The organism is Rhizobium brockwellii (assembly GCF_000769405.2).
Lineage (GTDB): Bacteria > Pseudomonadota > Alphaproteobacteria > Rhizobiales > Rhizobiaceae > Rhizobium > Rhizobium brockwellii.
Genome location: NZ_CP053445.1, coordinates 1 through 57,671, shown reverse-complemented (window position 1 = coordinate 57,671; position 57,671 = coordinate 1). Strand labels below are relative to the sequence as shown.

41 protein-coding genes, 1 tRNA gene and 1 pseudogene (1 of these 43 running past the window's edge) are annotated in these 57,671 nt (G+C 57.1%); 19 read left to right on the top strand and 24 right to left on the bottom strand.

Annotation, left to right across the window (positions count from 1 at the left end):
• On the bottom strand, positions 1-3,837 hold the 5' portion of the coding sequence (locus RLCC275e_RS33785) for a hypothetical protein (RefSeq protein ID WP_141653433.1). The gene continues 8,025 nt to the left of window position 1, outside the view; 3,837 of the gene's 11,862 nt are visible here — the first part of the coding sequence; the start codon lies at positions 3,835-3,837; its stop codon lies beyond the left edge, outside the window.
• Positions 3,838-4,029: 192 nt separating this feature from the next.
• Between RLCC275e_RS33785 and RLCC275e_RS34575 the strand changes: the two genes are divergently transcribed.
• Positions 4,030-5,043 (top strand): hypothetical protein, encoded by a 1,014-nt coding sequence (locus RLCC275e_RS34575; RefSeq protein WP_246723447.1) that lies wholly within the window; start codon positions 4,030-4,032, stop codon positions 5,041-5,043.
• A gap of 80 nt (positions 5,044-5,123) precedes the next feature.
• Entirely contained in the window at positions 5,124-5,609 is a 486-nt protein-coding gene (locus RLCC275e_RS33775) for a hypothetical protein (RefSeq protein WP_033184370.1), read from the top strand.
• A gap of 63 nt (positions 5,610-5,672) precedes the next feature.
• On the opposite strand, the pseudogene RLCC275e_RS34570 reads toward RLCC275e_RS33775, so the two are convergent.
• A pseudogene (locus RLCC275e_RS34570) lies at positions 5,673-5,933 on the bottom strand (IS5/IS1182 family transposase); the annotation flags it as partial.
• Positions 5,934-6,146: 213 nt separating this feature from the next.
• Positions 6,147-7,832: a GMC oxidoreductase gene (locus RLCC275e_RS33770; protein WP_033184371.1), complete on the bottom strand. Its 1,686-nt coding sequence runs from the start codon at positions 7,830-7,832 to the stop codon at positions 6,147-6,149.
• Between the two features lie 416 nt (positions 7,833-8,248).
• On the opposite strand from RLCC275e_RS33770, the gene hemB reads away from it, so the two are divergent.
• Positions 8,249-9,226: a porphobilinogen synthase gene (gene hemB / locus RLCC275e_RS33765; protein ID WP_033184372.1), complete on the top strand. Its 978-nt coding sequence runs from the start codon at positions 8,249-8,251 to the stop codon at positions 9,224-9,226.
• Between the two features lie 52 nt (positions 9,227-9,278).
• Here hemB and hemC read toward each other — a convergent pair whose 3' ends face one another.
• The 5 genes from hemC to RLCC275e_RS33740 all read right to left on the bottom strand — a co-directional run bounded on the left by hemC (position 9,279) and on the right by RLCC275e_RS33740 (position 17,049).
• Positions 9,279-10,223 (bottom strand): hydroxymethylbilane synthase, encoded by a 945-nt coding sequence (gene hemC, locus RLCC275e_RS33760; protein ID WP_050516867.1) that lies wholly within the window; start codon positions 10,221-10,223, stop codon positions 9,279-9,281.
• A 9-nt stretch (positions 10,224-10,232) separates the two neighbouring features.
• The gene (locus tag RLCC275e_RS33755; RefSeq protein ID WP_171816994.1) at positions 10,233-11,174 is read right to left on the bottom strand and encodes a porphobilinogen synthase; all 942 of its coding nucleotides are present in this window, start codon (positions 11,172-11,174) and stop codon (positions 10,233-10,235) included.
• A gap of 424 nt (positions 11,175-11,598) precedes the next feature.
• Positions 11,599-14,862, bottom strand: a complete 3,264-nt coding sequence (locus RLCC275e_RS33750; protein ID WP_033184374.1) for an error-prone DNA polymerase — start codon at positions 14,860-14,862, stop codon at positions 11,599-11,601.
• Positions 14,862-16,373, bottom strand: coding sequence for a Y-family DNA polymerase (locus tag RLCC275e_RS33745; protein ID WP_082229866.1), 1,512 nt, complete (start codon positions 16,371-16,373; stop codon positions 14,862-14,864). Before RLCC275e_RS33745 ends, RLCC275e_RS33750 begins: the two co-directional genes overlap by 1 nt.
• A complete protein-coding gene (locus tag RLCC275e_RS33740) occupies positions 16,294-17,049 on the bottom strand; it encodes an ImuA family protein (protein ID WP_033184375.1) in 756 nt (251 codons plus the stop codon). Before RLCC275e_RS33740 ends, RLCC275e_RS33745 begins: the two co-directional genes overlap by 80 nt.
• Before the next feature lie 207 nt (positions 17,050-17,256).
• On the opposite strand from RLCC275e_RS33740, the gene RLCC275e_RS33735 reads away from it, so the two are divergent.
• From RLCC275e_RS33735 to dinB, 3 genes are all read left to right on the top strand, one after another.
• On the top strand, positions 17,257-17,517 hold the full coding sequence (locus RLCC275e_RS33735) for a hypothetical protein (RefSeq protein ID WP_033184376.1): 261 nt from the start codon (positions 17,257-17,259) through the stop codon (positions 17,515-17,517).
• Positions 17,518-17,598: 81 nt separating this feature from the next.
• A complete protein-coding gene (locus tag RLCC275e_RS33730; RefSeq protein WP_033184377.1) occupies positions 17,599-18,276 on the top strand; it encodes an SOS response-associated peptidase in 678 nt (225 codons plus the stop codon).
• 77 nt (positions 18,277-18,353) lie between these two features.
• Complete coding sequence (gene dinB, locus RLCC275e_RS33725) at positions 18,354-19,436, top strand: DNA polymerase IV (protein WP_033184378.1); 1,083 nt, start codon at positions 18,354-18,356, stop codon at positions 19,434-19,436.
• Positions 19,437-19,796: 360 nt separating this feature from the next.
• Here the strand turns inward: dinB and RLCC275e_RS33720 are convergent, their stop codons facing one another.
• From RLCC275e_RS33720 to RLCC275e_RS33710, 3 genes are all read right to left on the bottom strand, one after another.
• Positions 19,797-19,943 carry a DUF1127 domain-containing protein gene (locus RLCC275e_RS33720; RefSeq protein WP_003551724.1) on the bottom strand — a complete coding sequence of 49 codons (147 nt, stop codon included), beginning with the start codon at positions 19,941-19,943 and terminating at the stop codon, positions 19,797-19,799.
• Between the two features lie 171 nt (positions 19,944-20,114).
• Complete coding sequence (locus RLCC275e_RS33715) at positions 20,115-21,095, bottom strand: 3'-5' exonuclease (protein WP_033184379.1); 981 nt, start codon at positions 21,093-21,095, stop codon at positions 20,115-20,117.
• Positions 21,096-21,454: 359 nt separating this feature from the next.
• Positions 21,455-21,631 (bottom strand): hypothetical protein, encoded by a 177-nt coding sequence (locus RLCC275e_RS33710; protein ID WP_171816993.1) that lies wholly within the window; start codon positions 21,629-21,631, stop codon positions 21,455-21,457.
• 183 nt (positions 21,632-21,814) lie between these two features.
• Between RLCC275e_RS33710 and RLCC275e_RS33705 the strand changes: the two genes are divergently transcribed.
• Entirely contained in the window at positions 21,815-22,927 is a 1,113-nt protein-coding gene (locus RLCC275e_RS33705) for an AbiJ-related protein (protein WP_246723446.1), read from the top strand.
• Between the two features lie 52 nt (positions 22,928-22,979).
• Here RLCC275e_RS33705 and RLCC275e_RS33700 read toward each other — a convergent pair whose 3' ends face one another.
• The 3 genes from RLCC275e_RS33700 to RLCC275e_RS33690 form a co-directional block, all read right to left on the bottom strand.
• Positions 22,980-23,900: a hypothetical protein gene (locus RLCC275e_RS33700; RefSeq protein WP_033184381.1), complete on the bottom strand. Its 921-nt coding sequence runs from the start codon at positions 23,898-23,900 to the stop codon at positions 22,980-22,982.
• Positions 23,897-24,700: a hypothetical protein gene (locus RLCC275e_RS33695; RefSeq protein ID WP_033184382.1), complete on the bottom strand. Its 804-nt coding sequence runs from the start codon at positions 24,698-24,700 to the stop codon at positions 23,897-23,899. Before RLCC275e_RS33695 ends, RLCC275e_RS33700 begins: the two co-directional genes overlap by 4 nt.
• A 92-nt stretch (positions 24,701-24,792) precedes the next feature.
• Positions 24,793-25,899, bottom strand: a complete 1,107-nt coding sequence (locus RLCC275e_RS33690) for a T6SS phospholipase effector Tle1-like catalytic domain-containing protein (protein WP_033184383.1) — start codon at positions 25,897-25,899, stop codon at positions 24,793-24,795.
• Between the two features lie 117 nt (positions 25,900-26,016).
• Between RLCC275e_RS33690 and RLCC275e_RS33685 the strand changes: the two genes are divergently transcribed.
• Positions 26,017-27,288: an AAA family ATPase gene (locus tag RLCC275e_RS33685; protein WP_050516868.1), complete on the top strand. Its 1,272-nt coding sequence runs from the start codon at positions 26,017-26,019 to the stop codon at positions 27,286-27,288.
• Complete coding sequence (locus RLCC275e_RS33680) at positions 27,285-28,172, top strand: hypothetical protein (RefSeq protein ID WP_171891379.1); 888 nt, start codon at positions 27,285-27,287, stop codon at positions 28,170-28,172. The genes RLCC275e_RS33685 and RLCC275e_RS33680 overlap by 4 nt, the downstream gene beginning before the upstream one ends.
• Before the next feature lie 111 nt (positions 28,173-28,283).
• On the opposite strand, the gene RLCC275e_RS33675 is transcribed toward RLCC275e_RS33680, so the two are convergent.
• Positions 28,284-29,177: a helix-turn-helix transcriptional regulator gene (locus RLCC275e_RS33675; RefSeq protein WP_033184384.1), complete on the bottom strand. Its 894-nt coding sequence runs from the start codon at positions 29,175-29,177 to the stop codon at positions 28,284-28,286.
• A 116-nt stretch (positions 29,178-29,293) separates the two neighbouring features.
• Between RLCC275e_RS33675 and RLCC275e_RS33670 the strand changes: the two genes are divergently transcribed.
• From RLCC275e_RS33670 to RLCC275e_RS33645, 6 genes are all read left to right on the top strand, one after another.
• Positions 29,294-30,259 carry a CBASS oligonucleotide cyclase gene (locus tag RLCC275e_RS33670; RefSeq protein ID WP_033184385.1) on the top strand — a complete coding sequence of 322 codons (966 nt, stop codon included), beginning with the start codon at positions 29,294-29,296 and terminating at the stop codon, positions 30,257-30,259.
• A 5-nt stretch (positions 30,260-30,264) separates the two neighbouring features.
• Positions 30,265-30,780: an HORMA-1 domain-containing protein gene (locus RLCC275e_RS33665; protein WP_033184441.1), complete on the top strand. Its 516-nt coding sequence runs from the start codon at positions 30,265-30,267 to the stop codon at positions 30,778-30,780.
• Positions 30,780-31,733 (top strand): AAA family ATPase, encoded by a 954-nt coding sequence (locus RLCC275e_RS33660; RefSeq protein WP_033184386.1) that lies wholly within the window; start codon positions 30,780-30,782, stop codon positions 31,731-31,733. The genes RLCC275e_RS33665 and RLCC275e_RS33660 overlap by 1 nt, the downstream gene beginning before the upstream one ends.
• Complete coding sequence (locus RLCC275e_RS33655; RefSeq protein ID WP_033184387.1) at positions 31,730-32,464, top strand: DUF6602 domain-containing protein; 735 nt, start codon at positions 31,730-31,732, stop codon at positions 32,462-32,464. Before RLCC275e_RS33660 ends, RLCC275e_RS33655 begins: the two co-directional genes overlap by 4 nt.
• 338 nt (positions 32,465-32,802) lie before the next feature.
• Positions 32,803-35,472 carry a PD-(D/E)XK nuclease family protein gene (locus RLCC275e_RS33650; protein ID WP_033184388.1) on the top strand — a complete coding sequence of 890 codons (2,670 nt, stop codon included), beginning with the start codon at positions 32,803-32,805 and terminating at the stop codon, positions 35,470-35,472.
• On the top strand, positions 35,469-38,636 hold the full coding sequence (locus RLCC275e_RS33645) for a UvrD-helicase domain-containing protein (RefSeq protein WP_033184389.1): 3,168 nt from the start codon (positions 35,469-35,471) through the stop codon (positions 38,634-38,636). Before RLCC275e_RS33650 ends, RLCC275e_RS33645 begins: the two co-directional genes overlap by 4 nt.
• Positions 38,637-38,729: 93 nt before the next feature.
• On the opposite strand, the gene RLCC275e_RS33640 is transcribed toward RLCC275e_RS33645, so the two are convergent.
• Positions 38,730-42,107 (bottom strand): DEAD/DEAH box helicase, encoded by a 3,378-nt coding sequence (locus RLCC275e_RS33640; RefSeq protein ID WP_171891378.1) that lies wholly within the window; start codon positions 42,105-42,107, stop codon positions 38,730-38,732.
• Positions 42,108-42,350: 243 nt separating this feature from the next.
• Entirely contained in the window at positions 42,351-43,298 is a 948-nt protein-coding gene (locus RLCC275e_RS33635) for a hypothetical protein (protein WP_033184390.1), read from the bottom strand.
• A 493-nt stretch (positions 43,299-43,791) separates the two neighbouring features.
• Here RLCC275e_RS33635 and RLCC275e_RS33625 point away from each other — a divergent pair.
• Together RLCC275e_RS33625 and RLCC275e_RS33620 are read left to right on the top strand one after the other, a co-directional pair.
• Positions 43,792-43,863 (top strand) — tRNA-Val (locus RLCC275e_RS33625).
• Between the two features lie 49 nt (positions 43,864-43,912).
• Positions 43,913-45,415, top strand: coding sequence for a hypothetical protein (locus tag RLCC275e_RS33620; protein WP_033184391.1), 1,503 nt, complete (start codon positions 43,913-43,915; stop codon positions 45,413-45,415).
• Between the two features lie 125 nt (positions 45,416-45,540).
• On the opposite strand, the gene RLCC275e_RS33615 is transcribed toward RLCC275e_RS33620, so the two are convergent.
• The gene (locus tag RLCC275e_RS33615) at positions 45,541-46,677 is read right to left on the bottom strand and encodes an RHE_PE00001 family protein (RefSeq protein ID WP_033184392.1); all 1,137 of its coding nucleotides are present in this window, start codon (positions 46,675-46,677) and stop codon (positions 45,541-45,543) included.
• 186 nt (positions 46,678-46,863) lie between these two features.
• Here RLCC275e_RS33615 and RLCC275e_RS33610 point away from each other — a divergent pair, with 186 nt between their 5' ends.
• Positions 46,864-48,012: a site-specific integrase gene (locus tag RLCC275e_RS33610; RefSeq protein ID WP_033184393.1), complete on the top strand. Its 1,149-nt coding sequence runs from the start codon at positions 46,864-46,866 to the stop codon at positions 48,010-48,012.
• 4 nt (positions 48,013-48,016) lie between these two features.
• On the opposite strand, the gene RLCC275e_RS33605 is transcribed toward RLCC275e_RS33610, so the two are convergent.
• The gene (locus tag RLCC275e_RS33605) at positions 48,017-49,003 is read right to left on the bottom strand and encodes a restriction endonuclease (RefSeq protein ID WP_033184394.1); all 987 of its coding nucleotides are present in this window, start codon (positions 49,001-49,003) and stop codon (positions 48,017-48,019) included.
• Positions 49,004-49,798: 795 nt separating this feature from the next.
• Here RLCC275e_RS33605 and RLCC275e_RS33600 point away from each other — a divergent pair.
• The gene (locus RLCC275e_RS33600; RefSeq protein WP_033184396.1) at positions 49,799-50,485 is read left to right on the top strand and encodes a hypothetical protein; all 687 of its coding nucleotides are present in this window, start codon (positions 49,799-49,801) and stop codon (positions 50,483-50,485) included.
• 35 nt (positions 50,486-50,520) lie between these two features.
• Here RLCC275e_RS33600 and RLCC275e_RS33595 read toward each other — a convergent pair whose 3' ends face one another.
• The 5 genes from RLCC275e_RS33595 to repA form a co-directional block, all read right to left on the bottom strand.
• Positions 50,521-52,152, bottom strand: a complete 1,632-nt coding sequence (locus tag RLCC275e_RS33595) for a hypothetical protein (protein WP_050516871.1) — start codon at positions 52,150-52,152, stop codon at positions 50,521-50,523.
• Positions 52,153-52,249: 97 nt separating this feature from the next.
• Positions 52,250-53,773 (bottom strand): hypothetical protein, encoded by a 1,524-nt coding sequence (locus RLCC275e_RS33590; protein WP_033184397.1) that lies wholly within the window; start codon positions 53,771-53,773, stop codon positions 52,250-52,252.
• A 280-nt stretch (positions 53,774-54,053) separates the two neighbouring features.
• Positions 54,054-55,268, bottom strand: a complete 1,215-nt coding sequence (gene repC / locus RLCC275e_RS33585) for a plasmid replication protein RepC (protein ID WP_033184398.1) — start codon at positions 55,266-55,268, stop codon at positions 54,054-54,056.
• Between the two features lie 154 nt (positions 55,269-55,422).
• Positions 55,423-56,409: a plasmid partitioning protein RepB gene (repB, locus tag RLCC275e_RS33580; RefSeq protein WP_033184399.1), complete on the bottom strand. Its 987-nt coding sequence runs from the start codon at positions 56,407-56,409 to the stop codon at positions 55,423-55,425.
• 74 nt (positions 56,410-56,483) lie between these two features.
• The gene (gene repA / locus RLCC275e_RS33575; RefSeq protein ID WP_033184400.1) at positions 56,484-57,671 is read right to left on the bottom strand and encodes a plasmid partitioning protein RepA; all 1,188 of its coding nucleotides are present in this window, start codon (positions 57,669-57,671) and stop codon (positions 56,484-56,486) included.

The window sequence follows — 57,671 nt, the reverse complement described above, 5'->3', positions numbered from 1 at the left end:
TGATTGCGTCGTGAAGAGCGCCCGCATCGCAAGGGTCAGGCGATCGCCTTCGATTTCCGGGGCCCAGGCTTGGAAGCTCGCAAGATCGCCTTGACGTTTCGACACCTCATCGAGCACCTGGATCAGTTGCTCAGGAGACTTGACCTGGTCGGCGGCGACGAGACCGGCGAAGGTATAACGGAAACCAAGGCCAAACCCGACCTCTCGCAGATAGAGATTTCCGATGGGCGTTGGGATCGGGATGGAAAGCTGCTCGGCCTGACCGTAGACGAAAAAGGAGTGCTTGCGGCTTCCGTCGGCCTTGCCGATTTCAAGGAAGCCCATCGCGCCGGCGATCGGCGCCCATCCATCGACGATGACCCGACCGCTGGCGAGAAATCCCTCCATGGTGATGCCATCGGGATAGTGAACGGCAGGATCCAGCGCGAGCGTTGGCAACATGCCATCGACGGTGACAGCGGTCGCTTCAACTTTTGCGCCGCCGAGCTTCATTTCGACGCCAAGCCCATCGAAGGCTATTTGCGGCAAAGAGGTGCCTGGCTTCGGCGGTGCGATCCAAAGATCGTGAAAATCGATCTTCGGGCTGACCGCGTCACCCATGTCGGCAAAATTGAGTTGGCCGGAAATCGACACTGCCGGTTTGTTGGCGAAACGCGCCACCTCAGGATGGAAACCGAAGCTTCGGAGTTCGAATTTGAAGAGATTGAAGAAGTTGATCTGCTTCTTCAGCCGGACGGCGATCTTGAAATCGCGCAGGCGCCTTTTGAGAACGCTGATATTCGTTGTCAGGGGCGCCTGGTCAAAGACGATCTCCAGATCTGAAAGGTTTTTCAACAAGCCATCGGTAAATTCTCCCGATCCGGGGGAGAAGCGGGCAGAACCGGTAACCAGAAACCAAAAATGGATGCCATCATTGCCGAAGTCCCAAGCGTCCAGTTCGACCTTCTGCAGGCTGAGCGCAAATCTTGTTGTCCGGGACACGATTGGGTCGGCACCCTTGTCCATTACCACGCTTGCCGATTGAAAGCTCAGATTGCCGTCTCGCATCCCCATCGCGAGCGATGCAGTGAGGTTGGCCTCGCCAATCAGTGCTGGTGGAAGTTGACCCTTTCCTGTGATGTTGAAGGAATTCAGCCTGCTTGATTTGATTGATACTCCGCCTTCGGTAAACCGAAACGGAACCTCGATACCGGCCAGATTGACCGGGATATCCGGGTCAGCCTTCGCCTCAAGATCGATTCCGCCCTTGCCGACGGCAAAGTCGTCGATCTTGAAAACGAGACCTCTTCCTCCACTTGCAATACGCCGGTAGGAGAGCTCGAGGCGAGCTGTCTCCTTGGCCAATGACAAGCGAACGCCGCCATGGCTGAAATCAAGCGTGAATTGGCGGAAACTATCATCCGGTTTCGAAAGCTTCTTGACGGGCAGGATCGCTGCGTCAAGGCCGAGAAGTTGAGCGGAGCGCACTTCCGGTCCGTCGATCACGACGGTACTGTCACCACCAATCGTCGCTTGCAGCGTTCTGATATCGATGGCGAAACTGACAAAACTCTTTGCCTTCAGGCTTCCGAGACCGACCACGATCGGTAGGTCAAGCTTTACCTTTCCGTCTGCGACGCCCACCGTCGGCCCACCATCGCCGACCTTGATATATTGCCCAAGGCTATCGATTAAGCCACCACCTTGCGGAGCGCCGTCAGACGGGCCTGGCGCACTGAGAAAGGGGAGGAGACGCTCCTTCGCGTCTGCCGCGACCGTGACCTTCAAGATGACGTCCGCTGGGGCCGCGTCGCCAAATGTGGGACTGCGAAGGACTGGGCGCTTGGTGAAGGTGCCGACAGTGATCGCTCCACCACCGTCGAGCGTGAGAGCCTCCTCAAGCGGAGGATCTTCGATCGTGCGAAAGAAGGAGATCTTGCCGTCTTCAAGCGCCACCAGAGCGACTGCTTTGATCGAAGCCTTAAGGGTGGCGTCGATCTGGATGAGCGGACTATCCGGTCGCGTGCCTGCAGTCGCCTTGCTGTCGCGCACCGGTTCGGTTGGCGCGTTTGGGCGCGACAGCCAGAGATCAGTCCACAGCGAGGCCGGTTCGTTCAGGGCCGCCGGGCATACTGTCAGCGCAAAAAGCGGGCTGCTCTCCGAAAGATCTACAAGGAGTGCGGGTCTCCATCCGCCCGGAATAGAGACCGCCAGTCCCGGGCCACTGAGTTTCATCGGTAGGCCCGCAGCGCCCTCGAGCCCAACTCGGATTTGCCGAATAGCCCAGTTGGAAGCGTCCAGCCGAACCTCGACAACCACATGTTTGTTGGCTGCGCTGACCATGGCATGGAGCGCTTCGAAAATCTTGCTCGCGCCGGAGAACAAGAACTCGCCGGCGTCGACCAGCGATGCACCGATTGATGCGGCGCGCTCGGCGAGCCATTCGGCTATTTCTGAAGCAAACTCGTCCAGACGTTTGATCAGGCTGCTGAAGCCCGGGTCCTTGACGCTGATATCGAAAGCGCACAGAAGTCGGAAGATCCCGTCGATTGCAGCCTGTCCGGTCGTGCAAATGAGATCAACGGGGTAGGGTTCAACTATCCTCAGCTTGGAAAGCCGGCCAGAGACACTGCCGTCCGCCACATTGCTGGTCACATGATAGCCGACGTCCAGCGTTAAGAAAGTCCGGGGGTCAGACCTTGAGACGATCTGAAGCTTTGGCCACGAAAGCTCCGCTGCAATCGATAGCGGCGTGGAGACCGTGCCGGAGGCGAGATCGTACTTACCGCTCATCGTAATCGTGACGTTCGCGGCGACGTCGAGTGAGTGCACGGCGAGCGGAAACGAGGGGCTATCGACATCCAAAGTGATCGGCTCTGGCGGTGTGGCCGCGTTCAAGGTGACAATGCCCACCAGGGAAAGCTTGTCTTTGTCGAGCGAAAACGAGAAGTCTTCGAGCACGGCCACTGCCTGGGGAGCGCTGGTCTTTAGGACCAAATCAGCAGTTGCCGGCGCACTGCTGTTGATCAGCAGATTTCCATTCGCGTCGATAGTGAAGTTCATGTTTGGGGTGGCCGTTCGCCAGACGAGTTCAAATGGAGATCGGCCCAAAGCCGAGATGGCCGGGAGGGCGAAACTGGCAAATTTATTGAAGCTTGGCGGCGAAAAGCCGCTGAAATCAAGTGCGCTGAAGTCAATTGGCAAGGACCAGCCAAGATCAAGTTTTGGCAGCCCTAAAAAAGCTGTTTGCGGCAGGTCAAAGGACGGAACGATCTCGATTCCTGCTTGGCCAGTGACCGTAGCCGACAGTGTGATGGAGGCTGCCGTCGTCGCTCCACCCACGATCACGGCGAAACCGGCTTTGCCACTGACGTCGAATAGGGCCCTGCCCTCGGACTTTTGCCCGTCCAAGAACCAATCTGCATCGAAGCGCGCGACGACCGTCAAAGCAGCGCCAGCGATAGCGCGCACACTGAAGAAAGTTTGATCAACATGCACGTCCTGCGAGATCTCTATCCGGAAGGATCGAAGTACCCCACGCAACGCTTCCTTCGCCTCCTCGAACTCACGAAGGGCTATGCGCTTCAGTTCCTTGGATTGTTCATCGGCCACAGCGGCAACTGCGGCGGCAAGCTCACTGGCGAGGGCCCTAAGTTCAACAGCTGTTTTGAACCGACTATTGCCACCTTCAAGAAATAGAACAGGGATTGAAAAACTATCGTGCAGTCTGAATGTAGCTACCTTCCCCGCGCTTTCCAAAAATAGACTGTGGACCTGAAGTCTTTTATTGACTTCATCGGCAGCTATCAGGCCAATTTCTACCTGAGCATTCTTAAAGACGCGGATCTGCTGCGACAAGAATCATCCCCCGATTCATGAAGTTGCTGCCGAACTGAAATGTCGAAACTAAAAAAACGCGATCTGCGATAGAAGTGTCTGGACAAAGACGCACTAAACTGTAGCGTGTCTTTGTCTCCGTAGCAAGGCCGCTTTCAACCCATACATGTTATTAGCGGATTATCGGATGGGGCAAACCTGGGGGTGGGGGAAATGTTTAATCGTGATAGTTTTTTCTTGGCGGTGTCAGTTGTCGTGGGCATCGTCGTTGTCGGCTTCGCGGGCGTCTGGATAGGCGGCGGGTTTACGTTTGACGCGAATGGGACTGCAAACCTGTTGCAGCGCCTACAGCAAATGGCGCTGCTCACCATCGTCATCGAACGCGTCGTCGAAGTCTATCTTGGCGTCAGTCAACAGAACGGCCCCGACCGTCATGATCCTGGAGAGGACCAATCGGTCCCTGATGCAAAGCGGCCGGCATCGGTTGCTGCCCTTGTCCTAGGGATCTTGATTGCAATTGCGGGCGTCCGGATTCTCGATACGCTCGGCACCGTGAGTTTCTCAGGATCGGGACAATGGCTGGCAACGGCGATCTGGAAAGGTGTGGACATCGTCCTCTCAGGCGGCCTCTTGGCCGGCGGATCTTTCCTTATCCATGAAGTCATGGAATTGATTTCAGGGAGCATCAAGCGCGTTGACCCATCATCGCAGCGCTCTGCCACCAAGCCCGCCAATGTCGAAACTACAAGGATGACATCAGAGGCACTGGCCGATTTTATCGCGGCAGCACAGGTCTTGCCAGCATCTGCCAAGGGCCAAGCCATGATTGACCGCTGCGAGGCGGCCTTCGAGGCGAACAAGAATGACTGCAGCGCCTTTGTTCGTGCGGTGGCGTCCGCTAGCGGTGTGACACTCACGGGGCAAGCGGACGATATCGTTGATCAGATTTCAGGAAGCGGGTGGGTAGCACTGACCGGTGGCGCGCAGGCCGCCGCCATGGCGGACGCGGGAATGCTTGTGATTGCTGGGCTCAAGGCAGCCGACCACACGCCACCACGAAACAATGGACATGTTGCAATCGTCGTATCGGGCGCGCTGGCCCATGGCAAATACCCAACCGGCTACTGGGGGTCTTCCGGCGGATCTTCCGCCAAAAACCAGACATTGAACTATTCATGGAACTCGTCCGATCGGGATAACGTGCACTACGCTGCCCGTTCACTCTAAGACCGAATGCAAGCAAGGCTGGCAGCATTGCGAACTTAACCCGCGCGATGCCAAGTTTACTCGACCTCATGGAGAACTCGATGAAAAATTGGACTGTTTTGATTTCCCTCTCGGCTTATCTTTCCGCGAGTGCGGTCGCTATGTATGCAAGCCCTACCGCTGCCGCGTGTGGTAGCGGTCCGGACTATTGCACCGATGATCCTCGGATCCCTGCAAAACTCGCTTCCAAGAAGAACGCCCTTGCTGGCGAATACCCGACGCGGTTGATATCATTGCTCGATCGCGGCGTTCAATGTGTCGCTCGCATCCAGCAGAGCCCGAACGGCTTCTCCCTGGTAATTGTGAAAAAGGGACAGATTGACGTCTTGGCGTGGGATGAAGACAACGAAACGGCCACGAAGGCGGAAATGGCAGCAGGAACAGTCGATCACTATTGGATCGTCAATTCACGTCGTGCGTTTTCGTGCGACGGACAGGCGAGCTACGACCAGCAGCCTGACTACGTGGCCGCGGATGATGTCAATTCTTCGCTAGCACTGAAGTGCGGCAATGGGGGAAGTTGCTGAATTCCCAAGGTGCCGATGAAGGTTGCCGAGATCCCAGGTGTGTACGTCAAGACAGGGAGAGCGCCTTCGCGTTCCCTTGCCGGCGAGCCGATCAGTAGATTCAACGCTTCGGGGCGCGGCATTTGTTTTGGTGTTTAATCCGCCGAGAGATCGACCAGGCCCAAAGTATTCGCCCCCTTTGACGGGCGCGCGCCGGGGGCATGTTGATGAGCCCGCACGATGGAAATATCGATCATCAGCCATTCGAGCGAGGTCCGCTTCAGCGAGTAGTTATCGCCCAGAGGGTTCGGGCAGGTCGCGCCAACGCCCAAACGAACGCGCCATCTACAACGAAGGTTCGTCACGCAGGCGATCGGACGGGTGAAAGCAGATCTCGCGGCGGCCTCCGATCCAGTCTTGCCATAGGTCTCTTGACCCGTTGGGCGCGCGACAGCGGGCGGTCGCGGTGATGCGTTTGCGGAACGGACATTTTGTCGGGCGACACTCGGTGTCGCGTCGTTAAACGGATGCGCCATACCGCCATAGTTCCGATGACCATCAACCAAGGTGCTTGGAGAGTCGCAATGCGAGAGCAGTGAGCGTGCGAACAGGGTTGGCAGCAGAGGCAAAAGGCATGATCGACATGTCGCAGACGTAGAGATTGGCAGTATTATTCACGCGAAGGTCTTCGTCCACCACGCTTTCGGTCAGAAAGGGGCCGCCAAACCAGTCCTTGTACGGCATCCTCAACGTACCGGCCGCATGATGAACGGTGCCATAGCCAAAGCCTTTACCCCACTCGCCATACCATTTGTTCTCCACCGGCGCACACACGGCCCCACGGTTGGTGAACTGACCGAATATCTTGCCGGTGACGTCATTGAGGACCGCAAATACCTCGGTGTCGCTTTTCTGCCACCCAGCGAGTGCCGGCAATCGAGACGAGGTGAGATAGCTCATCCAGCCCTGATTTCGGAAAACGATCTCCGGGACATATCCGAATGGCGGTGTTTCACGGATTATATTGCCGCTATCGAGGCAATTGCCAAAACTGAATTTGATATCGATGATCGAGTCACCTGTGTTGGCGATCGGCGTTTCCGGACTGGACGGATCGTTCTCACGCAGATGCCAATACTCGTGATTGACGTTCATCTCCACGTTGAACGGATAGATGATCTTGTCGGCGGCGTCGTGTTTGCCTCTAGAGTAGAGTACGATTTTCGCGTTGGCGTTCTTCGGTATGGCGACGTCGTCAATATGTGTTGCGGTAGTCAGAATCTCGTTCGTCGTGGGATGGTCGGTCAGGCCTCGTCCGACAAGCGAACGGACATGCTGGGGTAAATCGCGACCGATGGTGCTGCGCGCCAAAAGTTTCGGGCTCTCGATCACCCCGCAGGCCAGCACGAGTTTCCCCGCCAGAAAATACCGCGCTTCGCCCGTCAAGGTGTCGCGTGCGAGGACCTCCAAACGATCCTGATCCAGCCGCTTGATGTCCTCGGCATAATGGTTGAGGAGCAGTCGCAGCCCGAGGCCATTGCCACCCGAGTTTTGGTTGGATGACAGGCCAAGCTGATTGATCAGCAATTCGGCAGTATTGAAAACGCCAGTCGACTGCTTCGTCAGCTCCGAAACAGGCACTCCGTCCGAGCGCAAATAAGGCTGATGGAGCGCCCTGGGCGTTTCCATGATATTGAAATGCTCGGCGAGAGAGCTGGCTTTTAATTTCTCGACTATCTTCCGAGCGGTTTCGCCGAGTGTGACCGACTGGTTCATCGCCGCGCCGGCTCTCTCGAGCAGGCCGCCCTTTAGTTCCTGCCGAACACGTTCAGGAAAGAAATCGAGTTCCCACGCCTGAATGGCCGGGATCAATCCGGACCAAAAGATCGACCGCCCCCCGAAATTCATCTGAGGCCGTTCGTGGATATAGTATTCCTCCCCCTCCCTACCATTCTGCTTGAATGAACCGCAGCCGAACCGTTGGGCGACAGTGCTGTTGGGCATGTGGGAGCAGTTGTAGACGTGGGTCGGGTAGAGATAGGAACCTGCTTCAATGACGAGTATCCGTTTCGTTTGTCCCAACCGGTCGGCGAGATCATCGGCGAGAACCCCACCTCCCATGCCGGATCCGATGATGACGATGTCGAAGAACGTCTCCGTTCCTGTGTAGGACGGCGACACCCGGGCATGTGCCGGATTTCGAGAAGCGATGAAGTTCGTAAAGACTGAAGCATCGAATGTCATTGTTCCTCCTGTCAGCCGGAAAGCGCTAGTTCCTGACGTTCTAGACGCAAAGCGACGAATGTACGGCCTCCAAGACTTGAGTGGGACGATCCGCCGCCGCGCGCGGGGACGATCGTGCACGGGTCAGGCATCCCGGTCGTTGCGTCGAAGCGTAAAACGCTGAGCGGCGAAGATGCGGCGCCTCGGACTTTGGTGGCAATTCTAGGCCGAGCTTATTGACGCGTTTCTCGTTCGTCTATCGAATATTGAACTGGCTTGTGCCGATGGGCCGAGCGGGAAACGCGTGCGCGCGATCGACGGGAAATTCATTGCTCCACGTGAGAGAGCGTTTGTCATCATCCTGCGAAATTTCGCGTGCTATGGTTTTCGAAACCGTGTTACCCTTTCGCGCCAAAGTTGAATCAGGGAGAAGCCAAATGACAGGAGCAACCTTCCCGACCGTCAGAAGCAGACGGCTGCGAAAAACTGCCGCACTTCGCAGCATGTTCGCCGAGAACAGCGTCACGATGAACGACCTGATCTACCCGATCTTCGTCGAAGAGGAGATCAGCGAAAAGGTCGAGATTTCATCCATGCCGGGGGTGCATCGCATACCCGAGGCGACGCTTCATGAAGAGATCGCCGCGATCTACGCTGACGGCGTGAAGGCGATCATGATGTTCGGTGTGTCGCATCACAAGACGGACGATGGAAGTGATTCCTGGAGCGAAAGCGGGCTGCTTGCACGGATGGTCCGCATCGCGAAGGAAGCAGCACCGGAGTTGATTGTGATCGCTGACACCTGCTTCTGCGAATACACATCCCATAGCCATTGCGGTGTGATTACGGATGGCCATGTGGACAACGATATCACGATCGAAAACCTCGGACGGCAGGCGGTCACGGCGGCGCGCGCCGGCGCCGATATGGTAGCCCCGTCAGCAATGATGGACGGTCAAGTCTCCGCTATTCGGGCGGCGCTGGATGACGCTGGCTTCACCGTCACACCGATCATGGCGTATTCGTCAAAGTTTGCATCGAGCTTCTACGGACCATTCAGGGAAGCAGCTGGTTCTCAGCTCAGGGGTGACCGCAAGGCCTATCAGATGGACCATCTCAATGGCCGCGAAGCACTCCGGGAATCGTTGCTGGACGAGTTCGAAGGCGCCGACATGCTGATGGTGAAACCCGGTATGCCATATCTGGATGTGCTTGCGCGTCTTCGCGAACGCACACTTCTTCCGCTGGTGAGCTATCAGGTCAGTGGTGAATACGCGATGATCAAATTCGCGGCGAAGGCCGGCGCCATCGATGAGAAGCTCGTTGTCCGGGAGTCGCTAGGCGCGTTTAAACGCGCCGGAGCCGATCTCATCCTGACCTATTTCGCGCGGGACATTGCAAACGAAGGGTTCTGACGGACGGCTTCCGACACTGGCGGCTGGCGTGGCAGCCGCCAGGCCAAGAGCTTTAGTGCTGGACACCTTCCAGGAAGCCTCGTTCCACGAATTCTTTTCCGCCACGTCCGATGAGATCTTCGGCAATTCGCTTGCCGAACGCCTCCGCGCCTTCGTCTGCTTCAGACACAAGAACGCTGCGAACTTGTTCGCCTGGACGGCTGCCGAAGATGGCCACCGTGAAGACCCAGGCCTCAGACTTCTTTTCGCAAATGCCGGCTATGGCCGAAAAGCAGTCTCCGTCCAGGACCTTCAGGCATTGGCGCTCAGCGAGAGCGGCAAATTCGGCGTCCGCGCATGTCGCGGCGCGGCAGAGCTCGAAAACCGCATCATCACCATCCCGGCACTGCAGTGCCAATGTGCCTTGACCCATGGCTGGAAGGAAATCATCAACAGACAACCGAACGAACTCATCTTCCCATAGGCTTGCCCGATCAAGACCTGCGGCGGCAAGAAGAGTGGCATCCACCCGTTTCTCGCGCATGTTTTTGATACGGGTATCGATGGCGCCGCGATAGTCGAAGTCGAACTGTAGGTCGGGACGTATGGCGCGAAGTTGGGCAATCCTCCTCGGCGCCGTCGTCCCAACTTTTGCGCCTTGCGGAAGGTCGGCAATCGAGCGGTAGCCTGTCGAGATCAAGACGTCCCCTGCATCGGCTCGAGGTAAGTAGCCTGCGATCCTTGTTCCCTCTGCCAAGGGCTCGTTGCCGGGCATGTCCTTGAGGCAGTGAATCGCCAGATTGATCTTATCGGCCTTCAACCCGACGTCCAGCTCACGCACGAACAGGCCCTTGCCGCCGGCGCGCTTGAGGCTGCCGGCAATCTTGTCGCCAGAGGTCGTGAACTCAACCTTTTCGAAAGAGGTCCCGGGCTGAGTCTGACAGATGTAGTCGCCGGCCTGATCAGTCTGCATTTTTGCAAGCCTGCTTCCCCGGCATCCGATTCTGAGGTGCACCATGTTGTTTTCCTAGTTGAGGCCACGAGCAATTTGATCGGCCGCATATGTCACGACGTAGTCGGCGCCGGCTCTAAAAGCGCTGCGAAGATACTCCGAATGGATCGCCAGTCGATCATCCTCGTCGAAAGACTGCAGCATTTTATACTCGCCCGAGACGGAGAATATACCAACCGGGCAGCTTGCTGCATCGATCATCGGACGGACTAGGTCAAGGAAAAACATGCCAGGCTCGACCAGCAGCATATCAGCCCCCTCATCGACCATAAGGCGTCCGGCAGCGACGAACTGAGCCCCTTGATCGATCTCGACTTGGAGCCCGTGACGGTAGATCCCTGCTCCGTTCCCGGCAACCTTCCGGTAGGTAGAATAGAGCGCCGAGCGAAACTCGACGTGTGGCATCAATGCGACATCTCCAAATCCGGCCGCGTCTGCGGCTCCACGGACTTCGCGCACGGCGCCATCGGCCATCGACGCTGGACCCAGGATATCAGCGCCATTTCTGCATTGCATAACGGCAATGCAACGAAACCGGTCCATCGTCGCGGCAATGTCAACCTTGTTCTGGCTGTCAAGGATCACACAGGCGCCGCCGGTTGCCGAGCAAATGCACGTCTCGGTTATCACGCCCATGCGCGGCTCAGCGTCCTTGATGGCTCGCAATGCTTGTCCACAGATACTGTCATCCCGTTCCGCGACCTGCCCCGTTGGATCTTGTGTCAGTTCCTTCGCAAATAGTTTCATCGCGCAGATCCCCATTTGATAGAGATCCTTCGCACGCGCTCCTATCTCACGCACCGCGACAGTAGGCAGAGCTTCCGTACCATCAACGGCGGCTTTGACGACAATGGTTTGAATGAGTTTGTTTGGCAAAATATCGCCGCGATAGAGCAAACCTCTGGTTTGCGACCGCGCCCGGACAGGGTTTGTCCCAATCGGCATTGTAGTGGTCATTGTCGCCCCAAGAGTAAAGCTTCGAAGAGAGAGAAATACATTCTGCATTTGGCTGAACGCTTGCCACACTCACGCTAGCTGAAGATTGCGACACTTAGAAGCGTCTATTGTTGTAATCGTCGCTAAAGTTGCAAATTCCGAGCTGTATCGACACTCGCTACCTGAACGAAGGGAATTCAGATTTAGTCTAGAGCGAGACGTGGAAACACCCGGCGGCGTCACCCTGATCACGGGCAATAGGTGTCCAGATGAAATGCCCGCGGCGTTATGGCATGGGCTCCAGCTACAAGGGCGAGGTCGCCAAGAATCGGCATCGTTGGATTGACGCAACTGCTCTCCGGAGTCGCTATTCTCACACCGATGGTCTTGACCGGAATCGAACCGCCGCTTTCTTCATTGGAGAAAGCTGGTCACACTGGATTCCTTAATGAAAATTCCTGCTCTTCACCTTCAACGTATCGATGTGCAAGTCAGGCACGAACAAATCCCGCGGTTTCACACCCACCTGCGGCCGCTCACGGCTATCCGGGCTGCCGGGCACTCCATGGGCGAACTCATCGCCGCGCCCCGACGGCACCCTGAAGGTGTCCCGCTCGCCCAGGCTCGCAAGATCGCTGGTCAAATCGAACATCCGTTGCGCCACCAGATGCACGACGCCGCCTTCGCGCTGGATCTTGCCGTTGATCGCCATCATCGCGGATCCAAGCACGACACGGCGCTGTTTTTCAAAGAGGCTCGGCCAGACGACAATATTGGCAACGCCTGTCTCATCCTCGATGGTCATGAACATGACGCCCTTGGCACTTCCCGGCTTCTGACGGACAAGAACCAGACCCGCCGTCATCAGCCAGCGACCATCGCGGGCCGAGGTTGCCTCGGCGCAGGTGACGATGTTTCGGCGGGTGAGATCCTCTCGCAGGAAGCTGACAGGATGGGCACGCAGTGTCACGCCGGTATGGCCATAGTCCTCGACGACATTGGCGCCCTCCGTCATCTGCCGAAGCGCCACATCCGGTTCCTGCTGTTCGGCAATCACCGCCCGCTCGCGATCGGCAGCCGCAGCGAAGAGTGGAAGTGGTTCGTCGCGCAAGGCCTTGATCGCCCAGAGCGCATCGCGCCTTTCAAGGTTCAAGGATGGCCGGAATGCATCAGCTTCGGCGAGCTTGACCAGGGAGGCCGACGACACGCCGGCGCGCCGCCACATGTCGTCGATGGAAACGAAGGGATCGTCGCCGCGCGTCACCGCGATTTTTGCCGCATCCTGTTCGGGTAGTCCCTTTACCAGACGCATACCGAGCCGCACGGCATGGTCGTCGGTTCCGCTGATCTCCTCAAGCGTGCAATCCCACCGCGAACGATTGATGCAGACTGGCCGGATAGCTACCCCGTGGGCCCGGGCATCCGTGACGATCTGCGCCGGCGCGTAGAAGCCCATCGGTTGCGCATTGATGAGGGCGGCACAGAAGACATCCGGATAGTGGCATTTGATATAGGAGGAGGCGTAAGCGATGAGAGCAAACGACGCAGCATGGCTTTCGGGAAAGCCATAGGAGCCAAAGCCCTCGAGCTGCGAGAAGGTTTTTTCGGCAAACTCTTCCGTGTAGCCGTTTTTCACCATCCCCTGGACCAACTTGTCCTTGAACTTGCTGACACCACCGGTGAACTTGAATGTCGCCATCGAGCGCCTGAGCGCATCGGCCTCGCCGGCTGTAAAACCGGCACAGACGATCGCCACCTTCATCGCAGACTCCTGAAACAATGGCACGCCCAGCGTCTTGCCGAGCACGGCCTCCAGTTCCGGCTTCGGATAGACGACTGCCTCCTTGCCCTCGCGCCGTCTCAGGTAAGGATGCACCATGTCGCCTTGAATCGGACCGGGGCGAACGATCGCCACCTGGATGACCAGGTCGTAATAGGTCTGGGGTTTTAGCCGTGGCAGCATCGACATCTGCGCGCGCGATTCGATCTGGAACGTGCCTAGCGTGTCGGCCTTTCGGATCATCGCGTAGGTCGGCGGATCTTCGGGCTCGATGGTGGCAAGATCGAGCTTCACTCCCTTGTGCTCTTCCAGCAATGCAAAGCCCTTGGCCATGCAGGTCAGCATTCCCAAGGCCAGCACGTCCACCTTCATGAACTTGAGCGCCTCGATGTCGTCCTTGTCCCATTCGATCGTTTGTCGATCCTCCATCCGGGCCTGCTCGATCGGCACCAGTTCGTCGAGCCGGTCATTGGTCAAAACGAAGCCGCCGGGATGCTGGCCCAGATGACGGGGTGCGCCCATCAGTTGCTGCGCCAGTTCCAATGTCAGTTGCAGGCGCCGGTCGGACATGTTCATGTTCAGCTCGTTGACCTGCTTTTCGCCAACGCCCTCCTTGCTCCAGCCCCAGACGCCGGCTGACAGCGCCGTGATCATGTCTTCGGGCAGGCCGAGCACCTTGCCGACATCGCGAAGCGCACCCTTGGCGCGGTAGCGGGTGACGGTCGCGCAAAGGGCAGCCCTTTGTCGCCCGTAGGTCTTGTAGATCCACTGGATCACCTCTTCGCGTCTGGCATGTTCGAAATCGACGTCGATGTCGGGCGGCTCGTTGCGCTCTTCCGAGATAAAGCGCTCGAACAGCAGATCGTTTGCGGCCGGATCGATCGCGGTGATCCCCAGCACATAACAGACGGCGGAATTGGCAGCACTTCCGCGACCCTGGCAGAGAATATCTTGAGATCGCGCAAATCGGACGATGCTGTAAACCGTAAGGAAGTACGGGGCGTAATCGAGTTTGCGGATCAGATCGAGTTCGTGATTGAGGGTCTTCAGCACATCATCAGGCACCCCTTCGGGATAGCGATCGCGAACGCCCTCCCAGGTGAATTTTTCCAGCGTCTGCTGCGCCGTCAGTCCGGGGATGATCGCTTCCTCGGGATATTGATAGGTCAGTTCACTCATGTCGAACCGACAGCGGTCGACGATCTCGCGGGTGCGTGCGAGTGCTTCCGGATAGCGGCTGAACAGACGGTGCATTTCCTCCGGTGGCTTCAAAAAACGATCGGCATGCCGTTCGCGCAAGAAACCGGCCTGATCGATGGTCGTGCGATGGCGAATGCAGGTGACGACATCCTGCAATTGCCGCCTTCCCGGCTCGTGAAACAGCACGTCATTGGTGACAACAGGTCGAACCTTGTGCCGGATCGTCAGAGTGTTGAGCTCATGCAGGCGCAGTTGATCATTAGGCCGGCGGCGTAGCGTCAGCGCCATGTAGGCGCGGTCGCCAAAGATCTCCCTCACCTTGCGCAACTCGACGGCGCATGCGTCATCGGCCTCGTCGGGGATCAGGACGGCGAGCAGTCCCTCTGCATAAAGAGCCACATCCGTCAGATCGAGGATGCACTTGCCTTTGCCGCCGCGCTCCTTGCCGAGTGACAGAAGCCGGCAGAGCCTCGAATATGCGGCCCGGTCCGTTGGATAGACCAGCATCGACATGCCGTCGGTCAGATCGAGCCTGCAGCCAACGACCAGCCGCACACCGGTTTCCTTGGCTGCTTCCCAGGCGCGCACGATCCCGGCCAGACTGTTGCGATCGACGATGCCAAGCGCCTCGATGCCGAGGGCTTTGGCAGTCGTGAACAACTCATCGCAACCTGACGCGCCGCGCAGGAAGGAAAAATGACTGGTGACCTGGAGTTCAGCGTAGCGCATCAGCCGTAGATCCCGTGCAGGAACCATTTGGCCGTTCCGGTCGCGGGATCCACGCCGTCGCCGGAGCGATAGACCCAGAAGCGATTGCCGTCCTCGTCCTCGACGGAATAGTAGTCCCTTACCGCCTCCATTTCGGAGGAACGGACCCACCACTCGCCGAATACCCGTTCCGGCCCGTCACCACGCTTGATGCGCCGGCGTTTCCCCCGCCAGGTCATTGATGCCGGCGGATGGTCGGGCGTGAGCGCAATGACCTCGATCCGTTCCGGGTGCGCCAGCATCCGGCTCGGCCGGGGCCAGCGGGTCGGCCAGGCCTGACCGAGCTTTTCGGAAACCGGGGAGACGCGCCCGACATTGCGCTCGGGAACGTCGCTTTCGACCGGCGCCAGCCGGTACATGCGCTGGCCGCGATTTCCAAGACTGTCGAGCAGCGGTGTGACGTCGACGATGGTTTCTTCGACCAGCGAGGAGATGCACTGCTTCTCTTCGAACGGTTCGATCATGGTAGCAGTGAGGGACAGTTTCTCGATGCCGAAACCGGGATCTATCTTCTCGATGCTGGAACAGAGAAGTTTTGTCAGATGAGGAATATCGCGCACCGGCTTTGCCGTTCCGGCACGCACGGACTGCAAGGTGTTGTCGACGCGGTAGACAATCAAGTCGGCGCGGCGAACGCCCTGCCCGCGCGTCTCCAACGCGGCGCAGAGTTCGACCACGAGCTTGCCGATATACTTGGCGATGGTCTCGGCCGCACCGATCGGTTCAGAAAAGGATTTGATCACTTCGATCAGGTCTGCGGTGCGAATGGGGTCGATCGGTTCGGCAAGGCGTCCGAACATCTGATCGAGCCTGCGGCCGACCTCCGGCCCGAAGCGCAATGTCAAAGGCGCCCGCGGCGTTGCGGAAAGCTCGCCGACGGTCCGAAACCCAAGCACGCCCAGACCGCTGACGATGTCGGGCGGCAGACGAAGGCTGGAAATCGGCAGGTTGACGACGGCCTTTGCTGTCTCACCAACTGGCACGATGATCACCTCTCGCCGCGTGGCGCGGGCGATCGCATGGGCACTGCCCCACGTATCGGCGATGGCGCCATGGGCCCGAAGACCATGACCTCTCAACGCGTTGACGAGACCAGTCAGCATCGGCAACTCGCCGCCGCGCAGGTGATCGGCGCCCTCGGTATCCATGACAATGCCGTCGGGACCGTCCATTGCCACTACCGGCGTATATTGGCGCAGCATCCACAGTGCCAGGCGCTCGATCGCCGCGGTGTCACCGTTGGGGTCGGCATCGACCAGGTGCAGGCCGGATATCATCGCCTGAGCTTTGGCGGCGGGCATGCCGATCCGCACCCCGGCCCTGAAGGCCGCCGCGTCGATGGCTGCGACAGTGCGTTTCGATCCACTGCGGGAAACGACGACCACCGGTGTTTCAGCCGAAATGCTGGGATCGGCGCGCCTGATCCTGTCCGTCGCGAGCGTGGGGAGAAAGACTGATACGACCCGTGGCATCGCAGGCACCTATTTCAAATTCCGCGGCTTCTCCCGCTCTTGCTCTGATCAATTCCGCCAGCCACCGTGCCCGCCCGATGCCCGGCACGGGAAGCGGTTCGGAGGGTAGGACGCTGATGCGCCACCGCGTCGTGGCAGCCGTCGGTTGACCGAAATCTGCTGCCTCCGTCGGACGCCGCCATCGTCGCAGCGCAATGCCGATCGTTCCTGAAGCCTCGGCCGCCAGTTGCAGCCGCCGCGAGGCGGTCATCGGCAGGCGCACAAGCTCGGCAACGACGGCGCCAAGCCCGCCAAAACGCAGGCCCTCCTCGAAATTCGTGAGCACATCCTCTTCCCGGTCGGCCTCGACATAGATGACCCGGTCATGATGAAGGCCTGCCTGTGCCAATGCCGGCGCAAACAGATCCGGCCGGGTCAGGCACCAGAGGACGTCGCCCTTCGTACGCGCGACGATCCCCGCGACGAACAGAGCGGCCGCGGCACCATGGACCGCGTCGGCGCCACCTCCTGCCACTTCGTGCAAGGCGCCGCGGGCGAGCCCACCCCCGGGAAGCTTTGCGTCGATCTCGGCAATCCCGAACGACAGCACCTCGCCCTTGCGTGCAGCTCCGCCTTCAAGCCGCCGGATGCGGTTCTGAAGCTCGGAAATGACGGGATTGGCGGCAGTGATTGGCATCGGGTTCCAACGTCAAGAGTGCATTTGCATAGCCGAAAAAAGCTGATATGTTCTGTTTTTGTTCTTTAAACAGCGATGAGTCAACGGGCAAGAATCGGGTGGACTGCAGCCAGCATCACGAGACGGCTTTTGCTCGATCGATTCATCAAGCAGATTCAATTCGATGCTGAATGTGACGAAAAATATCGTCGATGAGAAAATAGAGATATGCCCGGCCTGCTGACGCTCAGAGATTTCAAGGGACCGGTGATTACCGTCGAATGCAAACCGTGCGGGCAACGGGGCGAGCTTGATCGCAAGGCGTTGGTGAAACAGTTTGGCGCCAGCATGCGTTTTGTGGATCTGCGCCGTCGCATGGCAATGGGTTGCGACAAGATGCATTGTTCTGACGGGCAGGATAGATGCGGGACGGGATTTCCCTGTTTGCTGGAGGCGGCCTTGGTTTTTGAGCCGCAAAAGCCCACGTGATCGCTGGAGCTTTCAAAGCTTGATTGCGTTCCGAAAGGGTCGGAAACTTCGCCTCGACATGCATTGGATAGGAGGACGGCAATGTGTAATCTCTACAACGTGACGACCACGCGCGACGCGGTTCTCCAGTTCACAAAGGCATTCCGGGATCGGGCCGGCTGGAATGAAGCCTCCTTCGATGTTTATCCAGGCTATCAGGCGCCGATTGTCCGCGTCGCCGAGGACGGGAGCCGAGAGATTGCCCGGGCGACCTGGGGAATGCCGTCGCCGCCAGCCTATGTGAAAAACTACGATCCCGGCGTCACCAATATTCGCAATGTGAGTTCGCCGCACTGGCGGCGCTGGCTCGGCCCAACCAGCCGCTGCGTCGTGCCGTTCACCTCCTTTGCCGAACCGGATCCAGCCAGCAAGATTGAGGGAGGACGGGTGCCCAATGCCTGGTTTGCCGGCAATGAAGATCGGCCGTTGATGTTTTTCGCGGGCTTCTGGACCCCGTGGAAGGGCGTACGCAAAGTCAGGGATGGCGAACAGGAATACGAACTCTTCGGATTTCTGACGACCTCGCCCAACGAGATCGTCTCGCCGATTCATCAAAAGGCCATGCCCTCCATCCTGACCACGCCTGAAGAAGTCGAGACCTGGCTGACAGCACCGTGGGATGAAGCCCGCCACCTACAGCGACCGCTCCCGGGCAACATGCTGGTGATCGTGCCGCCGCAGGCCAAACCAAAGCCGGACGAAGAGGGTCTGTTGCTTTGATCACCAGCACCCAGCACGACCAGAGCAGTCAGACGCATGTTCACGAAATGCCGACTTACCATGTGGGAACTGACGTCATGGGAAGCGTGCAACCCATGCGCAAAATCATCCATGTGGACATGGATGCTTTTTATGCGTCGGTCGAACAGAGAGACAACCCGAAGCTACGTGGGCTACCATTGGCCGTTGGAGGATCGGCGGCACGTGGTGTTGTGGCCGCCGCCAGTTATGAGGCCCGTGTCTTCGGCGTGCATTCGGCCATGCCGTCAGTGACCGCCAAGCGCAAATGTCCGGAGCTGATCTTTGTGCCGCCGCGCTTCGACGTCTACAAGGCGGTATCGCAACAGATCCGCGAGATTTTTGCCGAATACACGCCGCTGATCGAGCCACTGTCGCTGGACGAAGCCTATCTCGACGTCACCGAAAACCTGAAGGGCATGGAGATCGCCACCGAGATTGCGCTGGAGATCCGGGCGAAGATCAAGGCGGTCACCGGCCTTAACGCGTCTGCCGGCATCTCCTACAACAAGTTTCTGGCCAAAATGGCGAGCGACCTGAACAAGCCGAATGGCCAAGCCGTCATCACGCCGAAGAACGGCCCGGGTTTCGTCGAAGCCCTCCCCGTCAAGAAATTCCATGGTGTGGGGCCAGCGACCGCCGAGCGGATGAAACAGCATGGCATTGAGACGGGGCTTGATCTCAAGTCGAAGTCCCTCGCCTTCCTTCAGCAGCATTTCGGCAAGTCCGGCCCTTATTTCTACGGCATCGCCCGCGGCATCGATGAACGCCGGGTCAGACCTGATCGCATCCGCAAGTCCGTCGGCGCTGAAGACACGTTCGTTGAGGACATCGATGATCTCGATCTGGCCAAAGCCGAACTGCGGCCATTGGCCGAGAAGGTCTGGCGCTATTGCGAGGCCCATGACATCACGGGAAAGACGATCACCGTCAAAATCAAATATTCAGATTTCAGTCAGGCGACACGCAGCAGGACCGTGTGGGGACCCGTGTCCGACGTCGACATGGTCTTGGAGAATGCTGAAACCCTGCTCGCCTCGGTGTTCCCGTTCAAACGGTCTGTGCGGCTATTGGGGATCACCCTGTCATCGCTCAACACCGAAGAGAGCGGGCAAGAGCCGCAGCTCGCGCTCGGGCTCTGATACCACGGTCCTGAAAACGAAAAAGCCTGCCGCGGGAGGAGGTGCGGCAGGCTTTTCGAAAAGAACCGAACAACGGCTGGGAGGAGGAGTGCCGCTGTTCCGACAGACGCCCTTTGGGAGGAGGAGTGGGCCGTCTGAATTCGAAGCTCTGCGGGAGGAGGTGCATCGCCTCGATGAAACCAAGATACCCATTCTCTCCGCATATTAAATAGACTTTGCTGCAGTGCAGCCATGCGGAAAATGCACGGCCTCATCCTGACGAGAGAGATCTCCAGCACAGCGCCTCGCGGCGGCCAGACACAGAAACGCCCGCGTCATCAGCGGGCGAATTGTCAATCAGGTTGGCTTGGAAACAGTCGCTTAGCGAGCGACCGACTGGCGAGCAACGCTGTGGATATCGGCGCGATTGATGCCGAGGTCCTGCAGTTCGCGCGAGCTCATGCGGCCAAGTTCGGTGACGGTCTGACGGTACTTGCGCCAGTTGTTGAAGGAGCGTGCTACGTTCATGATGATCCCCTTTCGTGAGGTCTCTTGACGCCAGCAACCATGCTTTGGTTCCAACGTCGTTTCGATGATTGGAATATAGGCTCTTGCCCGACCGTCGATAAGGCACAAGGTCTCAGGTCGGCCATGCGCTCAAAGCATGGGTCGCTTCAGAGATGCATCAAACGGATTGCATCAGGCCCGGAATCGGTCGAAGGCGGTCAGGCGCTTGATGGGTGGATCGGCGTCTGGATAACGGTAGATCTCTGCCCTGAGATATCGGAGCTCATCATCGAGCGCTTCTTCCCCAACCTCGATCCACCAGGATTTGGGACGGCCGTCGCTTCCGTCGGACCAGCGATAGCCTCGCGCCTTCAGGTGATCTTTCATATCGAAGGGGCTGTTCTCTGCAAAGATCCGGACACGTGAAGTCTGACTTGCTTCATAGAGCTCGGCGAAAGCGGTGAAAGCCGGTCCGTCCATTTCTCGAGCCAGGACCTCCAGAAGTGCAAAGCAATCGTCGACCGCCCGATGCCCATCGTGAAAATATCCTGCTTGCCCGATCAGGTAGCCGAGCTTGGTGCCTTCATATCCCCGCGACGACCAGTCGATCTCGGAGTTGGAGCAAGCCCAGGCCTTGCCGGCAAACAGGTGAGAAAATGCCTCGCAGAATGGCCGGTCGAAACCGGCATTGTGGGCGATAAGAATATCAGCAGGTTCAATCAGCGCCTCTAGCGCCGCCATGTCGATTGTTTGCCCGGCGACCATATCATCGGTGATGCCGGTGAGCCTGGTGATCTCGGGAGGAATGGAAACGCTCGGCTGCTGAAGCCCACCATAGATGCCGGTCACGTCACCGATGCTTCCTGTCGCATCGAAGGTGAAGGCGATCACGCCAATCTCGATGATCTCATCCTTGCGAGCATTGAGGCCCGTGGTCTCGGTGTCGAGAATGATGCCCTTGAGCGGGTATTCCGGACGCGGGAATGGTGAGATTGCGCGCGGCGCGAGTTTCTGGAGGATCCGATATCGACCTGTCTCCGACAGATACCGGACCATGTCCTCTTCACTTATGGGAACAGTATGCTGTTCGGGCTTGGCCAATTTGGAAATGTCACGCGTGACCACCGGGTCGCGGGAAACCTGTTCCGAAAACATGTCAAACTGTTCTACCATTCCTGTTGACAAACCCCCGCCGCCGATCTTCCACCTTCAAAACACGGCATGATCGGCAGATCAACCTTGTTGCTCGGAGTGCGATGTCAGCTAACCTGGCCAGTAAGGTTTGCAATCGCGAAGTTTCACGCGATGACAACTCTTGAGCTCTCGGGCAGAAGCATCCAAAATAGGAAGGGCATACCAGCTGTAGCAGAAACTGCGAAAGCCGTTCGCCTCCCGCAAGACCGGTCAAAAGGGTTGCCGCAGGAGGTTTAGCAGAGCGACGGCAATGCCGGAAACCGGGACCGACAGCACCCGGCGCGGGGGTCCGCTTGAAATGGATGCGCCACTTGTGTTTCCCAACATTTAGTTCGCTTTCACATCTCATCCGAACGCAGCCCTTGATTGCTGCCCCTCTTCGGGTTTGCTACCTTTTCTGGATTCGTTGGCTGGATTGCTGACGCAAGCATTTGCAGGTGTGAGGGGAAGCAACCAAAAATATGGCAGAGAGCCTTTACAGTCTGCTGTTTAACAAGCTGCATGGCATGACGCATGAGCAGCTTTCCAATGGTCTTCCAAGGGAGACCACCTTTACCATTCCAACGGGCGAGGGATGGTCGAAGCGGGATCGCATCAATGCTGCCCTTGGCAATTTATCTAAAAAGGCGATGGCCGAATTCGCAGTTGTCTGGGCCTCGGAACTGGACGACATCCCCCTGCAGGAGGCGGCACAGGCAATGCTCGAACAGGGCGCGCCTGCCATCACCGAAATCACACGTCGCGATATAGCCAAGGCTTTCGGTTACGATCTCGCCGGCGATCGACCCCTGATCGACATGATCGAGCGTCACTTCGTCATCAGCTCGCCCCTCGATGACTTCATCGGCCGGTCCGCCGCCAGCCTGCGCGGCCAGATCATACGTCATATGGTCCATCACGATACCGACTGGACCGTCGAGTTCCTGTTCGAGCAAATCGGCGCGCTTCAGTGCTCCCGCGCACGTTTCTCGGCACTGATCGAAGAGGCCGTTCATCCCCTCGCACGGCGGGGCGACGACCAGACCGCAATGGTCGAGCGGCTCAACAGTATCCTCGCTCGCGACCATTACCATCTTGTCGCCAGCGGCGAAGAATCGGGCTATCCGATCTACAAACTTCAACCGATACGGCGCGGGGTCGAGGGACAGGCGAAGAATCTAATCTTTGCCTCATGCGGCCCAAAGCCGGAGCTCGGCTTTGCTGACGCAATCAACAATGACATTGTGATCCTGAAGGGAAAGGAGAGCTGCCTAATCTACGATCGGCCGCTGGGCGCCGGGGGAGTGCTCTGGTCCGAGCTTGTGGATTGGTGGCGCCGCCATCCCGAATGCGAGAGCGAGGAGCCGGCCAAGAGCCTGGGCGCCCGCCTCCAACAATCATTGGCCTCGGAGGGGGAACGCAATCTCTTTTCGGCCTATTTCAAAGGTTTCCGAGATCGGATGGGATCGGCATTACCAGCGCTCATCCCACAGGTTTATCTTCACTACGATCCGGCGACGATGAAGCAGTTGCGGGACAGGTTGCCATCGAACAGATTGTTACTGCCACGTCAGCGCATGGATTTCCTGCTACTCCTTCCACAACGGCAACGGATAGTCATTGAAGTCGACGGCAGCCAGCATTTCAGCAAGAACGGGGAGCCTTCGCTAGCCATCTATGCGGATATGGTCGCCGCCGATAGAGATCTCAGGCTGACCGGATACGAGGTCTTCCGGTTCGGCTCCAACGAGCTGGTGGGCAGCAATTACACGGAGCGCCTGATGGTGTTTTTCGAACGCCTCTTCAGGTTCCATGGCATCAATCCGGGGTAGCCCGGCTCGGCGCGGCCGGAACGAGGAAGCGGCGAGACAGCGAAATGGGCCATCAGATCGCCGGCAGCCCCGCGTTGATCAGAACATCCGTCAGGTCGCGGACACAACGTTCGCGAAGCTCCTCCAGATCCTGGAGTTGCCGCAAGTTCGTGAAATCGAGATAATTGTTCGTTCGCCGGATCGTACCGTCCTTCAATCCGTGTTCGAGGCGCGTCCTTAGAGTCCGCAGGTTCCTGTCGATTTTTCCTAGCGCGGATCGCCATTCAGGGTCATGGATCTGCCGCCATCCGCCGATCGCCTTACGGATGACGTGCCCGCTCTTTCGGTCGAGAAGCGCGCCGGTTCGCAGGGCTCTCTGGGTGTCCTGAAGAGCCTGTAGGAATTCGTTCGGTGTCTCGATATGCAATGGCAGTTCAAAGGCTGTCCTGTTGAACGCCATCGAGATCGTTTCCAAGACCATCTGGTCGAGATCGCCAACGCTGTTCACCTGGATGACGTCGCGATAGTAGCGTTTTCGCAATTCCGGATAGGAATTTAGGTGGCTGACGCAATCGTCCCATGACCATACCGTCGCCGTCCGGTCGATCCCCTTCTTGCCCCATCGCTCGTTCACCTCCTCGGCATAGCCCTGGACGCGCGTGTCTCGTCTGACCGTCGTGACTAGGATCCAGATGGATATCGCATGCGGAAAAGCCTCGATGGCCTTGGCTTCATCGAAGAAGAATTTCCGCGATATCGGGCCACCGGGAAGAGGCTGATTGCTCGTATCCAGACCCGACAGTCTCTTGCATTGCATGGCAATCAGCCCGTGCTTCCTGGAGCGGCCGTAGACATCGACGCCATGCTGTGCCTGGCCTGGGCGGCCATATGGCTGCGCCGTCGGCACGTCATAGACCTCGGCAAGAAGCTGTACAGCAAACTCCTCGAATTGCTGCCAGTGGAGCGGCGGCTGGTAGAACTGGTGGATAGTCAATGCGATTGTTCCTCCGCGTCCGTGCACGGCCCGGGTGGTTTGGATTTGAAGCCGGCATTCACTTCGTTGATGGCGCCGAGGACCTGGATGACGAATGGCTCGCGCTGTCTGTGATTGACAACGTCGATGGCAGCCCAGATCAGGCCGAGCGTCAGGAAGGCGTGATCCTGAAGCTGGAGCACAAGAATATCTTCGGACATTGCGGGCGCTCCGCCCCTCGACGCATAGAGCGCCTTGTCGCGAAACGTCGATCGGGTGGCGATATGGCGCCGCATGTCTTCCGGCGAGCCGAAGAGCGCCGAAAAGCCCTCGAACGCATCAATATGGGTTTCGCTTTGACGGTCTTCGTTGAAGGTGAAGAGATGTAGGCCGAAGGGATAATATTGGACCGCGTCGCCGCTGCGGACCCGGGCGACGAGAACGTCCTCTTCAGGCTCATGCTCAACGCTAAGCCCGGCATCATGCAAGTGGCCCGAAATAAATTGGGCGAAGGCGGAGACAGTCGCTTTTTCCTTGTGATCGCGCAGATTTATCGCTTTCGCCTCAGGATATCCGGCCGATTTGCAGGCCGAGACGAAGGCGGCAACAGCCTCTTCGGTCGCATGCGTAGCGCAAAAATAAGAGACTATCGTCGAATCCTTTGCGATCATCTCAGCGCGGGCCAGAAAATTTCTCGCGTTAACGGCACACGCAAGCGCCCGACCTTTCAGGTCGGCGGCAGCGCGCCGCTGTAGCCAGTGCGCGATCTTGTGCTCGAGTATGGGTCGGATCGAAGGCGTGATGCTCATTTTGTGCGACATGGTTGAAAATCCGACTATCATCTTAACCGGTCAAGATCGGCCGCAAGCAATAGATACAGTTTTGAAGCCGACCGTTCATCTCTTTCGGGACTTTAGTACGGTTCGATAGACATCGCCTTTGGGAGGTTTAACGGATTGTAGCCCACGCCCGCGTCGCGTCGATCGACGACACTTTGATGGATCGTCGAACCCTCCGCGATGAACCGCCTCTCACCTCGAGGCAAGTACGCGCGAGTTCGCGTTTTTCCCAACGGACCGCGCGTTGCGATTTTGGGAAACCATTCTGCGAGCCTCCACCATCCACCAAGCGACTCGTGAATTTTCATAAGCGGCTGACTAAAAAGACCGGCGCTGCCACTGGCGGAAATTGCTGCTACTGCTGTTTGGCTAGGATCTAGAAGCAGCCCCGCTATGGAGGCTTCTTTCAACATCCACTCGAGCGAAAACGAAGAGAGCCCTGACTCTGCTTTTGGGTAGCCACCACCAATATCACTATGTACGCCGGCAAACCAAACCTGCTTAACGTCAGTGGAAAGACTGTCGCTCTGCTCTGTCTTCCACATGTTGGTTCTGAAAAAGCGCCGCTTTTCATCAATCGCCAAGGCGTGGCGGAGCGTGCGAACCGCAGGATTGCTGAAAGTTCGAGGCAGCACGACAGAGGTGAATTGTGGCACTCTTGGCTCAAAACGGAAGACCGACTTTACGGTATCGAAAAGGCCAAGGAATTCTATGTCGGCTTCCCGTTTGCAAAACGTGTCACTAAAATTCCTAGCGAGCTCTAAGTTGCGTGGATCGGCATAGAGCTTGACGGCATAGGGAATCAAGTTGTCTCGACCCTTCTCCATAATTCCAAGCTTTGCCACCATGCCGGCAAGCGCTCGAGCGATGTAAGCACCACGGCTAAAGCCAAAGAAATAGAGTCGGTCGCCCCGCTCATATCTTTCCATCAGAAATTTATAGGCTGCACCAATTTTATCATAGACTCCGATCCCGATGCCCAGACCGAGCAACTTGATCAGTTCCTGACGACTCATCAAATCGGTAGATGGCGCCCCTTGCGTTCCAACGCCTGGATCGTAAAAAAAGATCTGCTTCTCGCCGTCGTTTAAGACGGCACGAGCTAGACGAAGAATATTGGTTTCATCACTGGCGATTTCATTGCCAGTGCCGTCGAATAGCACGACTATATTCTTTCCCATACTCAGCCCCCTAGCTTTTCCAACAGGCTAGCCGAAAGCAGCAAAACTGGGTAGTATCCGGCTTCAATTTAACGGTGTGTTTGCATTTTTTCGGCTGCACCAAATGAGGGTGATGAGTTGTACGCGAAGTCCCTCCACATTTACGATTTCAAATGCTTTCGAAAGGCAGAGCTGCGCCTACAGTATCCCGGTCGGTCGGGCGAAGGGGTTTCTGAACTCGGAAACGTCAATCTCGTCCTTGGTGATAATGGGGGTGGCAAGTCGTCGGTACTTCGTGCACTCGCCATCGCCGTTCTGGCGCCAGCCCTTCTTGACTCTGGTTTTGTGCCCTATCGTCTCGTGCGCCGCGTAATGCCCGGCAACGATCAGGTTGAAAAGGCCTTCCTCAAGGTGGAAGGAATGCCGGAGAAGAATGAAATCCTACCCAATGTGTCGCGACGGAAAAAGCTAGAGCTCATCGCGCGGATCCAAACAAGAGGACGTGGCAATTTGGATCGGCTGCATCTCGATAGCACGCCGGACTCTCCAATTGCCGAGGTTCTCTTTGACGATTACTCGCCGGCTTATTTTGTCGTCGGTTACGGTGCGACGCGCCGGGTGGAAAGCGGAGAATTTTCACCAAGCAGTGCGCAACGATCCCGTGCGCTTAGATATCAGCGGATCGCGGGTTTGTTTGAAGATCATGTCGCGTTGCGCCCCATGCAGGCGTGGCTGCCTCGGTTACTATCGAAGGACCCCAAGCAGCACGAGCTCGTTGTTTCTCAAATCAACAAGGTGCTGCCTTCCAACATAAGGTTTTCCGGGGCGCGGGATGACGACCAGGATCAATATATGTTTGAGTTTGAGGGTGTTCCAACCCCCTTCTCTGCTCTATCCGACGGATACAAAGCATTCGTTGGGTGGGTCTGTGACCTCATTGGTCACATGGCTGATGTCGCGACCGACGGCCGGAGCATCGCCGAGTTGCCCGGCATTGTTCTCGTGGATGAAATCGATCTTCATCTGCATCCGGAATGGCAACGAAGCGTTGTCCCCGCGCTTGCGGGGGCTTTTCCAAAGATCCAGTTTGTATTCACGTCACATAGCCCGCTCGTGGCCAGTACGGTTCGTCGCGAAAACGTATTTGTCACCGACGTCGCAGAGGACGGCACAGCCACCATCAAGCAGCTCTTGGAGCGGGTGTATGGGCTTGGCGCTGAACAGCTTCTGCTCTCCTCGTATTTCGGTCTCCAGTCGACACGACCAGAGTCCTTCAATCGTCAGGCGGAGACGTTGTTCGAGAAAGCAGCGAAGGGTGACGCATCAGCGGCGCTTACATACCTAGACCAACTGACGGTGCCCTCGGATTCGGCACCAGCGACACCGACTAAACGGAATGTCGCCAAATGATCAGGTACGACTTCGATAGAACTGTTGTCGAAGCCGACATTCGCGCCGTGGATTCGAGATGGTTTAACAAGGCCGAAAAGCGCACGAAAAGCATCGTTAAGCTCGGTGCTTTCGCCGAGAAGACATCCATTTGGAGCAAGATCAAGCCCACTTTTATGAGGCTGCAAAAGAATAAGTGTGTTTTCTGCGAGCGTCAATTCGAGAACCCAGACTACGGCACGATTGAGTTCGACGTTGAGCACTTTCGCCCGAAGTCATCGGTGGTGACTTGGCCAGATGCAGTACGTCACTCAAAGCTGAAGTACGAATTTGGAACCGGCGACCCATATGCCACTGGGTACTATTGGCTTGCATATGAATTGGAAAACTATGCGGCGTCGTGCAAGGTTTGCAATACGTCGCTCAAACTCAATTATTTCCCCATAGCAGGCGACCGGGGGAACGTTTTAGCGACTGTCGATGATCTTTCTAGTGAGCAACCTTATCTCTGCTACCCATTTGGCGACATTGACGATGATCCTGAGACGTTGATGACGTTTGTTGCCACAACGGCGGTTCCAACTGCATCAGATGAATTTAAGAAGCGACGTGGGCAGACGATTATAGACTTTTTCGATTTGAATGGGCGCGAGCAATTACATCGGGAAAGGGCCCGGATGATCGCAATGTGCGGTAGCGCCCTCATGGCAGATGCTGAAGGAGAAGCGACGGATCAAGATCAACTGGTAATAGCGCGCATGGATTCGCCCGTCTTACCGCATTCCAATTGCTTGCGGGCATTCAAGCGGTCATGGGCTACGGACAAAGAGCTTGCCCGGCAGATTTACGAAAAATGCAGGGCATACGCTCTGGGTGGCGATAGCTCCGGGCCGCCCGATCTTTAAAAGGCAATTGAAATGCTAAGCGGTCTTCAGGAGCAGATCACCTAACTACCATCGACACCTCGCTCCTTCATCACGGTTTTCATGCCGCGAGAAAAACTTGAAGCTTCTCGTTTAATCCTTGTTTTGGCGCGCAATTATCCTACGTTTTGACTCTGACTTTGCTTCAGAAATACTCTTCCGAATATCGCTGATATTGTGCAGGGAAAGTTGAGCGCGTGCAGGAGGGAGGTCCTCCAGGTCTAGGTTCATCCGCATGATAAAATAGTATGCCATCGACAATCGCACGTCGATTTTTCGCATGCCGTCACTCATGGAGTAGTCTCGCTGAATAGCGAGAGCCTGCTCCTCAGTAAGACCAGGATGTGGCCGAAGATCAAGGGTTACGACAGTTGTCCACTCCACATCGTCTTCCGGATCATAGTTTGCCAAAGAGCCGGGTTTGATGTCATCGATACGCGTTAAAACAAAATCGCGAAAATCATCACGATCACACGCCCACGCTCGAACGTGCCATCGATAGCCATCGAACGCCAGAGCGTGGGGGGCAATTTCACGAACACGCGAGTTTGTCAGGGATTGATAGCGCACCTCGACCGAACGCTTTAGCCGGATCGCCTCAAGAACCAGTCGAAGGCATTCTGGATCCACATTCCTCACAATATCAGGCGCCATATCCATCGGCGGCATCTCACGGAACCATATCTCTTTACGGGGAAGCGCACCCGTCAGCAAAGCACGCAATTGGAGCAACAGCCGATCAGCCGAGACCTTCAGGAATGACGGTTTCATCCCTTTCGTGGGTTTGAAGGTTTTATCAGTTGCATCGTATTCGATGTTGTCACCGGCGAGTTCTCTGTAGCGCCTAAGGTCGATAGATGTTTGTGGGGTGGAAATTTCAAACGTCTCTTCAAGGTCACTTCTGTTGAGTGCACCTTCCCAAAAAAGCTTCCATTCGATGAACTCGAAACGGCGATTTTGCATCCACGGACGTTTTTCATCAGTCATGCATATAATTCCTTGACGGGTATCATTTTTATACCCATATAGTTTTTAGCGGGTTTCCTAGGAGTCTCGCATCTTGGCTGCGAAGTCAACAAACACGTGGTTGTTGGAGAGAATTCATGAGCCGTGAGCATGTGGGGCATCGGGAGATCTTGAGTTTCGCGGAGGATCGCGTGAACCTTCCTCGGGACAAAGCGCATGAGTATCGAGCACAAGCGCGACGGCTGCGCGAAAAACTCGAATCCTATCTCGACGAACATCCCGATTTTACTCTTCGCAAGATGATGCTCTCAGGAAGCTTGGCAAAGGGTACTGCCCTGCGATCGCTGAATGACATTGACGTGGCTTGCTACATCAGCGGCGCTGATGCGCCGCAATCAGTCAGCACCTTGCTCACATATCTTGCGGAGCGGTTGCGCAAGGCATTCCCGAACTTCACGGCCGACCAGGTGACCCCCCAGACCTACTCCGTAACCGTCTCCTTTCGAGGGTCCGGGTTAGACGTCGATGTTGTGCCTATTCTTTATGATGGGGATGCACAGTGGTTCGGAAACCTTGTGAGCCAAGATGACGGATCATTCCTGAAGACCAGTATTCCCCTTCACCTCGAATTCGCAGGTAAGCGCAAGAAAGCTCAGGAGAAGCATTTTGCCCAGGTCGTCAGACTCGTCAAATTCTGGGCTCGCCGCCAAAAGCAGGAGCGCGATGGTTTCCGATTCAAGTCGTTCATGATCGAGCTGATCCTGGCCAAGCTTTGCGATGACGGTCTCGATTTGTCCGACTATCCCGAAGCGCTGCAGCACTTCTTCACCTATATCGCGACGAGCGGCCTTAAAGATCGGATCGCCTTTTCTGACTACTATCCGCTCTCCACCATCGGTTCATTTTCCGAACCTATGCGGATTATCGATCCCGTGAACGCACTAAATAACGTTTCGCGACTCTACACCAGCGGCAACATGGAAGACATCGTGGATGCCGCACTGGACGCAGGCGATGCAATCGACGCCGCGTTAGCGGCTCCTAACAAACAACTGACCGTCGGCTACTGGCAGAAGGTCTTTGGTTCCACGTTTCAGTTTTGAGGGCGGTGATGTCCAGCTATAGTTACACAGAAAGTACTACATTCACCGTTACTCATGCGCGTCATATGGCGGCTAAGATCGCGACGGACCTAAAACGCATTCAACGCCTCTACGGTAAGCCAACTGACCAGACCATTGCCGACTATGAGGCTGAAGCCGTCGCTATGATGCAGGCGGGCTATCTGTCGTCTGTTAGCTATGGTTTCAAGCGCGACGGTTCATGGATTGAACCGACGCTGAAGTACACCGCGCGCGATCTCGCCAACGGAATGGCGAATGATGATGATCCCGGCAAGATTCGCCCCGGGAAAGATGTATCAAACGCCTCATTCACCAGCTTCATGAATTATACCGACGCCTTTTTTGCTCTGCCTCAAGGGGATCGCGATGCCTTTAGAAGTGGGCTTCCCTTTCAGCGCTCCACCGGAACTGAACCGCCGGTGAATGGATATCTCACCTCCGATCACACCTATTCTGCCGGCGGTCGCGCACTCGATCGCTCATGCGTAAGGAGCTACTGATGCAAAATATGCCCGGCCTGGACGAGCTTTTCGAGCGACGTCAGACTTATCCTGATTTTGAGCCTCAGGAGCGGCTCGCGCGACTAGTCGGTCTCGATGACCAGAAATCTCGTCTGGCCAAAATCCTTGGTCTCATGGTCAATCCGCAGGGGCTCGAAAAGTGGGCTGCCCGTTTTCATGCAGCTGAAGCGCGTGCCTTGCTCGATGTCATCTTGCGTCGTCCGCCGCTTGTTATCCTCGCAGGGGACGTGGGGTCGGGCAAGACCGAGCTCGCCGAGACGATCGGAGACGCTGTAGCGCGCCAGGAAGACATTGAGATCACCTTGTTCCCACTCAGTCTGGCCACACGCGGCCAGGGCCGTGTCGGTGAAATGACACAGCTGCTTTCCGCGGCATTCGAGCACACGGTGCAGGCGGCAAGCAAGCTCAGCGGAGATCGAAAAGCCAAAGGTGGCATCATCCTTCTAGTCGACGAAGCCGATGCCCTTGCACAGTCACGGGAATCCTCGCAGATGCACCATGAGGATCGCGCTGGCGTCAACGCATTCATCCGGGGTATCGACCGCCTTGCGAACCTTCGGCTTCCTGCAGCGGTGATCATGTGTACGAATCGCCTCAATGCCCTCGATCCTGCGGTACGTCGCCGAGCTGCGGACATATTAAAGTTTGCTCGTCCGAGCAACGAGCAGCGACAGCACATCCTTTCGCTTCGTCTCGGCCCGCTTGGAATCACCGCAAGCCAGTTGCAGATGCTGGTCTCGGCGACTGGGGCAACGGGAGATGCTCCCGGTTTTACGTTTTCAGACCTAACCCAACGCCTCCTGCCGGCAATCGCGCTTGATGCTTACCCGCACAAACCGGTTGAGGGAGCACGCGCACTGCAGATCGCAAAGGCGATGCAGCCGACGCCAGCTTTTCGCGATGAGGTCGTAGCAATAGAGGTTACCCGATGAGCACTTGGTCTATCCAAACGCTCCTTTCAGAGCTGCATGACGACATTCAGGAGCGACTAGGGCGTGCCCGAAAGGCTTTCGGCCATCCCGGAACGAAGGGCGACGCCAGTGAAGCTGTCTGGCTTGAGATGATGCAAACTTATCTGCCTATGCGTTATCAGGCAGCATCTGCCCATGTCGTCGACAGCACCGGAGCATTCAGCGACCAGATCGACGTGGTCGTCTTCGATCGCCAGTATTCGCCTTTTATCTTCTCTTTTCAGGGGCAAACCGTCATTCCCGCGGAGAGCGTGTATGCGGTCTTTGAGGCTAAGCAGTCGATCAATGCAGAACAGGTCGCATACGCCCGCAAGAAAGTTGCTAGTGTACGATCTCTGCATCGCACGAGCCTTCCTATTCCCCATGCTGGTGGCACATATCCAGCCAAGCCGCTGCAGAATATTATCGGAGGTTTGTTGACGCTGGAGAGCGACTGGTCACCCGGACTTGGCGTAGCACTCACCAGTGCGCTGACTGACGGTAGCGAGGCTGACCGGCTCGATCTAGGCTGCGTGGCAGCACACGGTATCTTTGCTCGCGATCTGGAAGGAACCGACATGCTCACGCCTATGCGCAAGCCAGCGACGGCATTCCTCTTTGAGCTGATTGCTCGACTGCAGGAAAAAGCCACAGTTCCTATGATTGACATCCGGGCATATGCGCGTTGGCTTGATGTTGATTTACCTACCTAAGGCCATTGCCAATAGACGTCATCGGGCACGTCGGTCACCCTTTTTTATTTGGAGAGGAAAGACTTCAACGATTAGACCTAAGGGCGATAAATTTGCAGAATATGCGCTGATTTTTCACGGCTCCGGCATTGCGGCCAGAAGGGAGCGTGCTCTCATTGCTGGGTGGCGTAAGTCTGGTGTCCGATGTCTTGGAGATAAGCTGCCACGCTCGTTCTAGGGATAATCTAAGCTTCAGACCTGGACGGATCCAGATTGGCTAAAAAGCAACGACCTTTGATTGCAATCTATTGAAAGACCATCGCTTAATATGACATGTTGCCTCTGGGGGAACGAATTTCATGGACATCGTATTTGGACTTTGGGCTGACGCTGGCTCCGTCCCGGATCATGGTGGTGATCGCGGCGGCTCTATGGGACAACCTGTGCTTGGACCGGCCGGTCTGGTCGATACGCTGGAGACGATACTGGGCATCGGAGGTCCGCGTAAGCCGCAGGTCGTCAGAATCGCATCGTTCCAAGCGACCTTAGAGAGCCTCGATGGAGACTACTTCTGGACCGCGTCCCTTCAAATGGATCCGTGGTCTACCGCGCAAACACTACTTGGATGGCGCGACGAACTGATCGGGTTTGGATGGCAGCATGACCAGAACTGGCGAGAGCCACGGCTCAGCAACCTCGCTGCCGCGTCTCGGGCAGCCATCGAGCTGCCGGCCGGTCTGTCCGATCGGATCGCCGCCATCATGAACGAACTGGCGGCATCCAGCATGCGTCCGCTTACCCGAATAAGACTAATCGATCCAATCGATTTATGTCCGTCGCCACTTCGCCGTCTCCTCGAACGGCTTAGCAATCTCGGTTGTGTGATGGAGGCGATCAAGTCGACCGCCGCGGCCCCGGTAGAGACGTCGCTCGGAAAGCTACAGCGATGGATGCTCAACTCAAGCGGAACGTTGGAAGGGGCAGACGGTAGCGTGACGGTGGCATCGTCGGCCAGCAAGCCGCTCGCCGCCGAAATTGTCGGGCAATGGTTTGCCAACCAGACGGGGAACACCACGATTGCGCTCGTCTCACAGGACGGCGACACGGATCTTCTCGACCATGGACTGGCCGGCGCCGGTGCGCCGCGCGCAGGCCGCAGCCGGTCCTCGATCCATCGGGGATCGCTGCAACTTCTGCTACTTGCTTTCAAGATCGTCTGGGCACCATTTGACCCGCGCGCGCTGATGGAGCTCCTGGTTTTTCCCAATTCGCCCGTCTCGCCGCGTGCGGCTTGGCATCTGGCCGCAGCGCTTGAACAAGCTCCAGGCCGCGGAGGGATTGAATGGGAAGAAGCCTGGACCAAGATTGACCAGAACGAACGTCTCAGGGCACAGGGCGAGACAGGCGAGCTTGACGCTTCCGATCGGCGGCTTTCACGCTGGCGGGAATGGGCAGAACCTCAGACCGCCGACCCTATTCTTGGGATCCCTCTCCAACAGGCATTGGCGATCTGTGACCGGGTTGCGGTCTGGGCTGCACGCAGATACGCCATGACCAATGATTTTCTATACTCCGCGACCTCCACCCTTGCAGGTGAGGTCCGGGCAGCGCTATCGGCGTTGGAGCGAGACCAGTTGCCTCGGCTTCTTGTTGAACGCATCATTGACCAGGCCCTCGATCTCGGCGAAGCCAATCCGAACGCGCGGGCAGAAGCAGCTAGCTGGCGGAGCGTACCGCATCCAGGCTCCATCTGGGCACCGGTTTCCACTGTGGTCTGGTGGAATTTTGGCGTGACGCGGGAAGGGTCCCTACGTTCACCCTGGAGCGAGCGCGAAAGACAGGAGCTTTCGTCCGCGGGCTGTCCCGCCGACGACATGGCGATGGGGGCTCGCGCAGCGAGCGCTGCTTGGGAGCGCGCGATCTTGAACGCGCGCTGCTCCGTTCTCCTGATCGCTGCCGGGCTCGACAGCGACGCCGAAGACAGTTTACATCCGCTGGCACATCGCTTGAAACCGGCGCTCGATCGGGTAGGCACGATTCTGCAGCTTGAAACTGCGCTAAGCGCTTCGGAGATCAATATCGCCGGTACGGTGATCGGACGGCATCCAATCGCCTCGTCACCTCTCCCGCAAGCAAAATTTTCCTGGCCAACCCCGGCAGACTTCGGCACGCGCCTAGCGGAAGTTACTCAATCGGCAACCTCGCTGGAAAGCCTGTTATCCTGTCAGCTTATGTGGGCCCTCCGACACGTCGCAAGGCTTAGGGCAGGTCGAGTTCGCTCAATCCCCGACGCAAATCAGCTGCTTGGTAATCTCGCGCATGCTATCGCCCGCCATATCTTCGTGCCTGGTGTCCCGCCCGATCCCAATACCGCCGCGCAACAAACAACCTTGCTCCTTGAAAACAAGATTGATCAGCTCGCGGCCCCGCTGCGGCATCCAGAATTTGCCGAGGAGCTCAATTTCGCGCGCAGGCGGCTGCCAGCTGCGATGGCTAGCCTGGCACGATGCCTAGTTGACAATCATCTAACCGTCGAGGCAACGGAACAACAAGTCAGCGGGACATTTGAAGCCGTGCTTTCCATGCGAGGTGCAGTTGATCTCATTACCCGTGACCAAATGGGGCAAGCCGTGATCGTCGATCTCAAATGGACCCGCAGCGATCGGACCCGCGTCGATGAACTCGCCAAAGGCGGCGCAGTACAGTTGGCCAGTTATGGAGCACTCGTTGCCGGAGATCACCCCTATCGTGCCGGCTACTTCCTTTTGAACCAGCGCCAGTTTGCGACACTGGAGGGGAGCGGTCTAATTGGTCGCCTTGTTCAGGGCAACAGGTCGTTGCCCGATACCTGGACGGCAATCATCGCCGCTTGGAGGAGCTGGCGATCTGTGACCGAAGGCGGGCAGATTCTCGCAACCGGCGTGGAAGGAGTGGCGCACTTGCTCCCAAGCGATCTAACCATAGCGCGTGAGGTGCATTGCGAGCGTTGCGACTATTCAACGCTCTGTCGGGTTAGGGCTATCGCATGAAAGAAGAAACGACGTCGCAAAACCGAGTTGACACGACGATTGCCAGTGCTGGCACCGGCAAGACATACCGGCTCGTGCAGGACATTGTCACCGAGGTTTTCGCCGGCACAGCTCCGCACAGGATCCTCGCGACCACTTTCACTAAGAAAGCAGCTGCCGAACTTGCAGGTCGAATTCGAGCCACTTTGATCGACAGGGGTCAGCCGGAGCTTGCCTCTGCCATGCTGTCTGCTCGAATAGGCACCGTGAACGCAGTTTGCGGCGCGTTGATCTCGGAATTCGCTTTCGAACTCGGACGATCGCCGATCTCGGAGGTCATAGCCGAGGACCGACAGGCTTCGATATTCGGAAGGGCAGCCGGATTGGTGATGGAGGAATGTGGCCCTGCGATTTCAGAGATTGCGGAACGTTTTGGCATTCAAGCACGTAGCTATTCGACCCATGGCCGAACAGTTCGAGGCTGGCAAGACGACGTTCGGCGTGCAGTTGATCTAGGGCGTTCAAACGGCATACCGGTGGAGCGCTTTGCCCACTGCGGGACCCGCTCAAGCGCCAGCTTAATGGCACTCCTGCCACCGGAAACGTCTGGTCAAACGGCAGAGGAGATAGACTTCGCACTCGCTTCGGCTATCGAGGCATGTATGTTCGGCATCGAAAGGAACCGGGCCAGCTTGAAGAGCGGGACCTTAACAAAGGATGTCCCGACGGTTGAGAAGGCTCTCCGCACCCTGCGTAGCGGCGAGCGGATATCCTGGCCGGAATGGGCAAAACTCGCCAAACTCGGGGCCACCAAAACGGATGCATCGCTCTTTGCGGATGTGATCGCGGCTGCAACCGCCCATCCAAAACATCCGGCCCTGAGGGCTGATATCGAGCGTTACATCGCGTTGATCTTTGATTGCGCAGCCAAATGCATCAGCGCATATGCCGATTATAAGCGCGTTCGTGGTCTTCTCGACTTTGTCGATCAGGAAATGCTTGCGCTGGACATCATCACCAATCCGGCAAACGAGGAGCGACTTTGCGAACTTATCGGTGCGGTCTTCGTCGACGAGTTTCAGGATTCGAGCCCGATCCAAATCGCAATCTTCACTGCCTTATCGCGTATCGCAAGGCGCAACCTGTGGGTCGGCGATCCCAAGCAATCGATCTACGGATTCCGCGATGCCGACCCGGCGCTAACCATTGCCGCCTCCGCTGCCATCACCAAAGCCACAGGCGGCATCACGGGTTATCTACGTCGCTCCTACCGCACCCGCCCTCAGCTTGCTGACTTCGTCAACGCGGCGATCACGCCCAATATGGCGCGGGTCGGCATGACGGATGAAGAGATCAGGTTCGACGGATGCGAGCGGACCGAGAACATGGAAACACCGCCTGCCCTGTCATTCTGGCCAATGACGGGCAAGAAAAAGGAAGATCGCACCGCAATGCTCGCGGCCCAGATCGCGGGTCTGCTTGCCAAACCCGCCGAGTGGCCCGTCACGGGCAAAGACGGTCTGCCGCGCAATACGCGTGGTGGCGACATCGCGGTCTTGTGTCGCGGAAATCAACAGGTCGGCGAGCTCGCTTTGGCTTTATCAGAACATGGCATCCGGGTCGCGGTGGAGCGATCGGGACTCCTTGCCCAGCCGGAGATCGAGTTCACGCTTGCCGCCTTCCGATGGGTCGCGGATGGTAGCGATACGCTCGCACTCGCTGAACTTGTCCGGCTGGCGACCGACAACGATGATTGGTTCGCCACTATTTTTGAAAAGGACGGAAAAGCCGGCCTGATTTCGCACGCTCCTTTTGTCGATGCGCTGATCGAAATCCGCGAACGCGCGCTCCAGCTGACGCCCGTAGAGGTTTTCGACGCATTGCTCCATGCGCCGACAATACTTGACACGCTCCTCAGTTGGGGCAGTTCCGAGCAGCGGCTTCAGAACTTGGAAGCTCTCCGCGGCCTAGTCGAGGCCTATCAGGACGACCAGCGTGCCGAGCGACAGGCGTCAACCTTGACTGGCGCCTGCGCGTGGATCATGTCGCGCGACGACGCTCGCCAGCCGCAAAGCCGGCATCCAGATGCCGTGAACATCATGACCTATCATGCGGCCAAAGGTCTTGAATGGCCGATCGTCTTGTTGACCGAGCTCGATGCATTGGCCAAGGGTTCTCCGTTCGGCATGGTTGCCGAGAACGAAGGCGCGCCGGACTGGAGTTCCCCTCTTGCAACGCGCGTCTTGCGGTTCTGGCCTTGGCCATACGGGGAGCAACAGAAGGACGTTGGTCTGGACGTGTGGGCGCCAGTGAGCCCTGAAGGTATATCGGCGCTCGCAGAAGAGCGCCGGGAGCGGACACGCCTTCTCTATGTCGGACTCACTCGCGCCCGCGACTATCTGGTTTTGTCGAGTACCGGCGGTGCCCAGCCGTGGCTCGATGAACTGCAAAGCGATGAAGGCGTGCCGCTCGTAAGGGATGCCGGAGATACCATCAGCGTGGGGGTAGAAAGGTTTACTAGCCGTCCCTCTCCCGAGGCCCTGCCGACGCCGCAGTCACGCAGCAAGCCGCCGCAGGAATATGTGAGACCGGTTGCAACACCCAGAGCTTACCCCCCTCTCAGGATTCGACCCAGCGACGCCGTCCTATCCGACGCGCAGGTCACGATTGCAGAAACAGAAACCATCGGCGATCGCATTCCCTTGGTGGGACATCCCGATCTTCAAATGCTGGGCGAAGCAGTTCATCGGTTTCTCGCCGCAGACAATCCAGACGCGCAAACGGCAATGCGTACGCAGTGCGCTGCCGCCACTCTTGCCCGTTGGGGCGTTCCACAATTAAGTGCCGCTGACACCGTCGCGATCTCGGATCGATTGCAGTCTTTCATCACGCGCCGGTTCGGAAGCGCCACCCAATTGAAGGAATGGCCTATCCATGCCGAGGATGGCCTCCAAATCGTCGGCGGCCGCCTCGATCTTCTGATCGACATTGGCGACGGATTTGCGATCATCGATCATAAGAGCTTTCCGGGATCGGTAGCGTTGGACGAGTTGCGCCTGCGCGAATTTGCCGGACAGGTGAACCTCTACGCCCGGGCAATCCAACGGATCACTGGCAAAGGCCACTTCGAATACTGGATCCATCAGCCGATTGCGGCAGTTATGAACCGTATCGAGCTAGAGTAAAGCTGACGGGCACGCCACAATTCTTGTGATCACCGCCCATCCCGGTGAAGGGATATCGGCGTGTCGACAATGCGCCGACCTTTGAATCTCGACCTAAAACGCTCTCACAATCTCGGTCCCCTTGCCGGTCAGGAGATCGAAATCTTGGCCGTACATGTCAGGGCCTAGCATGGTCGGACTGTCTGTCGACACCGCCAGTTCGAAGCCGGCCGGATCGATCCAGCGTAGGCCATCGGCAACCCGGATAGGGATGACGGAGTATTTTCCGTTTGCGCCGGTAGTGCCGGACAGACCGGCTTGCAGCGATCGGGTTACCACTCGGTCGGTCGGGCTTTTTCGCCTGCTGCGCGACCACTCGAGGAAATTCCGCGGATCGATCAGATCCTCGGCGCCTCCCACAGGCCCTTCGCGGTCGTCCATCCAATCCAGGAAGTCCTGTTTTAGCGGGATGGCGTCATCGCGGGAGCGGGCAATGCCCTGCGACAAGGCGAACGCCACAAACGGATCGAGTGTCCCCCAGCGCAGCAATTCCTTTGCCCAGAAGGCGAACCACGGGAGATCGGCCGTTTCTTTCCACGTGTTGAGGGCAGGGGTCGCGAAAGGATCGGGGTTTTCTTCAGTCCAGCGCTGGGCAACGGCGGCGCCGATGGCAACCGCAAGACGGAATTCTAGATTATCCGCGACGAAGGTCTGCCACGCGCGAAGATCGTCGGTTGGCGGCTGTGGAGCATCATTAGCAGACATCCACCATGCCAGAACCTCGTGCCATCGGGCGTAAAGCGCGCGACCGATCACCGTGTCGCGCACGGCAAAGCCAAAACCCCGGTCGTCGGCGATGACATCGCCCATCTGCCGGAACAAGGCCATGCGATCGTCGTCCTGCATGCCGCCATAGCCATCGGCATAGTGTAATATGTCCAGCAATTTTTCTGCCGCGGGGCGAAAGCGCAGGCCAATGCAAGGTGTATAGCCGAAGCTGTAGAGCACCCTTCGCTCCGACGCGTCGGGATATACCGTCGCGACCAGACCTCTGCCCCTCTGGATGAAGGCTACTTCCATCCAGTTCTCATAGGCCGAGGCCACCCTGGCGAAGGTGTTCTGCCAAACCTTGGCTAAAGCCGCCTCGATCTGCGCTTGTGTCAACTGGACCGGGTCGATTGCCTGCAGCTCTTCGATCGCGGACAAGATGATGCCATCCAGCTCGTCGATACTATCTGCTAGTCGAGCTGTCGCGGAAGGCGAGGCGGTCCCGGCCTCGCCGGACAGTTCCTGCGGCACAGCACCTTCCAGCCAGTTCAAAAAGTCGGCAGAAGTCACGAGGCCGAGCTGCAACGATCGCTGCCATATCGAACGCATCAGCACCGCGAGCGGACTGTGATGTTCGCCGCCGCCTGCAGCATCCGCAATCAAACCTCCAAGGAGATTGTCGTATTCCGCCCGACGCGCGCCGATCTGATTACGCTGCGTCTGGCGCTGACCTGGAGCCGTGGTTGATTCCGCCACAGGAAGCGCAACGAGTGTCATCCCTTCCATTCCCTTGGCGGCGCCAGGGCGGCCGGCGCGGCCGGCGAGATTGCGAAACTCCGCCGTTGACATCGGATGTTCGGTTCGCGTTCGCGTGGCGACATCGAAGGAGCTTCTCATCACCGACGGCAAGAAGATCAGATCAAAGGGCAGGTTGACGCCTTCGGTCAAAGTGGCCGTTGCCACGGTTATCCGGCAGATCGAACGCTCGATCAGGGCAACCATCATGCGCCTGAGGCGCTGCGGCATCTGACCGTGGTTGGTCGCTATCCCCCTCTCAAGTAATTTCAACTCGTGGGAATCCTGGCCGCAATAGTCGGCGCAGACCATTCTTGCAGACTTAAACAGCTCAACGTCCGGGCTTTCCGCCGGCGGCACGAAAGCGGGCGCCGCGTCCCACCCGTTTAACGCAAAAGCGTCTGCATACCATTTGATAGTGTCCTCTGGGCTTTGTGACACAGAGACGAGGATACGCCGGTCACTATCGGTCAGGTGAAGCGCCGTCCACAAGACCGCCAATTGCGTATTGTGGTTGAGGCTACCCCTGACCACCGCCGGTGCCTGTGGCATCGGCGCAATTCGAAGTCGCATATAGACATTCGCATCTCTGCCTCTCACCGCGAGAACGCGGTCATTGAGCATGTCGAAGAGGATTTCCGGGGCAGCGCCTGGGCGTACTTCGAATGTGCCGATCGCCTGCCTCGTGCTGCGGTAATAGGACCCGACCGCCTCAGCGGTCGAATTCCCTTCGATCCATCGAGCGACCGGGCCCGCTGCCCCGCCCGCGACGGCCGTTAGGGCAATCCTGACCACATCTGGCTTGCGGGCCAAAAGCCTGGAAATGAAGGCCTCGAGCCGCGCCGCGCGGCTGGTATGTCCCGCCAGTGCTTCCTGGGCATAAACCGTATTTTCAATGACGACTTGGTGGGCCTCATCCACCAAGAGGAGCTTCAACCGCGCAAGTAGCATGGGTCCAAGATAGCGCATCAGCGCATCGGCCTTTTCGACGGTGGCAATAAGCACGGTCGGCGTATCGGCTGTGAGCCATGCATCGGTGATGCCCCAGTCGGCGCCGCCGTAGAGCCCAGTGACGATGAATTCGCGGCCGAGCTCGCCGGTGAGTTTTGACTCGACCTCGCCAGCAAGCGCGCGAGAGGGAACGATATAGAGGGCAAGCGGCGCCAGATGGCCGTCGCCCTGCAAAAGCAGCTCTTTTACGATTGCCAGATTTGCGACGAGCGTTTTTCCCGATCCGGTTGGCGTGCACAGGGCGAAGGAGGAGTTTTGTAGCAGCCGCTCGATGCCCTGATGTTGTGATTGCCAGAGCACCCCGCGTCCTCTGGCATATTGCCGCCTGGCAAAACCGTCCAAATAGTCCAGATGCCCCGGACGCATTGCGGCCAATCGCCGAAGAGGCTGATAGATAGTCGCCTTGGCATAACGCTCGCAGGCGGACCGGATGAAGAAAGCCAGCGTCGCGACATCTTCGGGGGCGAGGCGCACTAGAAAGCGTTCGACCTGGCGAAGGTGCGTCATTGCAGCTTCCAGCCTGTCGAACTGGCCCCGGCGCAGGCTGTCAGCCGCGAGGCCGACCGACCTGATCAGCTCGAGCGTCGTCAACCACGCGAGATCGGAGTCTATATCTTCCTTGAAAAACGCGTTGGACGCGTCCGGCACGGTCGCTTGAGGATTGGCGTTCCAGAAGACGGCAACCCTTTCAAGCACGCGGTCGAAATCGGCGCTGAGGAAGTCGGCGAAGAGGAGAATGCCGTCGTCATTCGACTTTACCTGCCGTAAAAGCCCCGCTGCCATCGCAGGCAACCCGCCCAGCTGGTAGGATCCCGCCGCAAACAGTGCCAGCGGCACGACTTCAGCTAGACTATCGTTCGAACGGGCCAGCCATTCGAACAGCTCGCCGGCCCGGCGGAAAGCAAGGCTCGCGTCCATCTGGTTTCCGCCCGCGACCGACTGAAGCACCCCGCCGGCATGGATGAGCCTGTAGGCCTCCGCCAAGGTTTCTGCGGAATCGTTTTGCGACCAATGGATGGTCTCCACATCCCATGTGGTCTGTATCGCCCTGACGAAAGCCCTCGCCTGCCTCGGTGTCAGGAGCTGATCCTGGCCGATGGCGTTCCGAGTCCGTGTTGCGATTGCTATGCGTTCTGGATCGGTGATCGGCATGAATGTCCCTCAGGTCCACAGACTGTCATAGAGCGCGTCGATCAGTGCATCGCCGTCGGACAAGATGATTTCTACGACTTGAAGGTCTCTGTTCTTCTGGTGCTGGACGGGTTTGTTTCCACGTTCTAGCAGCGGTTGTCCCGCGCTACGCGCGGCGGCGCTGCCCCCAACCAGGAGAACAAGATCGGTACGCTGGGATGGTGCCGGATTTTCCAACTGCTGGATCCTGTCCAGGGAGAGGATAACGTCGGCGTATTCATCGGGCGCCAACTCCTGGAGGATGTCCTGCAGCTGTTTGACGCCAATCGGCACATCGAGGGCTCGGTTGATCTCGAACCAGACACCCTTGCCATCATGGACAAGGTTACCGGACTTTTTCGGCACCTCGACCTTCTTGCCAAGCATGACCTCGTCGAGAACGGACGGGATCCATTGCTTGCGCCATTTGGCTTCGCCGGCAATGAAACGGCTGACCGAGCCGTCCTCGTTGACGACGATGCCGATGAAGTCGTCGCCCTTGCGGCCAAGAATCTCTCTTGTGCGAAGGGGGTCACGCGACAGAACATAGATATACTGCCTTGCGTCTTCCTGGTTGCGGAAGAGAAAGACCGGGACGACCCACTGGTGATGGCCGACGAAGTCCAGCGCCTCGGTCATCAACCCCGACATCACCTCTCCGAACACGCCTCGCCTTGCCTTCGGGGGAAGGCAGTTTGGATATTTCGCGTTGAATCCCGGAGCCCCTGCATCCGGATGGAGGCTCATCCCTGCATAGTTGTGGAAGTACTCACGTGCATCCGAATGCGCGGATTCGAAATAGGGACGTAGCCCCTCTCGTATAGTTGCGTCGCCGGGAACGATCTGTTCCAGCAGGATATGACCATAGCCCTTCGTCGACGTAGGATAGCTGGTAAGCCATTTGTTCAGTGTGGCATTTGGTGGCGCTTGCTTATGCATGATGTCTCGGCGCGGGGTTGCAACTCTGGAGTTATACTAGAACCGCCCGAAGCTCCACTACTTCGCCGACTTGAAATGCCGGAGCGGTTACCGCAACTGGTTGTTTAGATGACCGCCCATGCACGTTACCTCCCCCTCCCCGTGGTCTCCCGCAATCCTAGCTCCTCGACGATCCAGTGTATCCCGCGGCGTGACGGCAAGGTCTTTCACAATCATCCCCCCGACACCAGTGGCTTTGCCAACACCTGTCACTTTGCACGATTGGATGCAAAAAGACACCAAAGTTCGCCATCGTTTGAACTACAGAACTGAGGCTCAGCATGTTGGAATAAAGTGTCTACTATACTTTGACACTTTGTCGCTCTGCGGTGATAGCTGCATGCGAGATATCTAATAAATCGTCGATATGAACAACTTGCGATGGTTGACAAACAACTGATTTCGCTCCACCATTTCAGTCGTCTGGGCGGCGATTGATTGGCCTCGACGTTTATGCATTGAAGCTGAATGGTGCAGCGTAACCCTAACAAGGTTAAGTGCCCGGGTTCAATTCCCGGCTTTGCAATCGAGCCCTGCTCGTTGATCGAGCAGGGCTATTATTTTGTGGAGTGCTGATGCTTTGTCTATTTCAAATACCTATCGCGGATTTGCGACCATTTGTTCAAACACAGGCGCGGCTGTCGAAGCCAAATTGGCTAGTTCCTGAGCCAGATGTAGAGTTCCTTAGAACTTTTGGCGGGCTGAGAAATCGGTATCTTGGCGGTCTGACGGGGTGGGTCGGCGAGGGCATCATCTGCAGGGCACGAAACGCAGTCACGTTCCCGGAGGGTCTGGTCGATAGAACCTTTGGCACAGATACATGGCGCGTTTGGGGTGTAACAAAATCACTTTTCCACGACGACCTAGCTCTGGCGAAGCTCGAAATCGGCTATAAAATAAAGTTGCGTCGTGGACAAACAGGAAACGTCAACCGCATCGTTGAGCAAATGATGACACGGCCGACAAAGATTCCAAAGTTCGGTGACGGCAGCACATTTGCTCTTGCTGAGACGGGCAAGATTGTAGCCCAGAAATACCTGAGTGCTAGCTGCGCGCCACCCTATAAAGACAACGTTGAGAAGTTTTCGAAGCACGTCATCGCCGGGAGGCCGATCGTATACGTCGAGCAGCGGTCTCGTAGTGCCAGCGGCGTACCGCCGTACTGTCGCGAATTCCAAGTTCCAGTGGAGCTCCTCGATCAACGCAAAGGTTTTAGGCACTCTGATGCGACGGTCCGCGTATATTATTGGAAATTCCGTCACAAAGGGGTCGATATACCGGTATTTTATACTCTCTATTCCGCAAATGCTGCCGAGCAAGCACGTAATATCCGAATCTTTCTGACGCGGATGTGGGCAGAGATCGAATGCCTTAGGCACACCTTGAGGGCTTTGATTTCTGGTGCGATCTCCCCGGATCCAGACAGCAGCGAAGCGGATCAGCTTCAGTTCTTTATGAACCGCACCTTGAAGCGAATAAAGCGGATGGGAGTCAGTTCAGCTAAAATTGCTGGAGACGAGCTGTACGACCTGGGCTACGCGGTGCTGGAAGAAACCACAAAGGATGAGATTGATCAGCTTAGAATGGCACTGGACAACATCCGGACCAGACCCACACTGGCAAAAGCATTGATGGGAATGGCCGGTAAAGAACCGCCTCCAACAACCATCTACAACATCGACAATAGCGTCAACAATTTATACTTCGGAGATCGGACCGTGACCAACAAATATGAAAACAAGGGCAATGGCCAATTCAACGTGCTCAATGACTCCGCACAGGTTGGCAGCATAATTGGGCAAGACCAAAGAGTTCAACAGGCCAACATCCGTCACGACTTGATCAGGATGACTGACGAGCTTTCCGCGAGGATTAGCGACGCGATTAGCTCTCGTGAGATTGAGGCAACTGCCGTCTCAAGTAACCTAGAAGCCGTAAAAAAAGGCGTTGAGGCTCCTCAGATTGATCATGAGGGTGTCAATAAAGCGCTGAAATCCATAGAGTCAGGTGTTGGACACGTGGCCGGAATAGGCACGAAGATTGCCGCAATAGCAGCGCTACTTAAAAACTTCCTGTGATTTAGCACTAACCGTCTACTCCAATCGCGGTCATTCAGTATCAGGGGACTGCTGTGGTTTACGCACCGGCAGTCCCCATCGGAAGCTGCGGTGTCAACCTTTGTAAAGTCCGTACGCCCTTCCGTCTATGATATCCCCCATGCCCGAAACCTCCCCCTCCCCGTCATCTCCCGCAGACCCAGCTCCAAAACAATCCGCCGCGCCGCCTGCGGCGTCACCTTGAGCGCCTTCGCCACCATCCCGGCCGACACGAGCGGTTTCGCCATCACCAGCTCGACCAGTTCCGGCAGTTTTGAAGACGTCCGGCGCCCTTCCAGCTTTCGGTCCATCATTGTCTTCGCCAGCGTCAGCCGGTCATGCTCTTTCAAGCCAATCTCGGCGGCTGCGATCAGGCCGTGAGCAATGGCGAGCAACCGGGTCTCCCGATCACGATGCCGGCGCCGATCGACGGGAATGGTTTTTAGTCCGAGGTTGATGGCGGCGAGATGGGTGCCGGTGGTGACGCCGGCCTGGCGCAATATCGACGCGGCCAGCAGCCGGCCGAGCCAGTGCGCATGCTGAAGCACGGAAAGCTCGTTCCAAGCATCGACGGCGACGATCGCCTGTAGCACCGCCGGCAGGTCTTGAGCCTGCCGCAGTACGCCGCGCCATTCGTCGAGCCGGGCATCCTCGTCCCAGTCGAGATCGTAAATCATTGGATCCTTTTCTTGAACGCTCGCACTGCCGGGTCGTTTAGCACTCTCGATCGCAGCCCCCGATCGGGCCAGCACCGCATCGATGGCGGCATAATCGACGCCGGGGAGATTTTCGATTTCGTCGACATCTTCCCCCTCCCATTCGGCGATCGCGACCGCCGGCCGAATAACTCCGGCCGTCGTCGCCTCGTCCCCGCCCCCCGACCCGATCTCGGAAATTTTCCGCAGCGAGCGGATTCCGTCCGTCGATAGCGCCCAGCCAGCGGGTTGGGCAGCGATGCGCCGACGGGTGCGCAAGACGTCGCGGGCGATTGTCAGCTCATGGCTGGGCGTGCGAATATCCCGGGTAGCGTCGTGGAGGACAAGGTCTTCGAGATGGACGAGTTCGCCGTCGATCCACAGGGATGCACAGGCATCGACGTACTGCATGCGCTCAATCCAGCCCGCACCAGCCGGCGAGCGGGCGATACGCTCGTCCAGACGCGCGAGAGCGACACCGGCGTCAAAAGTCGGTCTCATCAGGGCAGTCATGATGATTTTGGTAAGATCGTAAGCCATTGAAATAATGGTAAATGATTTGTTATAGGAACTCTATTCAAATATTGCGGTTCGCTACATCGTATGATTGCTGGTTGAGGTCGTAGGCATCGATAACAACTGTTTATCGATGGTAGTTGATCTCTAGTCGCAAATCAGAAAGAATCGGGCAAATCATGGCCCTGGAGGCCGCTTTACCGTCCTTTAGGAGCCTCCGTGGCCAAACCCAAGACACCACTGAACGCCGTCGAGCGCCGCGCTGAAGAACTCAACACCATCGCTTCCGTGCTCCCCATGGAGCGCCGCGACGAACTCGCTGAACTTCTCACTGACCAGGACATCGAGACGCTGCGCCATCTCGTCAACCAGGGCATGGGCGACAACACACTGCGCGCCCTCACCTCCGATCTCGCCTACCTCGAAGCCTGGGGGCTGGCGGCGACCGAAAAATCCCTGCCTTGGCCCGCGCCCGGAGCGCTCCTGCTGAAATTCGTCGCCCATCATCTCTGGGACCCGCAACGCCGCGAAACGGATGCCAATCACGGCATGCCGGCCGACGTCGACGAAAACCTCCGAAGCCAAGGGTTTCTGAAATCCGTCGGCCCGCACGCGCCAGCGACGGTGCGCCGGCGGCTGGCGAATTGGTCGACCCTGACCAAATGGCGCGGCCTTGATGGCGCCTTCGCCTCCCCTGCCCTGAAATCGGCCATCCGCCTTTCGGTTCGCGCCGTCCCCCGGACGCGGGGTCGCAAGAGCGCCAAGGCGGTCACCGGTGACGTCCTGGCAAAACTGCTGTCGACCTGCGCGACCGACAGCCTGCGCGATCTCCGTGACCGGGCAATCCTGATGGTAGCGTTTGCGTCCGGCGGCCGGAGGCGCAGCGAGGTCGCCGGGCTGCGCCGCGAGCAGCTGACCGTCGAGCCACCGATCCCAGTCGAAAACGGCACCCCCCTCCCCTCTCTCGCCATCCATCTCGGCCGCACGAAAACAACCTCCGGGGAACAGGACGATGTCGTCTATCTGACCGGCCGGCCGGTGGAGGCGCTAAATGCCTGGATGGCGGCAGCCAAGATCGAGAGCGGAAGCGTGTTTCGGGCGATCGGACGCTGGGGAACTGTATCGCGGCGGGCGATCGATCCGCAGTCGGTCAACGCGATCCTCAAGCAGCGGGCTGAGATGGCCGGGTTGGAGCCGGGGGAGTTTTCCGCTCATGGGCTAAGGTCGGGGTATCTGACAGAGGCCGCCAACCGTGGGATTCCACTGCCGGAAGCCATGGAGCAATCTCGTCATCGCTCTGTTCAACAAGCATCCAGCTATTATAACAATGCCACGCGGCGGAGCGGTCGCGCGGCACGGATGCTTTAGAACCCTATAATACAGAACGCTCTTCTCTTGGTAAAAGCCATTCAATTATCTGCTTGAATTCTTGGTCGGCGCCTACTCCAACATATCGAACGTAGAAATCCAAGCTGGCCTGCTCAACAAACACTTCGACGCCAACGTCATCGTAACTTTCGTAACAGTAGTTTCCAATGACGGAAGCATTGCCTTTAGTCAGCTTCAACGCAGCTGCGACTAAGGAATGACCATTCATGTCAAATTTTTGCTCGAAGATACTGACCTTCTCGCATGAGCGCCATATTGGAATCGAAGTGTTTTTCAATTCCGCCATTTCTGAGACCATTGGCCGCCACACGACGTCCTCGGGTTCGAAGTCATTAAACGTCCGCCTGGTCCATAGAAAAATCAGTGCCCTATCGATTGCCTTCAATTTTGAGAACTCTTCGTCCTCCACAAATCCGACTAGCGTGGGTACCGAAGGCACCAGATCACGGAGGTGCCAAGACCGCCGCGCTGCCGTCGCTACGGATTGGAGTTTACTACTAAAATACTTTTCAACTATGGCCGGATGGCGCCGAAGTATCTCTTTAAGTTGTTTTCCATCAACGACATGAATTTTAAAAGTGGATCTCTGTGTGATGCCCTCAATCCAACGCTTTGCGGCCGTCGTCGGGTATGAGCTGATGAAGAAGACAAGATGTCGGGGGTTCTCGGCCAGGGCATGGATAAACTTCGAGGCCAGCAGCTCTGGCCTGACACCCTTTGAGTGATGCTTGCATTCGAAGAACCACGATTCATCAAACTCAGTGAACAAACCAGTGTCGACTGAGCGTGTGCCTTGGATATCCCGGCCGCTATCGGCACCGCCGCGCCTCCATTCCAGGTTACGATAGCCAACCGCTTCAACTAACTCGTAGCACAGTTCTTCAAATTGTTCGTGGTCGATGGTGCCGAAATCGATTTCTCCATGAGGATCTATGACACCCCGATCTTTGCCTAGTCCATTTTTTGCCATCTTACAGCGAGCCTTCAAGATTCATGCGTAAATGTCCCGGATCGCAACCGCGACCCAGGAGAGCGATGCGCGGTCGAACTCAATAAAGGACCCATGGTTAACACTGAAGACGCGGTGTTGAGGGAAGCAAACGTCGACCACATCATCTATCGTAGTCAGAGACTCGGCGTAGATCACCGGCACGGTCCCGGGAACGGGTATTCGCACAAGCAGAGGCTGTAAGATAAAGATACCAACGACGTTATAGTCTTGAACCAGCCACTCGTTACTTCGCTGCCGCCGATCAATGCTATCCGCACACGCTTGAGGTGATGGCGCCACGCCAAGTCCTGACGCGGTTCCACCCATAACTAAACTTCCCATGTCGCTCGGGTGCACTCTGAGGACTTGGGTTATTGGAGCTACATCCGCGAGTATACCGACCGCACCTTCGGCTCCTCCTTTCCCGCTATCCAGAGGGTCGAAAGTGTCCCCTTTTTGGATTGTCGAAAAGGACAAACCGACCCCTGTGAGCGACATCGCATTCTTCATGTCATCGGGGAAGTACCTGGTTGGGTCTCTTGCCATAACCGTGGAGAAATGAACCAGGACAGCTTCTCTGCCTATCAGGAAATTACGGATGTCTGTCGGGCTCATAATTGGCAATCTATAAAAGAAGTGGCACGGTGTCATCTGACGTTACGCCGATGACTTGTTGTAACTTCGGTCCGACCCAGCGGTAAACATGAAAATTTACTAGTCACAATTGGCAACAGAGAGATTCGACCTAAGCCAACAGATGCAGGAAATGCAAGAATGAGCGCTGTACCGATTCAATCTCAGTTAACCCAGATCCCAGACCGTATTTTAGGGCTCGCTGAGTCGGCGCTTCGCCAGGCAAACATGCATGCCGCTTTTCTTGATCCGGGCAACGAGCACTGGGGGCTCATGTCCGTCCTAAACGCGGCGCACGCCGGCGAACTATTTATCAAGGCTATGATCGCAAAGGTGGACCCGCTGCTGGTATTTGCGAAAGTCGATCCGGCGGCGATCCCAACGAATCCGAGCGAGATCGCCGCGCTGCTCTCCAACGGTAAGACGCATAATTTCGAAAAGTTGCCCGACGTGCTGAAGGCGATAACGGGCCTTTCCATACCAGATGCCGTCCTGTTTGAACGCCTGAGGAAGGCTCGTAATTCCATCCAGCATTTTTGCGCGCCAGATGGTGAGCAGGATCCAAGCCGGCTAGCGCTAGAGTTTGTTTACTCGGTTCTCGACCCGTTGATACGCACACAGTTTGGACTCTTCGCAATCGAGTTCCACGAGGACCATAACGTAGGCTACGATTATCTGGTCGCCGTGCTCCTCAGACACCAGTTGCGCTTTTCTCTTCCAGACGATTTCGATGTCTCCGAGATCGACCTCGACGAAGAGATCGCGGCGGCCACAGGAGGCTATAAAGCGTGGTTCCGAAACGAGCTTCATCGCATCGGTAAGGCCTAGCTGATTACATTCTGAAAGCTCGGTATCGGAGATCCTTATCTCTTCGGGTCAGTGATCTCGACATTGAGCGAGGAAAGCTGGCTAACCAACGCCGCTCTCGTGATCGGGACATCGAACCGCCATTCGAGCAAGCGAACACCGTGGCGCTGCAGGATGAGCCGTTTCCTTTCATCACGTGCTCGGGTGAGATCCAATCCTTCCTGTCCACCAAAAAGAGCCACCGGCTCGTAGTGCTGCAAGCCCTGATACTCGATCGCGAGCGAAAGTTCGGGCACGTGAATATCGATTGACTGAAAACCTAGAAAGGGCGGCCTCCATTGATGGACAGCCGACGGCCAAATCGACCGAACGAGATCAAAGAGCGCTGTCTCTGACACCCATCCGCGTCCTATTTCAGGAATGGCTCGCTCTCGACGAAATGCATTCTCCGCCGCCACAAAAGTTTCGGCAAAAAAGACTGAGGCGCCCATGTCGGCGGCCCCGATGTTGATTGAAAATAGGCGTCCGCGCTGAGCGCCGGGGTTCGAGAATTGCGCCATGTAACGGCGGTACCCCGCCCAGTCGGAGGCGGGGCGCATCTGGGGAAGCATTCCCGTGCCAAAGTCAGGCCGCAGCCTCGTCAGATCCTGCAGGACCGGGGGATTAAGATCGAATTGAGCTTGGATTATCTCAAGGAACGTCTCAAACTCTTCCAGAAGCCGGTCCGCGAGAATCGAGGTGGCTGCATACTTTCGGGCTAACAAGCGGATATCTTGTGCTTGCAGCGTCGACCCGGTCAGATACCGAAGATAGATAACCTCATCAAAGAGCACCTCTCGGTCGCGGCCATGAACTGTCTCGACCAACTCCAGCGCATCGTCTAGTCGGTCCGCTTCGGTATGCTCGAGGACGCGCTGCCAGATTGGATCAGGATCAAAGATGTTGCCATCGGAGCGAGGCATGTCATGGGGCAACCCCGCGCCTTCGAAGCCGCGCCACTGGTCGCCTAGTAGGCGTGCGCTAAGCCCATAACCCATGGCAATCTGATTGTCCGCCCAGATCCGTGCGATTGGAAGGCTAGGGTCGAGGGGATTGGCACTCCAAGCTTCCCCTTCAAGCACTCCAGCCGGGCGCGGTTCGTACCCAATGTCGAATCCGGCAGCCTCATAATCGCCTCGCGCCAAGTCTCCGATCGCTTCGACGAGCCGAGTGAAGAGAAGGACCTCATCCTTATTGAAGCCGACAGAAACTAAGACTCGGTTGCGTCCAGACGTCTGTCGAAACACGTCCGTAGCGTAGCCTGAGAACTCTACGGCTCGCTGCCGTCGAATGCCGGTCCCCTCTACAAAGTGGATCCGATGTGTGATGTTTTTTGAAAAGTGGGGATACGTCAGCGGCACGAGCGCTGCCGCTAGAGGAGCTCGCTTCCTTGGCTGGGCTTCGGCCCCGAATTCAACCAGCAAAGCCGCGCACGTTTGCGCCAACCGTGCAAAATGCGCTGAAGCAGGAGAGCTGGGCCCACGTTGGCCTGCGAGCGTACTATAAAGCTTCTGCCATCTGGTGAGATCTTTGCGGTAGAATTCGCGCTGCGACCTGTTTCGAAGGGAGCCTTCAAACAATTTGGCCGCCGCGTGGAACTTGTCTATCCCAGCATCGCCCGTCTCAGGTGGTGGAGGCGTTAGGGTCATGACCTCGCTTGCCCACGAAACGACAGCGTCCCGAGGCGGATTAGCCTAGCGAAAATGGGTTTGCAGTCCATCGTGTTTACGATCCAACTCCGTTCTTCTAGACGAGACCGCATAGTTCGCGAAATGCGTTAGAAAAAATAGGCGATCTGGCATCACCCTCGCCTGTCCATTGATATTGATGAACCTCGATATTAAGGGCTGCGACCGCCGAGGCAATGGCGCCGGACAGTATTGCGTCGATCAACAGCACCGGCTTGTGACCCGACAGGTTTGGAAAAAGTTTTCGGTATAGCATGAGCTGACCGACCGCTGTATGCACATCAGACGTGCTGCACCCAGTCTTTATTTCAATGAGTAGGGGCCACCCATTCTCACGGGCGACCTCCATATCGATGGAGAAGCCTCCTGCTCGGCGCCATTTCCGATAGCCGACTTTTTTCGCCGATAGAGCTGTAGCGAGGGTTTGCCATACCCTACCGTGCATCTGCTCAACGATCCGCGGATCTAAGGCTGGTCGAGCAGGCAACAGATAGGGTTGATCACTCTCAGTCCCTCCAATGCGTGCGCCCGTACCCTCTCCTTCAGCTTGGGTTTGCACCGGTGTACGGGCCGCCCAACACAATTCAACGAAGGCCGCGGTTGTCCGACGAATACGCGCCGGCGGATCGCTCAGATCTGCGACAAGAAACCAGCTCCGCTCGGCTGCTTTTCCTTCCGCAACGACCGATACAGGCTTCAAGCCAGTCGATGAGATAAACTCCGGGACGCGGATATCGGATGCAGGACGCCTTCCGCGCAACCAACCCTGACGCAGCAGATGCAGCCCACCAGTCTCGTCTGTCGCCATTGCAGTCAGGCGATTGTAGTTCCCTGGCTCCGGTGGAGCATTGAGCTCCACTGCCCACTCGCTGCCAAGAGGATCAAGGCCCGCCTTTATCTCGGCGCCGCCCTCGCCGTCTCGCTCAACGAACCAAACGTCTTGTTGCACTATTCTTGGAACTGGTCCTGAGCCATCTGCATTCTCAACGATTGCACTGCGCCAGTAATCGAATGACCTCCGCGACATTTCCTTGTTCGTCACTAGATGCAATGCCCCGGTGGCGAGACCCAATCTGCGCGAAATCTCATCGTAACCAGGTTCGAAACGGCCGATAGCCTCTATGCTCCAGTCGACCAGCTGATCGAGCGTCCAAGACAAACCGAGTTGAGGTGACGCGATGCTGGCAAATGGTGAAAGGCGGTGATCGTAGCGACTCAGCTGATCGTAGATGGAGCGAACGGAGTCTGGAGCGCTCACGGTATCGATTTTTACGCAGAACCCCTCGGCGTCTATCCCTACCGTGTAAGCGAGATGTCTGGTTGCGTTCTGCCGCGGATAGACCCGGGTCCAGGTATAGGGCTTGAATTTCTGTCGCCATTGATCAGTCGGCTTTGAAAGCTTACGAACAACCCCTTCGGGAAACAACTTGCGCTGCAGAGCATGCGCCCACTCGGCTGTTGCTTCATATGCCTGAACGAGTTCAGCGTACGCAGCATCCTGGCGAACATCTCCGTCTCGCCGCACCTGACCGCTCAGCTCCGCAAGAAGCGCAAAATGCCTTGTGTTAAAGCCGTGATCCATCAGCCCCCGCTGCGATAGTGCCCTAGTCAAACATATTTGTAGAGGAGGCATATGCCAATATGGATCGCAAAGACAACTTTGACGCGGTGAGTTTCGAAGTTGGCTCCGGCGCTGGTTTCCAACCGGAGCGATAATGTCGCGACGCCTACGATAGCCACTCGAGTACGGCGACGCATCATCTTATTGTAATCACTTACGAAAATACCTGTTTGTACGGTTGACAACTGAAAATCTTACGGCGGGTTTTGTAAACCCTCCTGAACTTCCTAACCAAAATCTGTCATGCGGACTTGCGTCCACCTAGCTCATGCGTCCGAAGAAGCGCCATAAGCATAGGCCCGAGTGAGAACTCACCTCTTTCCGCTCGCCTAGTCAGATCGCGCAGATATCCGCCGGGCGAACTAATGTGCCCGGCCCGCTCCAGAACGCAAGCCATCGCGACCGCAGCGTTCTCGGGTCCCATCGCTTCACAGGCCTCCTGGTAGGCTGACGGGCTGACCCCGAGTGTGGTTCGCACCACCACTGCGGCGGTCATCAGCTCCCGCCAATGCGAGATTGTGCCACCTGTTGCGTAATCCGATATCTGTGGGCAAGCCCGCAGCACCATACCCAACGGGAAAGCCTTTATCGGTTCGGCAGCTGATCTCCGTTTTGGCGCCATTCCCTCGTCCTGGTCGTTTCGAGAGCCAGGTTCAAGTTCATTTAAGGATTCGGTATTTGAATTCTGTATGTGATGACGGTTTCCGCTATCATTGGTGCCGGATTCTGTCGAGATAAGCTGGTTTTCCAACATGTTGATAGCTTCCTCGCTTAACAACGTCAGTTCGTCGAGGCAAGCTTCGAGGGCCGCTGCAGTCTTTGCCGTTTTGATACTTGCAATCGCGGATACGAGAGCGTCTTCGACAGCTTGCCAATTTCCTGCGGCGCCTTCCTCCACCGCAGCGCTGATGAGCTTCCGGACATCTCGGCGGGTTATCGTGATGCGCTCTTTGATGACGCGCAGCCGCCGGCTCTCCTCGGCGACCTGGTGAGCCATGATTGCAAGTTCTTCTGCCCGGGCAAGGAGCGGCGCGAGGCTGAAACCGTATGCAGTTTCGATCGCACCGTCGTTTCCTTTCCGAGCGTAACGTTTGCCGTTCGGACTGTCATTCCGCTGGATAAGCCCAGCCTCGACAAGAATGGCAAGGTTTTCGCGTAGCGTCGTTCCTGCGATCCCGTTCGCTCGGATCGCCAGCTGCGCGTTCGATGGAAAGACGACGAGATTGCTCTCTTCACTCAGCTCCTGCTCTGGGTAAAATGTCAGCAAGGCATTCAAGACAGCAAGGGCACGGTCACGCAGACCAAGTATCGTTCTTGCCTCGCATGCGCTGCGATAAACTTTCCACTTGTCGACGGACTTACCCGCCTTGATGTTTGCCGTCGAAAGCTGAGCCTTCACCAAGGCAAGCGTCATCGGCCGCCGCCCGAATGGCGTCGTAACATTTCCTATTTGCATTTTCCTCTCACCTTTCTAAAGGCAAAGGAAATCCGCTCACCAAACTGGCGCCAAAGACTCTTGACTGCGATTCATGGAAATGCGATTCTCAGGCTGCTTAGACATGAGGAAGGCTTCCACGACGGCGACGTTTGGGGGCCTTTTTCTTTTGCCGCTATTTTCCTTCTGTTTCAGTTGATTTTAGAAACTCCTGATGAAAACGACCGAGGTTTTCGGCGATGAACCGACCAAACCTTGCCGCGTCGTTCGCCTTCAGTGCGATAGAGTAGCTTTTCCCGCTTCCCTTAAACTCTGCCCGTACACTGGAATCATCTGCGCGCCATTCGCTCGCATTGCTTGGCCGCTTCGAAGGCTTCGTTGCCTTCTTGATGCCTCTAGCTAGAAACTCGAAACGAGCGTCTGATTCGAGAGAAAGGAATGCTTGATCGTTGACTAGGATCCGGGCCAGTTCAAGCGTTGTCGGTCTTTCGATCTGCTGCGCCAACTCAGTCCACCGATCACGGCCGACGGACTTTGCCGCGCCAATCGCATTCGCGATTTCAGCTGGTACGCGACCTGATACCGACAGCATCCGGGTCAACATCGGCGCATCCACGGAGAGGGCGGCCTGGATTGTCGCCCGTTCGTAGGCCAATTCGACCAATCGCTGCGCGAACATTGCGCGTTCGATAAAAGACAGGTTTTCTCGCGCCGAATTTTCCTGACCTTGGGCGATCACGTGATCTGCGTCTGAGATTGCCTTTACGACAGCGCGGACCGGGCGTCCGAGATCTTTGGCCGCGCGCGCGCGACGATGCCCGAAGACGATTTGGTAGCGACCTTCAGCCGTCGGGTGAGGGCGGACCTGTATCGGCGTGTCTTGTCCCCGCTCGCGGATCGCTTCGAGGAGCTCGGCGTAAGCGACATCATCGATTCCCATCCGGTCTGAGACGAAAGAGGATTCCAACGCCTCGGGATCGAGCTCGATGATAGTCTCGCCTGGAACCTGTTGCGCAGCCTGTTCAACCTTGTCTCGAAGCTCGCTCAAGGAGCTGATCATTGACCTCGAAGCACCATGGGTGGCGTATCCAGGCGTTGCCTTACGCTCTATACCCGCGTTCGCGGGAGACGTTATGTTCGCAAAAATGTCCTTACGAGCCATGGACCCACACTCCGGGTTTGGTCATCTTCCTGATATCGCTGCGGAAAGTCGCAGTTTGTACGGCTGACAACGGGTTATGCATTGCGACGCCCCCATGCCTTCTGAAGTTGCTCGATAACTTCGTTATTGACGGCGTCCATCGACTCACGGGCTCGGTCATATGTCGCGGCCGTAAACTGAGCGCGCTCGACCTCATAAAGGCTCTGCTTAGTCAGACCTGCGTCGGAAACGGCAGTGGATTTGACCATATGATTTTTCATCATGTGCTCAGCAAACATCGACTGCATGAAACCGACCATTTGTTGCTGCGGTATATCGGTTGGCTCGTACCGCGTGACCAGATAGCGGAACCAGTCCAGGGATACGTCGACGCCGACGCCTTCGACACTTTTTAGGATCTCGCCCAGCATGAGCAGGAATTGGGACATCGACATAATGTCGAGCATCTGCGGGTGCACCGTGATGAGGACCGATGTTGCTGCCGTCAGCGCCGTGAGCGTCAGATAACCAAGCTGGGGAGGGCAGTCGACAACAACAACATCGTAGCGATAGTCGACTTCTGCCAACGCGTCGCCGATACGGGTGTAGAACATCTTGCCGGCAGTCGAATCTTTTCGCTGCATAGCAATCGGTGTGTCGTACTCATACTCTTGCAGTTCGAGATTGGCTGGCACTACATCGAGGTTTGGGAAATTGGTAGGCTGGATAACGTCCTTGATGGACTTGCGTCCGTCGTCGTAGCGCAGCGCTTCGTAGAAGGACTTTTTTTCGTCCAACTCTGGCTGAATGCCATAAAGCGCAGTCAACGATGCCTGAGGGTCGAGATCGACAGCTAGAACCCGGTAGCCCTTTAGCGCCAGAAACTGTGCGAGGTGAGCCGAGGTCGTGGTCTTACCCGAGCCGCCTTTGAAGTTGACGACTGCAATAACCTGCAGTTTCTCATCAGCCTGCCGGTGCGGAACCCGATCAAGAAGTTGGCGAAGCTCGTTCACCTGATCTGCTGTGTAGTAGCGTCGGCCGGTCGAGGTGGTGCTTGGCTCGACACCCTTTCCCTGGAGGTGCAGTTTCTTGAGATAGCTCTGTGAAACGCCGACAAAGTCCGCGACTTCCGCTAATGAGAATTGGCGAAGCGACTTCTGTGCGTTGGGCGGGAATTTCTCGCGCCGCAGCATGTCGAGTTTCGAGGATATATCTCCGCCCTGCGCGAGGATAATATCTGCGAAACTCGACACTTTCTCCGAAGCGGCCATTTTCACGTTCAT

Bases quoted from the DNA above. Each gene is read 5' to 3' on its own strand.
- repB (WP_033184399.1), bottom strand. From the start codon at position 56,409: ATGGCTCGTAAGGACATTTTTGCGAACATAACGTCTCCCGCGAACGCG.
- RLCC275e_RS33710 (WP_171816993.1), bottom strand. From the start codon at position 21,631: ATGCGTCATGCCATGCAGCTTGTTAAACAGCAGACTGTAAAGGCTCTC.
- RLCC275e_RS33775 (WP_033184370.1), top strand. From the start codon at position 5,124: ATGAAAAATTGGACTGTTTTGATTTCCCTCTCGGCTTATCTTTCCGCG.
- RLCC275e_RS33590 (WP_033184397.1), bottom strand. From the start codon at position 53,773: ATGGATCACGGCTTTAACACAAGGCATTTTGCGCTTCTTGCGGAGCTG.
- RLCC275e_RS33660 (WP_033184386.1), top strand. From the start codon at position 30,780: ATGCAAAATATGCCCGGCCTGGACGAGCTTTTCGAGCGACGTCAGACT.
- RLCC275e_RS33680 (WP_171891379.1), top strand. From the start codon at position 27,285: ATGATCAGGTACGACTTCGATAGAACTGTTGTCGAAGCCGACATTCGC.
- RLCC275e_RS33640 (WP_171891378.1), bottom strand. From the start codon at position 42,107: ATGGACGCGAGCCTTGCTTTCCGCCGGGCCGGCGAGCTGTTCGAATGG.
- RLCC275e_RS33730 (WP_033184377.1), top strand. From the start codon at position 17,599: ATGTGTAATCTCTACAACGTGACGACCACGCGCGACGCGGTTCTCCAG.
- RLCC275e_RS33695 (WP_033184382.1), bottom strand. From the start codon at position 24,700: ATGTCGCACAAAATGAGCATCACGCCTTCGATCCGACCCATACTCGAG.
- RLCC275e_RS33655 (WP_033184387.1), top strand. From the start codon at position 31,730: ATGAGCACTTGGTCTATCCAAACGCTCCTTTCAGAGCTGCATGACGAC.
- RLCC275e_RS33750 (WP_033184374.1), bottom strand. From the start codon at position 14,862: ATGCGCTACGCTGAACTCCAGGTCACCAGTCATTTTTCCTTCCTGCGC.
- RLCC275e_RS33705 (WP_246723446.1), top strand. From the start codon at position 21,815: ATGCTCGAACAGGGCGCGCCTGCCATCACCGAAATCACACGTCGCGAT.
- RLCC275e_RS33600 (WP_033184396.1), top strand. From the start codon at position 49,799: ATGAGCGCTGTACCGATTCAATCTCAGTTAACCCAGATCCCAGACCGT.
- RLCC275e_RS33745 (WP_082229866.1), bottom strand. From the start codon at position 16,373: ATGCCACGGGTCGTATCAGTCTTTCTCCCCACGCTCGCGACGGACAGG.
- RLCC275e_RS33620 (WP_033184391.1), top strand. From the start codon at position 43,913: ATGCTTTGTCTATTTCAAATACCTATCGCGGATTTGCGACCATTTGTT.
- repA (WP_033184400.1), bottom strand. From the start codon at position 57,671: ATGAACGTGAAAATGGCCGCTTCGGAGAAAGTGTCGAGTTTCGCAGAT.
- RLCC275e_RS33715 (WP_033184379.1), bottom strand. From the start codon at position 21,095: ATGGTAGAACAGTTTGACATGTTTTCGGAACAGGTTTCCCGCGACCCG.
- RLCC275e_RS33675 (WP_033184384.1), bottom strand. From the start codon at position 29,177: ATGACTGATGAAAAACGTCCGTGGATGCAAAATCGCCGTTTCGAGTTC.
- hemB (WP_033184372.1), top strand. From the start codon at position 8,249: ATGACAGGAGCAACCTTCCCGACCGTCAGAAGCAGACGGCTGCGAAAA.
- RLCC275e_RS33720 (WP_003551724.1), bottom strand. From the start codon at position 19,943: ATGAACGTAGCACGCTCCTTCAACAACTGGCGCAAGTACCGTCAGACC.
- repC (WP_033184398.1), bottom strand. From the start codon at position 55,268: ATGCAAATAGGAAATGTTACGACGCCATTCGGGCGGCGGCCGATGACG.
- RLCC275e_RS33690 (WP_033184383.1), bottom strand. From the start codon at position 25,899: ATGGGAAAGAATATAGTCGTGCTATTCGACGGCACTGGCAATGAAATC.
- RLCC275e_RS33755 (WP_171816994.1), bottom strand. From the start codon at position 11,174: ATGACCACTACAATGCCGATTGGGACAAACCCTGTCCGGGCGCGGTCG.
- dinB (WP_033184378.1), top strand. From the start codon at position 18,354: ATGGGAAGCGTGCAACCCATGCGCAAAATCATCCATGTGGACATGGAT.
- RLCC275e_RS33605 (WP_033184394.1), bottom strand. From the start codon at position 49,003: ATGGCAAAAAATGGACTAGGCAAAGATCGGGGTGTCATAGATCCTCAT.
- RLCC275e_RS33645 (WP_033184389.1), top strand. From the start codon at position 35,469: ATGAAAGAAGAAACGACGTCGCAAAACCGAGTTGACACGACGATTGCC.
- RLCC275e_RS33770 (WP_033184371.1), bottom strand. From the start codon at position 7,832: ATGACATTCGATGCTTCAGTCTTTACGAACTTCATCGCTTCTCGAAAT.
- RLCC275e_RS33740 (WP_033184375.1), bottom strand. From the start codon at position 17,049: ATGCCAATCACTGCCGCCAATCCCGTCATTTCCGAGCTTCAGAACCGC.
- RLCC275e_RS33595 (WP_050516871.1), bottom strand. From the start codon at position 52,152: ATGACCCTAACGCCTCCACCACCTGAGACGGGCGATGCTGGGATAGAC.
- RLCC275e_RS33735 (WP_033184376.1), top strand. From the start codon at position 17,257: ATGCCCGGCCTGCTGACGCTCAGAGATTTCAAGGGACCGGTGATTACC.
- RLCC275e_RS34575 (WP_246723447.1), top strand. From the start codon at position 4,030: ATGTTTAATCGTGATAGTTTTTTCTTGGCGGTGTCAGTTGTCGTGGGC.
- RLCC275e_RS33650 (WP_033184388.1), top strand. From the start codon at position 32,803: ATGGACATCGTATTTGGACTTTGGGCTGACGCTGGCTCCGTCCCGGAT.
- RLCC275e_RS33635 (WP_033184390.1), bottom strand. From the start codon at position 43,298: ATGCATAAGCAAGCGCCACCAAATGCCACACTGAACAAATGGCTTACC.
- RLCC275e_RS33670 (WP_033184385.1), top strand. From the start codon at position 29,294: ATGAGCCGTGAGCATGTGGGGCATCGGGAGATCTTGAGTTTCGCGGAG.
- hemC (WP_050516867.1), bottom strand. From the start codon at position 10,223: ATGGTGCACCTCAGAATCGGATGCCGGGGAAGCAGGCTTGCAAAAATG.